The 57,671-nt window shown below is 35.7% G+C and carries 45 protein-coding genes (1 of these 45 running past the window's edge); 28 read left to right on the top strand and 17 right to left on the bottom strand.

Features of this window, described 5'->3' with window-relative positions:
* The 7 genes from LB449_RS13330 to LB449_RS13300 form a co-directional block, all read left to right on the top strand.
* Positions 1 to 334, top strand: the end of a protein-coding gene (locus LB449_RS13330) for an efflux RND transporter permease subunit (RefSeq protein WP_224455620.1). It extends 2,063 nt beyond the left edge of the window; 334 of the gene's 2,397 nt are visible here — the last part of the coding sequence; the start codon falls outside the window, past its left edge; its stop codon occupies positions 332 to 334.
* A complete protein-coding gene (locus tag LB449_RS13325) occupies positions 324 to 1,049 on the top strand; it encodes a tRNA1(Val) (adenine(37)-N6)-methyltransferase (RefSeq protein ID WP_224455619.1) in 726 nt (241 codons plus the stop codon). Before LB449_RS13330 ends, LB449_RS13325 begins: the two co-directional genes overlap by 11 nt.
* A gap of 86 nt (positions 1,050 to 1,135) precedes the next feature.
* Positions 1,136 to 2,314 (top strand): acyl-CoA dehydrogenase family protein, encoded by a 1,179-nt coding sequence (locus LB449_RS13320; RefSeq protein WP_224455618.1) that lies wholly within the window; start codon positions 1,136 to 1,138, stop codon positions 2,312 to 2,314.
* Positions 2,315 to 2,405: 91 nt separating this feature from the next.
* Positions 2,406 to 3,188, top strand: coding sequence for a DUF3050 domain-containing protein (locus tag LB449_RS13315; protein WP_224455617.1), 783 nt, complete (start codon positions 2,406 to 2,408; stop codon positions 3,186 to 3,188).
* A 588-nt stretch (positions 3,189 to 3,776) separates the two neighbouring features.
* Entirely contained in the window at positions 3,777 to 4,013 is a 237-nt protein-coding gene (locus LB449_RS13310; RefSeq protein WP_224455616.1) for a hypothetical protein, read from the top strand.
* Positions 4,014 to 4,071: 58 nt separating this feature from the next.
* The gene (locus LB449_RS13305; RefSeq protein ID WP_224455615.1) at positions 4,072 to 4,875 is read left to right on the top strand and encodes a GLPGLI family protein; all 804 of its coding nucleotides are present in this window, start codon (positions 4,072 to 4,074) and stop codon (positions 4,873 to 4,875) included.
* A complete protein-coding gene (locus LB449_RS13300) occupies positions 4,848 to 7,526 on the top strand; it encodes a carboxypeptidase-like regulatory domain-containing protein (RefSeq protein ID WP_224455614.1) in 2,679 nt (892 codons plus the stop codon). Before LB449_RS13305 ends, LB449_RS13300 begins: the two co-directional genes overlap by 28 nt.
* A 211-nt stretch (positions 7,527 to 7,737) precedes the next feature.
* Here LB449_RS13300 and LB449_RS13295 read toward each other — a convergent pair whose 3' ends face one another.
* The 6 genes from LB449_RS13295 to LB449_RS13270 form a co-directional block, all read right to left on the bottom strand.
* Positions 7,738 to 8,067 (bottom strand): 2Fe-2S iron-sulfur cluster-binding protein, encoded by a 330-nt coding sequence (locus tag LB449_RS13295; RefSeq protein ID WP_224455669.1) that lies wholly within the window; start codon positions 8,065 to 8,067, stop codon positions 7,738 to 7,740.
* Positions 8,068 to 8,223: 156 nt separating this feature from the next.
* On the bottom strand, positions 8,224 to 9,285 hold the full coding sequence (locus LB449_RS13290) for an NAD(P)/FAD-dependent oxidoreductase (protein WP_224455613.1): 1,062 nt from the start codon (positions 9,283 to 9,285) through the stop codon (positions 8,224 to 8,226).
* A gap of 33 nt (positions 9,286 to 9,318) precedes the next feature.
* Positions 9,319 to 9,573, bottom strand: a complete 255-nt coding sequence (locus tag LB449_RS13285) for a NifU family protein (protein WP_224455668.1) — start codon at positions 9,571 to 9,573, stop codon at positions 9,319 to 9,321.
* A gap of 5 nt (positions 9,574 to 9,578) precedes the next feature.
* On the bottom strand, positions 9,579 to 10,718 hold the full coding sequence (locus LB449_RS13280) for an Mrp/NBP35 family ATP-binding protein (protein WP_224455612.1): 1,140 nt from the start codon (positions 10,716 to 10,718) through the stop codon (positions 9,579 to 9,581).
* Between the two features lie 142 nt (positions 10,719 to 10,860).
* Positions 10,861 to 11,838, bottom strand: a complete 978-nt coding sequence (locus tag LB449_RS13275) for an acyl transferase (protein ID WP_224455611.1) — start codon at positions 11,836 to 11,838, stop codon at positions 10,861 to 10,863.
* Positions 11,839 to 11,913: 75 nt separating this feature from the next.
* On the bottom strand, positions 11,914 to 13,959 hold the full coding sequence (locus LB449_RS13270; protein WP_224455610.1) for a T9SS type A sorting domain-containing protein: 2,046 nt from the start codon (positions 13,957 to 13,959) through the stop codon (positions 11,914 to 11,916).
* A 272-nt stretch (positions 13,960 to 14,231) separates the two neighbouring features.
* On the opposite strand from LB449_RS13270, the gene LB449_RS13265 reads away from it, so the two are divergent.
* The 4 genes from LB449_RS13265 (at position 14,232) to LB449_RS13250 (ending at position 21,480) form a co-directional block, all read left to right on the top strand.
* Positions 14,232 to 16,682 carry a hypothetical protein gene (locus tag LB449_RS13265; RefSeq protein ID WP_224455609.1) on the top strand — a complete coding sequence of 817 codons (2,451 nt, stop codon included), beginning with the start codon at positions 14,232 to 14,234 and terminating at the stop codon, positions 16,680 to 16,682.
* Positions 16,683 to 16,761: 79 nt separating this feature from the next.
* Entirely contained in the window at positions 16,762 to 19,599 is a 2,838-nt protein-coding gene (locus LB449_RS13260) for a TonB-dependent receptor (protein ID WP_224455608.1), read from the top strand.
* A 118-nt stretch (positions 19,600 to 19,717) separates the two neighbouring features.
* Positions 19,718 to 20,404: a response regulator transcription factor gene (locus LB449_RS13255; protein WP_224455607.1), complete on the top strand. Its 687-nt coding sequence runs from the start codon at positions 19,718 to 19,720 to the stop codon at positions 20,402 to 20,404.
* The gene (locus tag LB449_RS13250; RefSeq protein ID WP_224455606.1) at positions 20,401 to 21,480 is read left to right on the top strand and encodes a sensor histidine kinase; all 1,080 of its coding nucleotides are present in this window, start codon (positions 20,401 to 20,403) and stop codon (positions 21,478 to 21,480) included. The genes LB449_RS13255 and LB449_RS13250 overlap by 4 nt, the downstream gene beginning before the upstream one ends.
* Here LB449_RS13250 and LB449_RS13245 read toward each other — a convergent pair.
* Positions 21,419 to 22,480 carry a glycosyltransferase gene (locus tag LB449_RS13245; RefSeq protein WP_224455605.1) on the bottom strand — a complete coding sequence of 354 codons (1,062 nt, stop codon included), beginning with the start codon at positions 22,478 to 22,480 and terminating at the stop codon, positions 21,419 to 21,421. The two genes, LB449_RS13250 and LB449_RS13245, sit on opposite strands and share 62 nt — an antisense overlap.
* A 59-nt stretch (positions 22,481 to 22,539) precedes the next feature.
* On the opposite strand from LB449_RS13245, the gene trmB reads away from it, so the two are divergent.
* From trmB to LB449_RS13225, 4 genes are all read left to right on the top strand, one after another.
* Positions 22,540 to 23,217, top strand: a complete 678-nt coding sequence (trmB, locus tag LB449_RS13240; protein WP_224455604.1) for a tRNA (guanosine(46)-N7)-methyltransferase TrmB — start codon at positions 22,540 to 22,542, stop codon at positions 23,215 to 23,217.
* Positions 23,218 to 23,220: 3 nt separating this feature from the next.
* On the top strand, positions 23,221 to 23,844 hold the full coding sequence (locus LB449_RS13235; RefSeq protein WP_224455603.1) for a LysE family translocator: 624 nt from the start codon (positions 23,221 to 23,223) through the stop codon (positions 23,842 to 23,844).
* 3 nt (positions 23,845 to 23,847) lie between these two features.
* Positions 23,848 to 24,189, top strand: coding sequence for an MGMT family protein (locus LB449_RS13230; protein WP_224455602.1), 342 nt, complete (start codon positions 23,848 to 23,850; stop codon positions 24,187 to 24,189).
* Positions 24,190 to 24,406: 217 nt separating this feature from the next.
* The gene (locus LB449_RS13225; RefSeq protein ID WP_224455601.1) at positions 24,407 to 27,811 is read left to right on the top strand and encodes a hypothetical protein; all 3,405 of its coding nucleotides are present in this window, start codon (positions 24,407 to 24,409) and stop codon (positions 27,809 to 27,811) included.
* Here LB449_RS13225 and LB449_RS13220 read toward each other — a convergent pair.
* Positions 27,808 to 29,334 (bottom strand): lytic transglycosylase domain-containing protein, encoded by a 1,527-nt coding sequence (locus LB449_RS13220; RefSeq protein WP_224455600.1) that lies wholly within the window; start codon positions 29,332 to 29,334, stop codon positions 27,808 to 27,810. The two genes, LB449_RS13225 and LB449_RS13220, sit on opposite strands and share 4 nt — an antisense overlap.
* 139 nt (positions 29,335 to 29,473) lie before the next feature.
* On the opposite strand from LB449_RS13220, the gene LB449_RS13215 reads away from it, so the two are divergent.
* Positions 29,474 to 30,517 (top strand): ferredoxin--NADP reductase, encoded by a 1,044-nt coding sequence (locus tag LB449_RS13215; protein WP_224455599.1) that lies wholly within the window; start codon positions 29,474 to 29,476, stop codon positions 30,515 to 30,517.
* Here LB449_RS13215 and LB449_RS13210 read toward each other — a convergent pair.
* The 5 genes from LB449_RS13210 to LB449_RS13190 all read right to left on the bottom strand — a co-directional run bounded on the left by LB449_RS13210 (position 30,514) and on the right by LB449_RS13190 (position 36,960).
* Positions 30,514 to 30,906, bottom strand: a complete 393-nt coding sequence (locus LB449_RS13210) for a DUF2721 domain-containing protein (protein ID WP_224455598.1) — start codon at positions 30,904 to 30,906, stop codon at positions 30,514 to 30,516. The genes LB449_RS13215 and LB449_RS13210 overlap by 4 nt on opposite strands.
* Before the next feature lie 491 nt (positions 30,907 to 31,397).
* Positions 31,398 to 31,547: a ribbon-helix-helix domain-containing protein gene (locus LB449_RS13205; protein ID WP_317196226.1), complete on the bottom strand. Its 150-nt coding sequence runs from the start codon at positions 31,545 to 31,547 to the stop codon at positions 31,398 to 31,400.
* Between the two features lie 97 nt (positions 31,548 to 31,644).
* Complete coding sequence (locus LB449_RS13200) at positions 31,645 to 33,912, bottom strand: TonB-dependent receptor (RefSeq protein ID WP_224455597.1); 2,268 nt, start codon at positions 33,910 to 33,912, stop codon at positions 31,645 to 31,647.
* 399 nt (positions 33,913 to 34,311) lie between these two features.
* Positions 34,312 to 36,417, bottom strand: a complete 2,106-nt coding sequence (gene ovoA / locus LB449_RS13195) for a 5-histidylcysteine sulfoxide synthase (protein ID WP_224455596.1) — start codon at positions 36,415 to 36,417, stop codon at positions 34,312 to 34,314.
* 9 nt (positions 36,418 to 36,426) lie between these two features.
* The gene (locus tag LB449_RS13190; RefSeq protein WP_224455595.1) at positions 36,427 to 36,960 is read right to left on the bottom strand and encodes a GNAT family N-acetyltransferase; all 534 of its coding nucleotides are present in this window, start codon (positions 36,958 to 36,960) and stop codon (positions 36,427 to 36,429) included.
* Between the two features lie 232 nt (positions 36,961 to 37,192).
* On the opposite strand from LB449_RS13190, the gene LB449_RS13185 reads away from it, so the two are divergent.
* From LB449_RS13185 to LB449_RS13175, 3 genes are read left to right on the top strand one after another with little or no spacing between them, the layout of a single operon-like run.
* Complete coding sequence (locus tag LB449_RS13185; RefSeq protein ID WP_224455594.1) at positions 37,193 to 37,846, top strand: metal-dependent transcriptional regulator; 654 nt, start codon at positions 37,193 to 37,195, stop codon at positions 37,844 to 37,846.
* 2 nt (positions 37,847 to 37,848) lie between these two features.
* The gene (locus tag LB449_RS13180) at positions 37,849 to 38,670 is read left to right on the top strand and encodes a ZIP family metal transporter (RefSeq protein ID WP_224455593.1); all 822 of its coding nucleotides are present in this window, start codon (positions 37,849 to 37,851) and stop codon (positions 38,668 to 38,670) included.
* Positions 38,671 to 38,715: 45 nt separating this feature from the next.
* The gene (locus tag LB449_RS13175) at positions 38,716 to 39,150 is read left to right on the top strand and encodes a cupredoxin domain-containing protein (RefSeq protein ID WP_224455592.1); all 435 of its coding nucleotides are present in this window, start codon (positions 38,716 to 38,718) and stop codon (positions 39,148 to 39,150) included.
* 2 nt (positions 39,151 to 39,152) lie between these two features.
* On the opposite strand, the gene LB449_RS13170 is transcribed toward LB449_RS13175, so the two are convergent.
* Positions 39,153 to 39,749 carry a lipoprotein signal peptidase gene (locus tag LB449_RS13170; protein ID WP_224455591.1) on the bottom strand — a complete coding sequence of 199 codons (597 nt, stop codon included), beginning with the start codon at positions 39,747 to 39,749 and terminating at the stop codon, positions 39,153 to 39,155.
* A 249-nt stretch (positions 39,750 to 39,998) separates the two neighbouring features.
* Between LB449_RS13170 and LB449_RS13165 the strand changes: the two genes are divergently transcribed.
* From LB449_RS13165 to LB449_RS13150, 4 genes are read left to right on the top strand one after another with little or no spacing between them, the layout of a single operon-like run.
* The gene (locus LB449_RS13165) at positions 39,999 to 40,736 is read left to right on the top strand and encodes a hypothetical protein (RefSeq protein ID WP_224455590.1); all 738 of its coding nucleotides are present in this window, start codon (positions 39,999 to 40,001) and stop codon (positions 40,734 to 40,736) included.
* Positions 40,733 to 43,486 (top strand): TonB-dependent receptor domain-containing protein, encoded by a 2,754-nt coding sequence (locus LB449_RS13160; RefSeq protein WP_224455589.1) that lies wholly within the window; start codon positions 40,733 to 40,735, stop codon positions 43,484 to 43,486. The genes LB449_RS13165 and LB449_RS13160 overlap by 4 nt, the downstream gene beginning before the upstream one ends.
* 16 nt (positions 43,487 to 43,502) lie before the next feature.
* Complete coding sequence (locus tag LB449_RS13155; protein ID WP_224455588.1) at positions 43,503 to 44,660, top strand: DUF4249 domain-containing protein; 1,158 nt, start codon at positions 43,503 to 43,505, stop codon at positions 44,658 to 44,660.
* 15 nt (positions 44,661 to 44,675) lie between these two features.
* Positions 44,676 to 46,385, top strand: a complete 1,710-nt coding sequence (locus LB449_RS13150; protein ID WP_224455587.1) for a hypothetical protein — start codon at positions 44,676 to 44,678, stop codon at positions 46,383 to 46,385.
* Between the two features lie 463 nt (positions 46,386 to 46,848).
* On the opposite strand, the gene LB449_RS13145 is transcribed toward LB449_RS13150, so the two are convergent.
* Entirely contained in the window at positions 46,849 to 47,193 is a 345-nt protein-coding gene (locus tag LB449_RS13145; protein ID WP_224455586.1) for a hypothetical protein, read from the bottom strand.
* 94 nt (positions 47,194 to 47,287) lie between these two features.
* Between LB449_RS13145 and LB449_RS13140 the strand changes: the two genes are divergently transcribed.
* The 5 genes from LB449_RS13140 (at position 47,288) to LB449_RS13120 (ending at position 53,299) form a co-directional block, all read left to right on the top strand.
* Positions 47,288 to 48,115, top strand: a complete 828-nt coding sequence (locus LB449_RS13140; RefSeq protein ID WP_224455585.1) for a GLPGLI family protein — start codon at positions 47,288 to 47,290, stop codon at positions 48,113 to 48,115.
* Between the two features lie 299 nt (positions 48,116 to 48,414).
* Positions 48,415 to 48,633 (top strand): hypothetical protein, encoded by a 219-nt coding sequence (locus LB449_RS13135; protein WP_224455584.1) that lies wholly within the window; start codon positions 48,415 to 48,417, stop codon positions 48,631 to 48,633.
* A 61-nt stretch (positions 48,634 to 48,694) separates the two neighbouring features.
* On the top strand, positions 48,695 to 49,498 hold the full coding sequence (locus LB449_RS13130; RefSeq protein ID WP_224455583.1) for a GLPGLI family protein: 804 nt from the start codon (positions 48,695 to 48,697) through the stop codon (positions 49,496 to 49,498).
* Between the two features lies 1 nt (position 49,499).
* Positions 49,500 to 52,139, top strand: a complete 2,640-nt coding sequence (locus LB449_RS13125) for a carboxypeptidase-like regulatory domain-containing protein (RefSeq protein WP_224455582.1) — start codon at positions 49,500 to 49,502, stop codon at positions 52,137 to 52,139.
* Between the two features lie 191 nt (positions 52,140 to 52,330).
* Entirely contained in the window at positions 52,331 to 53,299 is a 969-nt protein-coding gene (locus LB449_RS13120) for a bile acid:sodium symporter family protein (protein ID WP_224455581.1), read from the top strand.
* A 130-nt stretch (positions 53,300 to 53,429) separates the two neighbouring features.
* Here LB449_RS13120 and LB449_RS13115 read toward each other — a convergent pair whose 3' ends face one another.
* Both LB449_RS13115 and LB449_RS13110 read right to left on the bottom strand, forming a co-directional pair.
* Positions 53,430 to 53,963, bottom strand: a complete 534-nt coding sequence (locus tag LB449_RS13115) for a hypothetical protein (RefSeq protein ID WP_224455580.1) — start codon at positions 53,961 to 53,963, stop codon at positions 53,430 to 53,432.
* A gap of 121 nt (positions 53,964 to 54,084) precedes the next feature.
* Positions 54,085 to 57,024 carry a reprolysin-like metallopeptidase gene (locus tag LB449_RS13110; RefSeq protein ID WP_224455579.1) on the bottom strand — a complete coding sequence of 980 codons (2,940 nt, stop codon included), beginning with the start codon at positions 57,022 to 57,024 and terminating at the stop codon, positions 54,085 to 54,087.
* Positions 57,025 to 57,671: the final 647 nt, after the last annotated feature.

Here is a 57,671-nt window from a genome sequence, read left to right as displayed (position 1 = left end):
CTTTCTTGCCAAATACAGGCAGGAGTTGAAGGCAAATCATTGGAAAATTAAACGCTCGGTTTACCCGGCTTTACGGGAAACTACAGTGAGTATGTTCTATACTTCTATTGTTTTGTTTTTTGGGTTTTCGGTGTTTATGATTTCGAGTTTTGGAGGAACGGTCGCTTTAGGAGGTTTGGTTTCTGCCACTTTATTATTCGCGATGTTGGCTAACTTATTACTTCTCCCTTCTTTGTTACTTTCTTTAGAACGAAGCATAGCTAACCAACGAACGATGAAGGAGCCGCAGATGAAGATCATCGATGAGGATGAAGATGAAGAAAATGAAAGATAAAGTTTTTCAGTTTAAGGAATTTGACGTGAGTCATTCTAAATCGGCAATGAAAATTGGAACGGACGCTGTTCTGCTTGGCGCCTGGACTTTCATTGAAGAAGGCGTTGATTCTATTTTGGATGTAGGCGCAGGAACAGGAATTTTAGCCCTCCAGATGGCTCAGCGTTCCTTTGCTGAAACCATTGATGCGTTGGAAATAGATGCTGATGCTTTCGAAGAATGTGTTGAGAATTTTGAAAATAGCCCTTGGGGAGATCGGTTGTTTTGCTACCATGCCAGTTTTCAGGAATTTTCTACTGAAATTGAAGATACGTATGACTTAATACTTTCGAATCCTCCTTATTTTTCTGAGAAACCTAAGTTCGATGAGAAGAATACACCTAGAGAAAAGGCTAGATTCCAGGAGCATTTAAGCTTCGAAGATCTGCTGTTGGGAGTATCAAAATTGTTGTCCGCTAGTGGATCCTTCAGTGTTGTTCTTCCCTTTTCAGAAGTGGAAAAATTCATTTCAGTGGCTAACGAATACCAGCTGTATCCGTCAAACATACTTAATGTAAGAGGTCAGCACGCTTCCCCGATAAAGCGAGCGCTTATCAAATTCAAGAGAAATAAAACTGAGCATATTAAAACTGAAGAATTGATTATTGAGCATTCCAGACATGAATATACCCAGGAATATATCGATTTAGTAAAAGATTTCTATTTAAAGATGTGATTTTTTAGGATTTAAGCAAAATAATAACAAAGCTTCATAAAAATTCAAAGATGTAATCGTTAAATTTGCAATTAAGACTATTAATTATGAAACAAGATACTTTTCAAGCCCCAGATTATTACAACATAGATGATTTATTGACTGAAGAACACCGCATGATTCGCCAGGCGGCGAGAGATTGGGTGAAGCGCGATGTTAGCCCTATTATAGAGGAAGCAGCTCAAAAAGCTGAATTTCCGAAGTCAATCATCAAAGGTTTGTCAGAAATAGGTGCTTTTGGACCATACATTCCAGAGGAATATGGTGGTGCTGGGCTGGATCAAATCTCTTATGGACTCATAATGCAGGAAATTGAGAGAGGAGACAGCGGAGTAAGATCTACGGCTTCGGTGCAATCGTCTTTGGTAATGTTTCCTATTTATGCTTATGGAACTGAGGAGCAACGCAAAAAGTTTTTGCCGAAATTGGCATCCGGTGAATTTATGGGTTCTTTTGGATTAACGGAGCCCGATCATGGATCCAATCCTAGCGGAATGACGACTAGTTTTGTCGATAAAGGTGATCATTATTTGTTGAATGGAGCTAAAATGTGGATTTCCAATTCACCATTTTGTGATGTGGCCGTGGTTTGGGCTAAAAATGAAGAAGGCAGAATTCATGGGTTGATTGTGGAACGTGGCATGGAAGGTTTTTCTACGCCAGAAACGCATAACAAATGGTCTTTGAGAGCTTCAGCCACTGGAGAATTGATTTTTCAGGATGTCAAAGTGCCTAAAGAAAACCTGTTGCCAGGTAAAAGTGGACTTGGAGCGCCATTGTCTTGTTTGGATTCGGCTCGTTATGGTATTGCCTGGGGAGCTATTGGTGCAGCGATGGATTGTTACGACACCGCTTTGCGTTATGCAAAAGAACGTATTCAATTTGGAAAACCTATTGCGGGCTATCAATTGCAGCAGAAAAAACTGGCTGAAATGATTACTGAAATCACTAAAGCACAGTTGCTGGCCTTAAGATTGGGGCAATTGAAAAATGAAGACAAAGCGACAACCGCTCAGATATCAATGGCTAAACGTAACAATGTAGACATGGCCATCAACATTGCAAGAGAAGCCAGACAGATTCTCGGTGGAATGGGAATTACAGGAGAATACAGCATTATGCGACACATGATGAACCTTGAAAGTGTAATTACTTACGAAGGTACCCACGATATTCATTTGCTGATTACCGGATTGGATATTACCGGGATTTCAGCGTTTAAATAATCAGATAGCATATTTCCAATAAAACTTTAAAATAAATAGCCAATGGAGGTGTAATCTCTATTGGCTTTTTAATTTTGCAAAAAATTAGAACATGCAGATACAGGAAATCAAAGCCAACTTAAAAGACCTAAGGTCACAACTAATCGGTCATCCTCTCTATAAAAGTGTAGAATCTCCGCAGGATTTACAGATTTTTATGAAACATCATGTCTTTGCAGTTTGGGATTTTATGTCGCTGTTGAAAACCCTACAGATTCAACTGACGTGCACCAAATCACCGTGGACACCCGTTGGGAATCCACAACACCGGTATCTGATTAATGAAATAGTTTTGGCCGAGGAAACCGATCTTAATGCCGAAGGTGAACGGCAAAGCCATTATGAAATGTATCTGGATGCTATGGAAAAAGCTGGCGCTTCGACAGAGAAAATTCAGGATTTTGTGGGTCAAATTCAGCACGGCACCGATGTTTTTTTGGTGATTGCCACGAGTGATTTACCCGAGAGCGTTAAGGAGTTTCTGCTCTTTACCTTTAACACCATCAAGGGAGGTAAGGCACACGAAATAGCAGCCTGTTTTACATTTGGACGGGAGGAGTTGATCCCTGACATGTTTACGTCTATCATTGGCGAGATCCAACAAAATTTCCCAGAAGAGGACCTGAGTTTGTTTAAATACTATTTTGATCGCCATATCGAACTCGATGAAGATGAACACGGCCCCATGGCTTTGGCGTTGATTGCTGCTTTATGCGGCGATGATGCTCAGAAATGGAGAGAAGTTGAAGTCTGCTCCCGTGAAGCTTTGGAAAAGCGATTGGGCTTATGGGACGGTATTGCTAAAGAAATTAATTATTATAAGGCGATAGCTTAAGAGAGGGAATGCAAAAATTCTCCCTTTTAAGTAGCTGTCTCAAAACCTAATTTTTTGTCGTTCTGAATTTATTTCAGAATCTTAAATCATTGATAATCAGTTTGTAATTAGACCTTGAAACAAGTTCAAGGTGACAAATCAAGTGTTTTGAAACAGCTACTACTTTTACTCACTTAGCTTTCCTAAGTTTGTTGAATTGATTAAGTTATTGATAATGCAAAGTATAAGTTTAGACCTCACAGTCCCGAAACGTTGGGGCTGTAGGATCTTGTGCGTTTTTGAAATAAGTTTTTTTAAACTTTACGGTTTCCCCGTAACATAAGTACGGTCGAACCGTAATTGTGAAAGAAAAATTAATAGTATGTTTATATAAGTTAAAATATCTGCCAATGAGATAGTTATAAAGATTTAAAAAAGAGAAAGCTCCTACAAGGTAGAAGCTTCTCCCGTAAAGGCATGAATACATACACTTCACTGTGCGTTGCAAATGTATTGGTTTTCATGAGATGAGCAACTTCTAAATTAAGAAGTATAAAAAATCCGGTAAGAATAAAAATTACCACCAATAATTATTTAAAATGTATTAAAATGAAAAATTTATTTTTTGCACTAGCTTTTATGCTAGTAGGAACTTTTGCTTTTGCAAACACATTTGATAATGTTCCTTCTAATAATATTGATGAAGATTTTGGTATTTGTACAGTTACTATTGTTGAACAAAATAGCGATGGAACTACTAGTACTTATACATATCAATATGAAACATCAACAGCTCAAGATTGTTACAATTCTGCTCAGATGGTAATTGCTGCACACAACCGATAACAATAACTTAACCTTAGGTGTTTATTTAATTACCACCTAGGGTTTTTTTTAAAAACTCATGCTAAAAATATTTTTAAATGTATTGTTGCTATTTATTACGGCGTCTTTATTCGGTCAAAAAACACCTTATTTTGAAGCTAAATATGATATTTATTACAATACCGATTTTCCACAAATAAGAAAAGGCCAATTACAAATTGACGTAGAAAAGAATCTTACTATATTTCATATAAGTAAAAATAATAATAGTAGTACTGAATCTAATTCTGCAATGACATCAACCCATTACGGATTGACTTATAACATTAAATATGATGATATAGAGAGCTTTATCGAAATCAATTTTAACAAGGAATACATTTTTTCTAAAGAAACTCATAGGAATAATATTTATTATGTAAGAGATACAATCTATGATTTTAATTGGAATTTGAATTATTCAGAGGAAAAGAAAATAGGCACTCTATTATGCAAAAAAGCAACTACATATTTTAGGGGCAGAAATTATACTGCTTGGTACGCCATAGAAATCCCTATAGGATATGGACCCTATAAATTTCACGGTTTGCCAGGTCTTATTGCGAAAATTAGTGATGATACTGGTACATTTATTTGGACATTAGCTTCTTATAAGGTGAATGCAGAGAAACCTCAATTTGAAAAAAATGACGAATTAAAACCCTTAATGAGTGCGAAAGAGTATTACGAAGAAGTAAGGTATCAATCAGTAACAGAAAAACAAACTATGCTCCAATCAAAATTGCCCAAAGGAATTAAATTAATATCAGTATCTTCTGATGCTAATGTAAGAAAGGGTATTGAAATCAAATTTGAATGGGAAGAAGAAATAAAAGAAGATTAGACTTTAGTCTAACAATAGTTATTATCTTTTTATTTCAGATTTTATGTTTTTCGCAAATTGTTATTTCTGGTTCGGTTAAAGATGAAAAAGATAATGTGTTTTCCGTAAGCGTTATCTTAAAAGACAGTTTGTCAAAATTTATCATAGAATATACCTATTCCGATAATGACGGTAATTACCAGCTAAAAATAAATAAATCTGGCAAGTTTAATATGCTATTCGCCTCACTTGGGTATCAATCCAAAACAGTCCCTATAGTCATTAGTCCAAATCAAGACAATCTTGAAATCGATGTAATTTTAATAGAAAAGTCTATGGATTTAGACGAAGTTATCATTCTAGCTGAGCGACCCATAAGAGTTCAAAACGATACTATTACTTTCAAATCCAAATATTTCACGGATGGAACAGAGCAAACCGTAGAAGATTTATTGCGTAGAATCCCAGGATTACAAATAGACAGTGAAGGCACGATAAAAGTGGGTAATCAAGAAATCGAAAAGTTGATGGTTGATGGAGATGATCTTTTTGAACGAGGCTATAAACTGCTTTCTAAAAATATGCCTGCGTATCCTATAGAAGAAGTAGAAGTATTAAAAAACTATTCCAACAACCGCTTATTAAAAGGGGTGGAAGACAGCGAAAAAGTAGCGCTTAACCTCAAACTCGATGAGAAATCCAAACGCATTTGGTTTGGAAATATAGAAGCAGGACATGGTAATGATGGGTTTTATGAGCTAAAAACCAATCTGATGAATTTTGGGAAAAAGAATAAATATTACTTCCTGACCAATTTCAACAGCACAGGTTACGATGCCACCGGAGATATTAATCAGTTGATTCGACCAATACGTTATAATGAACCTGCCAGCATAGGAGGCAATCAGCAGGTGCGAGACCTGGTTAGCTTAGCTCCGCCACAACTTAACTTTAAACGTCGAAGAACAAATTTCAATAATGCTGAGTTGGTTTCTCTTAATGCTATTTTTAATCCTACTGAAAAACTTAAGATCAAAACCTTAGGTTTCTTTAATGCCGATGAAACCGATTTCTTTCAAACCAATGTTCAAAATGTGACGCTAAATGATGTCAATTTTACGAATACAGAAAATTTTCAGCTGAAAAATAGAAAACTGGTAGGCTTTGGAAAATTAGATTTTGTCTACGATTTTTCAAAAACTGAAATGTTGGAAAGCACTACCAAATACAACAGTGGAAATTTTGATGATGATTCCAATTTACTTTTCAATGGGATTTCTACTCGAGAAGATTTGTCGCATACTAATACGTTGTTTGATCAAAAATTGAGTTATAGCAATAAGTTTAAGGAAAAAAAAGTATTTCTGCTCACTGGTCGTTTTATTGACGAAACGACACCACAAACTTACCGATTGAATCAATTCTTTTACGAGGATTTATTCCCGAATCAATCTGCGGACAACGTTAGACAAATCAGTAATAATAAAATGCAATACATTGGTGTAAATGCACATTTGTTGGATAGAAAGGCTAATGATGATTTATTCGAAGTGCAAGTGTGGAATGAATTGAGGATAGATCACTTGCAGACTAGTTTGGAGCTATTAGAGGATGATGTGGTTTCAAATCGACCCGATGGCTACCAAAACCAAACCTCTTACACGGTAAACGACTTGTATCTAAAATCTAAGTACAGATACAGTATAAATGATTTTGCGATCATAGGTCAGGTTAATTTCCATCAATTGTTCAATAGACTTGAAATAGCCAATACTTCAGAAAGTGAATCTCCCTTTTTTATTAACCCAATCTTGAGTTTAGACTGGAAAATCAATGATAAAAACAAACTGCGTTCTGCTTACTCCTACAATAGGACCAATGCAAAAATATTAGATGTATATTCAAATTTTGTATTAACAGGTTTCAGGCCTTTTAATAGAGGAACAGGCGAATTCAATCAATTAGATGCTACCTCGTTGACTTTTAATTATGAACTTGGGAACTGGAGTAGTCGATTTTTCGCAAACACATTTGTGTTATACAGTCAGAATCATGATTTTTTTAGTACCAATACATTTATTGATCAAAACTTTACTCAATCCAGCAAAATTTTGATCCAGGATAGAGAGTTTATCAGTATTAATACAAAGGTGGATTATTACTTGAAGTTCATTTCTTCCAACATCAAACTGGACCTGAGTTACAGTCAATCTGAATTTAAAAATATTGTGAATGATTCCGATCTTAGACAAGTAGAATCGACTACCATTGGTTATGGTCTGGAATTGCGTTCTGGTTTTACAGGATGGTTTAACTACCATTTGGGGACTAAGTGGACTAATAACGAGATACGAACAACTATTCAAAATTCGTTTACAGATAATGTAAGTTTTTTGGACTTAACTTTTATTTTAAACAAGAGGTTCAACATTCAGATGGAGTCCGAGCGATACGAATTCGGAAATATTAATCAGGACAATGTGTATTATTTTGCCGATTTAGAAGCTCAGTATAAATTAAAAAAAGACAAGTGGACGCTTGGACTGAGTGGAAAAAATCTTTTCAATACTAGGCAGTTTAGAAATTTCAATATTAGTGATATTGGTTCTACAACTACTACTTATAGGCTACTGCCAAGGTATGTCTTATTGAAGGCTTTGTATAGATTCTAAATATCGGTTTCTCAAAGCCTCTCAAAAATAAGACGAAACTGTAATTCTAAACATTAGGTAAAATATGGATTATAATTTTCCGGACAACTATCTTTAATTCATCCAAATAAATTATTTTGACTACTGACTACTGACTACTGACTACTGACTACTGACTACTGACTACTGACTACTGACTACTGACTACTGACTACTGACTACTGACTACTGACTAATCCTCACTAGGAGCAAGTTCAACAACCAAGCCTTCCAAATCTTTAGTGATGGGAATCTGGCAGCTCAAGCGGCTGTTGTCTTCCACATAAAAAGCTTCAGCAAGCATGGCTTCTTCATCGTCTTCTTTTTCTCTGAGTTCGGTTTCAGATTGAACGTAACACTGGCAGGACGCACACATCGCCATGCCGCCACAAATGCCAATCGTACCTTCCGGCGCGAGTTCATAAGAACGAATCACTTCCATTAAGTTCATGGCCATGTCTGTAGGTGCATCTACTTCGTGTGAAGTGCCTTCCCGATCTATAATTGTAATTTTTACATCCATTGTTGTAACGATATTCAGAGTGGTAAAACTATTTAATCTGAAGGGATTCTCAGGTGACCACAATCAGTTTTAAATGAAGTTTAAAATTAAGACCTCAAAGGTTTTTGAAACCTGTGAGGTCTTGAAAATTTAATCGTAATAAAATAACTATAATGGTTAATCAATACTTCTAATCACAGATTTTGGTGCTTCTTTTTTTGTGCCATCAAATCCAGTAACGCCGCCAACTGTAGTGTATTTCATGACATTACGCTTATTGGGATGGATTTTTGCAAACGCACTTTGACACATCAAAGTAGCTTCATGAAAACCACACAAAATAAGTTTTAATTTTCCAGGATAAGTATTTACATCACCAATGGCATAAATGCCTGGAATGTTGGTTTGATAATCTAAGGTATTATCTACTTTGATGGCATTTTTCTCTATCTCTAATCCCCAATCTGCTATTGGTCCTAGTTTTGGTGATAATCCAAAAAGAGGAATAAAGTAATCTGTTTCTAAACTAAAATCTTCTTCAGGATTGTTGTTTTTTCTGATGGAAACTGACTCTAAATGATCTTCACCGTTCACATCGACAATCTCAGCTGGAGTAATCAATTTTATTTTTCCAATATCTTTCAATTCTTTTACTCGATCTACAGATTCTAGCGCCCCTCTAAATTCATTTCGTCTATGCACTAAAGTCACTTCAGAAGCCACATCAGCAAGATAGATACTCCAATCCAGCGCAGAATCTCCACCTCCAGCGATGACTACCGATTTATCTCTAAATTTTTCTGGATCTTTTACCATGTAGTGAATCCCCTTATTTTCAAATTTTGAAATATTATTAATGGGTGGTTTTCTGGGTTCAAAGCTTCCAAGCCCACCTGCGATGGCTACTATTGGAGCATGATGTTTAGTACCTTCATCTGTAGTTACTATAAAGCTACCATCTTCCTGCTTTTCTATATCTTGAGCTCTTTCTCCAAGTGTGAATCCTGGTTGGAAGGACTTGATTTGTTCCATTAAATTATCCACAAGTTGCCCGGCTTTAACTTCTGGAAAACCTGGAATATCGTAGATAGGTTTCTTAGGGTATAATTCAGAAAGTTGACCCCCTGGTTGAGGTAAGGCATCTATAATGTGACATTTTAGTTTTAATAATCCTGCTTCAAATACGGTAAAAAGCCCCGTAGGTCCCGCTCCAATAATTAAAATATCTGTTTTGATCATATCAAAATCTACTAAACGTTTTTAACTTAAATTCTATGCTATTTGATTAGCTTTTATGTTGATGACCTCTTTGATTTGAGGTGCATGTTTTTTTATTGTCATTTCCACACCAGACTTCAATGTCATCTGGTTGACAGTACAATCCACACAAGTTCCCATCAATTGAACTTTTACAAGTGAATCATCCTCAATAGAAATAAGCTCAATGTCTCCACCATCACTTTTAAGGAAAGGACGAATTTCATCTAAAGCTACTTCTATTGTTCTTCTTAATTCTTGACCTGTCATCATAATTACTTATTTTTTACAGCACTACATCCTGCCATAGTTGTGATCTTTATAGCTTCGGTAGGCGGTAAGTTTTTATTTCTTTTTACCACTTCTTGAACAGTGTTTCTCGTCAATTCTGCAAAGGATTCACTTAGCAAAGTTCCGTCTTGCAAGGCAGCCGGGCGACCTATATCACCAGATTCTCTTAAACTCTGCACTAATGGAATTTCTCCTAAAAATGGAACGCCCAAATCTTCTGAAAGATATTTAGCTCCTTTCTCTCCAAAAATGTAATATTTATTATCTGGCAACTCATCAGGAGTAAAGTAAGCCATGTTTTCACAGATACCGAGAACTGGAACGTTTATGCTTTCCTGTTGAAACATAGATACTGCTTTTTTGGCGTCTGCTAGTGCAACATTTTGGGGGGTACTAACTATTAATGCGCCGGTGATTGGCATAGATTGCATGATCGATAAGTGAATATCTCCTGTGCCTGGAGGTAAGTCAACCAATAAAAAATCAAGTTCACCCCAATCTGCATCAAAAATCATTTGGTTAAGAGCTTTAGCCGCCATAGGTCCTCTCCAAATTACAGCCTGGTCTGGTTTTGTAAAAAAACCAATGGAAAGTAACTTCACTCCGTAATTTTCAATGGGTTTCATTTTGGATTTACCATCTTTAGTTACCGATAGCGGTTTTTCGTTGGCTACGTCAAACATGATTGGACCAGAGGGTCCATAAATATCAGCATCCAGTAATCCAACTTTAAAACCTAATTTGGATAAGGTAACAGCTAGATTGGCAGTGACTGTAGATTTTCCTACACCACCTTTACCAGAAGCAACTGCTATAATATTTTGAATACCGGGAATTGGTTTCCCTTTAATTTCGTTGACGTTTTTCTTCTCCGGAGCTTCAACTGTAATCTTTACTTCAACTTTCGCTTTTTCATAAACGTGCTCGTGGATAGCTTTCATTATATCTACTTCAGCACGCTTTTTTATGTGTAAGGCAGGAGTTGAAAGTTTAAGATCTACAACCACTTCATCGCCAAAAGTGACTATGTTTTGTAATGCACCACTTTCCACCATATTTTGACCTTCACCAGCAACAGTGATTGTCATCAGAGCCTTTTTAATATCGTCTTTATTCAATTTCATAAAACAATTTACTTCTATTAAGATTTAATCTAAATGCAAATATACAAGTTATTGAAATATTAGATTGTGATTTTGAGTAGATAAGAAGTTTTCTTAGGTTTAAATTAACGTGTTGAAAAGTTTAGAGCTAAATCTTATCTCATTAGAGAACCAGCAAATTGCAACCTCGAATATCACTTTGATCAAAACGTCCTAAAATTTCAAATTCTGTTGCATTGATTTGCTTGCCAAGATCTTGAGTGGCGATAAAGGGACAGGAGTCGAAATTGGCCAGATCAATAACATTAATTCCACCTGTGCTTCCAAGGCCGAGATAGCAAAAGGGATCTTCGGTATCTCTTATCATGATTTTCATATGAGCAGGACACTGGAACTTGCTTTGTCCTTTAGAATATGCTTGAGACAGGAGTTCTGTCATTCCATATTCGCTGTGAATATTTTTCATTCCAAAACCTTTAGAAAGGATAGCATGAAGTTCTTTACGAATCATTTCCTTACGCCTGCCTTTCATTCCCCCTGTTTCCATCACAATGCTATGCTTCAATCGAAATTTTTTCTTTTCAACCAAATCTAATAGGGCAAACGAAACTCCTATAAGTAATATGTTATGTCCAGTATCGTCTAGTTTTTGAAGTGTTTCCGAAAGCTGTTCTATTTCATCTAAATAAAAGCCACTCTCTTTAAATTTGCTTTTTTTTATAAAATGATCTACCATATAGATCAACGAAGACCCTTCTCTTTCTAGGTAGGAAGGTAGTAGGCCTAAAATGACATAGTCTTCTATAGGACCATAAGCTCTTTCAAAAGTATGGATAAAGCTATCCTCATAAACCTTGAGTTCCTTAACGTAATGTCGACTTTGTTGTTGCCCTGTGGTTCCACTGCTCAAAAAAGTCATTTCTGGAGTGAACTCTTTCGTTTTGACCTGGTGAGTCTTAAAGAATTCAATGGGTAAAAAAGGGATTTCCTTTAAGGTTTGAACCTTTTGTTCATTGATGTTTAAGTAACTACAAAACTCCTTATAAACAGAATTATATTGAATTTGTTCCTTAAAAAGCTTTAGAGCTATAGTTTCAAAATCTTTTTCTGATTGTATTGAAAAAGGAAAGGCAGGAGTCATACACATCAATTGACTTCAAAAGTAATAAAAAAACACCCTGTAGAAAGGGTGCTTTAGTTTTAAAAGTATTTCAGTTTAGTTTATAACAATCTTTTTCGTAACAAAAGAGGCTCCCTGAATTACTCTTACTAGGTAAACTCCAGAATTGAGGTTAGATACATTTATAGATTCCAAGGCCTTTGAAGTTAACACGCGTTGTCCAAGCATATTGAAGATCTGAACTTCCAAGTCACCAGATGTTGATGATTCTACAGTTAACACACCATTAGATAATGGGTTGGGATAAATTTTAATGCTGGTTGAGTCAAAATTATTTAGACCTAAAGTTGTAATAAAAGTTCCGATTGGCCATGGATTTGTGGCAGTACCTTGTGAAGTGTCATCTTCATTTTCACCAGTACCGCTAAACTCCCAATTGTTGAGTACAAATGTTGCCCCATCTGGCCCTGAATTGTCTCGCCTATAGGCCCAGCCATCCGTATATTCCCATGCTTCATCAGTTCCATCAGTATTTATATCTCCAAAAGTATCTATTACTTCTCCATTTTGAAAAAGTTCTACAGCATCGTCGCCATTGATGTTGGCAACATTGGAGGTGTAATCTGGATCAAAACCGAAAAACGTATTAAAATTAGGTTGTTCTGAAGCGATGTAGATATAGTCTCCAACAGAAGTAGCAACATTTGGAAAAGTAAATTCTTGCCCATCTGAACCACCACCATTGGTTGCGCTTCCAAGATCAAAAACGCTCAAATCTGTAATATCTCTAATCACATATAGCTCAATAACCTTAGGCGCTCCCCCAGTTAGAGGCCCATCAAAAACTCCAGAAATCACCATATCGCTGGTTAGCTCTCCCAATACATTACCACTAAGCGCTATAGTTTCTGAAGTTGCATTCGCACTACTTACCTCCAAACTTCCAGAATAAGGGCTCTCTGTAAGTCCGCTTGCTAATCTTACATATACAGTAGCACTAGCATTACCACCAGTCTGAAGAATATCTACAGAAGTTGTAAATCCTGTACCTGAAAATAGAGAGACTTCAAAATCTCCATAGACAGATATATTAATATCATCAATTAAAAATTCTCCTTCTACTACAAAGCTTTCTTCTTGTGATGGACCCTCGCCTAGGTCGTAATTTAAACCCGAAATATCACCAGTTTGGACATCGAGTTGAGGTGAGGCAGCAAGCACCTCACCGCTCACGTTGACATTTTCTGTCACTCCATCAGCTACTGCAGTTATATCTCCTTCATAAAACCCCGCAGATAAACCTGTCTGTAATCTTACAAAAATTTCAGTAGCGGGAACTTCCCCACTAGTTTGTGTTAAGGTTAGGGAGTTTGAGAATGTGCCTTGAGACGTTAGCGATAGCTCAAAATTTGCAGGGGAGGAGACGGTGATGTCCTCTGTGAGATTTACGCCTTGAACAGTAAATGATCCTTCAGCATTGATGGAATCAAAATTTCCTTCAAAATAAAATAAGCCAGCAACATCTGCACTGGTTACTATAGTAGCATTTCCGCTTCCAGTAGGACTAAACGTACCAAAGGGCACCACAGTATCAAATCCATCTCCTCCGTTACAAAGGCCTTCTCCATCAAGAAGGTCAACACCGCCAAAAAGCCAGTTTGCAGGATTAAAATTACCTGCATTTGGAGTTGTACCATTTATTCTGTAGGCGTAGCTATCTAAGTGATCCCAGGCAGTATTAGTCCCGTCAATTCCATCTTCTCCAAATCTATCGATGACCACATTATCTGGATTACTAATTTGGAAACCATCATTGCCATTACTGTTTATAGAACCATTGACAAGAACATTAGCTGTGATACCAAATTCTTGTAGGAGAATAGTCTCGTCATTTGTAATGTAAACGAAATCATCACTTACAGTTCCTAAAGCTGAAATATCAATATTGGTGGTAAATCCACCTCCATTAGACTGTCTTACGATGTTCCAACCTGTAAAATCGACACTGCCCTCTACATATAATTCCAGAGTTCTTCCATCGGCACTAGGGCAGGTAGAATCTATGTATCCTGTTATAACAGGATTCTGCGCAAAAGCAAAAGAGGAGAGTATTAAAACCAATAGAAAAATAATTTTTTTCATAATACTTTCTTTAAAGTTTACTTAAAAATAATACATTTTTTATAAAAATAAACAGCTTCCTATAACAATATCAATGAATTAACGCTTTGGTAAACTTGAAATCCAGTAAGAGAGGGCGCTTTTAAAATTCAAAATAGACAAGGTTAAGCCAGTATTAATAAACCGAGAATCTATTAATCTAAATGAAAGCTTTTGTTAACATCGAGATAACACGGTTACTTCAGTTTGCTTCTAAGTTTGCATTAATAATTAAACAAAATAAATTTATCAAAATGAAAAAATTACTTTTAACAGCAGCAGTAATCGCTTCAATTTCTATAGCATCCTGTTCTGATGATGACGATGCTACTGTTCCAGTTCAGCCTCCTGCAGGAGAGGAGGTAATTTCTGGAACCATAGAAGAAGATCAAACCTGGACTAAGGATAACATCTATATCTTAGAAGGTAAAGTAGTAGTCGATGGAGGAGCTACACTCACCATTGAAGCTGGTACTGTAATAAAAGGTGGTCCTGGTCAAAATACACAAGCCTCGGCTTTGGTTGTTGATAGAGATGCTACCCTTAATGCAAACGGTACCGCAGAAGAGCCGATTATTTTCACATCAGCTGAAGATGAGATCATGCCAGGTCAAACTGAAAGTCCTAACTTAACCGTTAATGACAGAGGTCTTTGGGGAGGTGTTATTGTTTTAGGTAATGCTCCTTCTTCTTTAGAAGGTGATGCTACTGAAGAATTGATTGAGGGAATTCCAGCTAACTCTGGTTTCGGTTTATACGGTGGTAGTAATCCTGCAGACAGCTCAGGTAGCTTAACTTATGTTTCTATTCGTCACGGTGGTGCTAATATTGGTGAAGGAAATGAAATCAATGGCTTAACTCTTGGTGGAGTTGGTAATGGAACTACAATAGATCATATAGAGGTGATCGCTAACCTTGATGATGGTGTGGAATTTTTTGGAGGAACTGTAAACGCGTCCAATATTGTAGTTTGGGGAGTTGGTGATGATTCTGTAGATATCGATCAGGCTTACTCAGGTACAGTTTCTAACGTTGCTATAGTGATGACAAACGTTTCTGATCACGGTTTAGAGATTGATGGGCCAGAAGGTTCAGCTAATGGTATGTATACGTTGAGAGATGTAACAATCTATTCAGACGACTCAGAAACGAATGCAGATTCTGGAGAAAGACAGTTTGCTCAGTTCCGTGCTAACGCTATGGGTGTTAACGAAAATATATTATTAGTTGGTGGATTAGAAACGTCTAACTTTACCCTTCAGGATGATCAAAACGTTGCAGATAATTACAATGCAGAAAACTTAACGTTTTCAAATATCGAAATCGTACCACCTCAAGGTGTTACAGATATCTCTACTTTATTCACAGATTCTTCTGGACAAACAACATTTCAGGACGACGCAACAGGTCAAGGAGGTTTTGTAGATGCAATTGTAAACACTTTAGAAGCTACTGTTGGAGCAAATACGGGTGTTTTTGGTTGGACTTGGGTAAGCTTGACAGGTGCTTTCGATTCAGGATCCGATCAAGAAGTTAATGAGGTGACTGTATCTGGAACTATTACTAATAACATTACCTGGACTAGCAATAACATTTACATATTGGAAGGTAAAGTAGTTGTAGATGAAGGTGCTGTATTAAATATCGAAGCAGGTACAGTTATTAAAGGAGCTGAAGGACAAAATACTCAAGCATCAGCTTTAGTTGTAGATAGAGACGCAACTTTAAATGCTAATGGTACCGCAGAAGAGCCTATTATATTTACATCTGTAATTGATGATATCATGCCAGGTGAGCTTGTAAGTCCTAACTTGACTGTAAATGACAGAGGACTTTGGGGAGGTGTTATAGTTTTAGGTAACGCTCCATCATCTTTAGAAGGAGATGCAACAGAGGAATTAATAGAGGGAATTCCTGCAGGATCAGGATTTGGACTTTACGGTGGTAATGATCCAGCAGACAGTTCAGGAACTATAACCTACATATCTATCCGTCACGGTGGTGCGAACATTGGGGAAGGAAATGAAATCAATGGATTAACATTAGGCGGTGTTGGTTCAGGTACTATAATAGATCATGTAGAAGTAATAGCTAACCTTGATGACGGTGTTGAATTTTTTGGTGGAACTGTGAATGCTTCAAACATTGTAGTTTGGGGTGTTGGTGATGACTCTGTAGATATTGATCAAGCCTACTCTGGAACAGTTTCTAACGTTGCTATAGTGATGACAAACGTTTCTGATCACGGTTTAGAAATCGATGGTCCAGAGGGTTCAGCTAATGGTATGTATACTTTAGAAAACGTTACTATTTTTTCTGATGATTCAGATACGAATGCAGAGTCTGGAAACAGAGAATATGCTCAATTCCGCTCCAATGCGATGGGTACTAATGAAAATATATTATTAGTAGGAGGTCTAGAAACTTCAGATTTTTCACTATCAGACGATCAGGGCGTAGCAGACAATTACAATGCAAATAATCTAACTTTTTCTAATATTGAAATTGTTTTACCAGCAGGTGTAACAGATGTTTCAACTTTATTTACGGATTCTTCAGGATTAACAACGTTTCAAGACGATGCCACAGGAACAAACGGTTTCGTAACTGTTGTTGCAGATACAGATTCTGCTAACACTGGTGCAAATCTTTCTGTTTTTGGATGGACATGGGTTTCAGAAGCAGCGTCTGCTTTAGGCTTTTAATGAAACATTAATACCACATATCAAAACTTATATTGCTCGGTTTTTTCAAGCCGGGCAATATTATTATAAATTATACACTATGCTTAGAATTTTAAAAATAACATCAATCCTGTTTATAGGATTTAGTTTATTTTCAATCAATGCTCAAAATGGTAAAATTGAAGGAAAAGTCCTTGATGGAGAACTAAATGATGTTTTGCCTTTTTCGAATGTAACAATTGTTGGCACAAACAAAGGGAGTACCTCAGACTTCGATGGGCTTTACTCGATAGAAGTAGAACCAGGAACTTACACAGTCTCTTTCTCTTTTGTCGGCTATCAAACCAAAGAGATTTCTGAAGTTGTCGTAAAAGCAAATGAAATAACTAGAATTGATGTTACATTGAATTCAGCTGCAGATAATCTTCAGGAAGTTATCGTGACGACGACAGCACGAAGAAATACAGAAGCATCTGTCCTTAACCTACAAAGAAAATCAGTCAACGTATCAGATGGGCTTTCATTTGAAGGAATTAAAAGAACTGGAGCCAGCGACGTGGCAGCCGCGGTTAAAAGTATACCTGGCGTTTCTGTCCAAGGAGGAAAGTATGTATTTGTGAGAGGTCTTGGAGATAGGTATACAAAATCTATATTAAACGGTATGGATATACCTGGTCTAGATCCAGATAGAAACACACTGCAAATGGATGTAATTCCTTCTAATATCATTGAAAATATCATTGTCTCTAAAACAGCTACAGCAGATATGCCTGCAGATTTTACAGGTGGTGTTGTGGATATAGTGACTAAAGATTTCCCTTCTCGCGAAACCTATAGTGTAAGTGCAGGTGGTGCATATAATTTTGATATGCATTTTAACTCAAATTACTTGAAAGGAGATAGTTCTCCAACAGACTTCTTGGGATTTGATAATGGCAATAGAGATATTCCAATTTCTGAAACTTTGGATATACCTTCTCCCGTAGGTGATGGATTAAATGATGATGGAGTGAGCGTTACAGACATTACTAATCAGTTTGATAAGAGACTTGCAGCAAATAGAACAACAAGTCCGGCAAACTTTAATTTTAGCTTTTCTGCAGGTAACAGTTATGATGTAGGAGAAGGAACGGATAAATTTGGTTACCAAGCTAATATTTCGTACCGAAATACTACAGAATATTTTAAGGATTTGGAACAAAACTTCTTTTTCAAGCCTATTGACTTAAATGAAACTGCCTTAACCCCTAACAGGACACAAACTGGTGATGTTGGAATAAATACAGTATTGTTAAGTGGACTTGCTGGCTTATCTTACAAAACCGATCAATCCAAATACAGTTTTAATGTTCTTCATCTTCAAAATGGTATTTCTAGAGCTGGGAAATTCAGAACCTTTACTTTTATTCAGGATGATATAGAAGTCGTGAGAGATAATATTGAATATACTGAAAAATCGATCACTAATTTTAACCTCTCAGGTTCTCATGTCAATGAAGATGCTTCTTGGGAAGTTGACTGGGCCTTGTCGCCTAGTTTTTCAAGGATAAATGATAAAGATGTGAGAGTAACACCATTCGAAGTGGTGGGAGAAAATCAATTTTCTATTCGTCCAAGTACAGCAGGTGCGCCTCAACGTTTATGGAGAGATCTGGAGGAAATCAATTTAGCTGGGAAATTAGACTTTACCAGAAAGCATGAACTTTTTGGAAAATCTGCCAATTTTAAATTTGGTTCAGCTTATACTTATAAGCAGAGAGATTTTAGAATTAATAACTATAATGTCTTAGTAAAAGGGAATACTGTAATACCAGTTAATGGAAACCCTGATAACCTTTTACTTCCAGAAAACATTTGGCTGTCAGAAACCAATAGTGGTACTTATGTACAAGGTAGTTTTGAACCAGCAAACAATTTTGAATCTAATTCTAACGTTGCATCAGCTTATGCTTCAGAAGAGTTTAAGATTACAGATAAGCTTAAAAGTATTATTGGCTTGAGGTTTGAAAATTATCAGTTAAACTATACAGGTGTTAATAACCAAGGTACACTTGATTTAAATGATGAACAAATTCTAGATGAGGCTGATTTTTTCCCTTCTGCCAATTTCATCTATGCTTTAAATGAAGAGACTAATTTAAGAGCTTCTTATTATGAGACCACGGCAAGACCGTCGTTTAAGGAAGCTTCTATTGCTCAAATATTCGATCCTTTAAGCGATATCACCTTTATTGGTAATATAGATATTCAGCCGTCTTACATAAGTAATTTCGACTTTAGGTATGAGCGGTATGGTGAAAACGGGCAACTATTTGCAGTTAGTGCGTTTTATAAAAAATTCACAGATCCAATCGAACTAGTAGCTTTTCCAGAAGCACCAAATAATCAGCAACCTCAAAATGTAAACTCTGCCGATGTGTATGGTGCTGAATTGGAAATCAGAAAGAATTTTGGATTTATTTCAGAAGGCTTAAGTAAGTTTAGCGTCAATGCCAATTTTTCCGTGATAGAGTCGGTTGTTAAAATGTCTCAGCAGGAGTTTGAATCCCGACAGTTAGCGGCAAGAGATGGTGAAACTATTGACGACGAAAGAGATTTGCAGGGTCAGTCTCCATATCTTATAAATGTTGGCTTGCGTTATGACGATAATGAAAAAGGCTGGCAAGGTGGCTTGTTCTATAATGTGCAAGGAGAGACCCTACAAGTTGTAGGAATACGAAATGTTCCAGACGCCTATACACAGCCATTTCATAATATGAGTTTTAGACTTTCAAAAGCTTTTGGTGAAGAAAAACAATCCTCCATCAATTTTGGTTTTAGCAATATTTTAAATGATGTAATTGAAACCAATTACAATTCATTTCAAGCTGAGTCTAGAATTTACTCGCGCAGAGATCCTGGACAACAGGTTTCTTTAGGATACTCTTATAAGTTTTAAATGTTTTTGATAATTAGCCCAAAAGCTGCTCAGAAAAGAGCAGCTTTTTTTATTTCCTATTCTTAACTTTTAGCTAATATTCAAATCCTTAAATTTGTCACTACTAAATCATAAGATTATGAAAAAATCCGACATCACTATTCTTGTTGTAGACGATGATCCAGATATATTGGAAATTTTAAGCTATAACTTAAATGCCGAAGGTTACAAAGTTGTAAAGGCAGAAAATGGAGTGGAAGCAGTGAAAAAAGCCAAGAAAAAAAAGCCTCAACTTGTTATCTTGGATGTGATGATGCCAGAAATGGACGGAATAGAAGCTTGTGAAAAAATACGGGAGACCAAAGGGCTTGAGAATACTTTAATTACTTTTTTAACCGCTAGAGGGGAAGACTATTCTCAAGTAGCAGGTTTTGATGCGGGTGCCGATGATTATATCACTAAGCCCGTAAGACCAAAAGTTTTGATGAGTAAAGTAAAGGCGCTTTTGAGACGATTCAAATCGGATACTTTAGAATCAAATATCTATGAAATAGGTGAAATTATCATCAATCGTGATGAGTATAAAATTACCAGCAAAGGAACAGAGATGACTTTGCCAAGAAAAGAATTTGAATTGCTATCTTTACTCACTTCAGAGCCCAATAAAGTTTTTAAAAGAGACGATATTTTGAACACCGTTTGGGGGAATGAAGTGGTTGTGGGTGGAAGAACCATCGATGTCCACATCAGAAAATTAAGAGAAAAATTGGGCGACGATAAATTCAAAACAGTGAAAGGCGTTGGCTATAAGTTTGTTCATGAATGAGTAAAAAATTCAAAAGATCCTATAAATTTGCACTCAAGACGTCAACCTATATCACTGTCTTTTTAACGGGTCTTATTGCTTTATATGAATACATTCAACTAGAAGTCAATTTGGCTTCTATTTTTGTTTTTGCTCTGGTTTGCTTTGTTTTTTCCTTCTTCATCATTCAACTTAGAATTGAATTTTTCATTTACAAACGTGTAAAATCCATTTACGATAGCGTTTCAATTCTCGATCAATCTTCACTTTCAAATCCGAGAACAACTTCAGATATGAAAACGCTTACAGAAGAAGTAGAGCGATTTGCCAAAGGGAAGAAACTTGAAATTGAGACTTTGAAAGTTCGAGAAAACTACAGAAAAGAATTTATAGGAAATGTCTCTCACGAGCTTAAAACTCCGCTATTTACAGTTCAGGGCTATATTCTTACCTTATTGGATGGAGCCATAAAAGATAAAAAAGTTAGAAAAAAATATTTGACGCGAGCTAGTAAAGGTGTAGATCGATTGATTTATATCGTGAAAGATCTGGACATGATTACCAAGCTGGAAACTGGTGACCTCGATCTCTATATTGAAACTTTTAACCTTGTAGAGCTTGTCGAGAGTGTTTTTGAACTCCTGGAAATGAAGTCGGCCAAAAAAGAAATCAGTCTCAATTTTGATAAGGAGTATGCTCCCATTTATGTCGATGGCGATAAAGAACGCATCCAGCAGGTCGTAACAAATCTCATCGTCAATTCCATCAAATACGGTAAAAAAGGAGGAACTACAGAAATCAGTTTTGAAGAGTTTGAAAACTCAAAAATCATACTTCGAGTCAATGATAACGGTGAAGGTATTGAGAAGGAACACATTCCAAGACTTTTTGAACGGTTCTTTCGAGTCGATAAAACAGGCTCCAGACGTGAAGGCGGTTCGGGATTAGGCCTTTCTATTGTAAAGCATATCATCGAAGCACACAAAGAGCAAATTTTTGTAGATAGTGTTTACGGTATTGGGAGTGAATTTTCCTTTACCCTTCCAAAGTCGGAAGAAATCCTGGAAGAGGAAACTGATGCATCTCTTCTGAATTAAATCCAGAATAAAACTTTAAGTTCTCGAGATCTCTAGTTTTGAAATTCTCCTGAGATGAGAACGGTGCAATTTTCATGTGTTCCAGCCTTTCTGATAAATACTCTTGTTCTCCTTGGTGTGGCGTAGGAACAAAAAATACTTTTTTTCCAAGACAAGCCATATCCATAACAGAGGAATAACCCGATCTGCAAATCACTACTTTGGTTCTGCAAACCAGTGAATTGAGTTCTTCAGAATTTAAGTGATTGTAAAAGCTAATATTGGGCAAGTCGTTTAAAGACTCTGTGTTATAGACTCCACGTACTATAACTGTTTTTTTACTAGAGAGAACTTGGAAAGCTGCAATCAAACATTTCTCCAAAGAGGTTCGCAAAGGCTCTGGTCCAGAGATCACGGCTAGGTAATCAATATCTACTGGCAGTTCTATTTTAGAAAACCGACTTAAAACCCCAATTCTTCGGGTTGGGACCTTCACTTGTTTCGAATGGCTTAAGACACCACTCAAGTCGAAAGGGACTTCAGCATCTGGAATCCAGACTTCATCATAACGATTGTGGAATTTTGCATTTAAAGAAGAAGAGGCTCTGGAGAATAGTCCAGCTTTAAATTTCAATTGATGAGAAATAATCACCGATTTTATCGTTTTAGATATTGCTCCAAATCTGTGATCTGAAATAATCAAATCAACATGATTTTTTTCAGCATAACTTTCAATCAGTATCTCATCTTTTTTGGCTCGTTCTTTTAAACCATGACCTTGTAGAATCAATTTCAGATAAAAGAAAAAACCAGAGCTGGAATAAACGACTTCACTCGAATTTAATTCTAAAACATCCAGCTCTGGAAATTCGTCTTTTAGTAATTGTAACGCATCCCCATCGGATGCAATGCTGACCTTAGAGCCTTGTTTCAGAAAATGGCGGATTACGGGCACACATCTACTGGCGTGGCCAAGACCCCAGTTGAGAGGTGAAACTAGAACATGGTTTGGAAAGTGCAAAATAGAAGGTTTTGTGTATTGGTAAATTTAGTTAATTTTACACGAAAATTTCAGCGAAAGTGGGGAGTAAAAACAAGCTTAAACGATTTAAAGAGAACGAGGTTTTTGAAAATGTAGTGCAACCTACACGATCTGAAATAGTTGATGAACTATACGAGTATAAAGGAAAATGGAAACGTGATTTTTTCAAAAATGATAAACCTTTAATCTTAGAATTAGGCTGTGGTAAAGGAGAGTATACTCTGGGACTTGCTGAAAGAAACAAGGACTGTAATTATCTAGGAATAGATATAAAAGGCGCTAGATTTTGGAGAGGAGCCAAAACAGCTTTGGAAGGCGATATGCCCAACGTAGGGTTTTTGAGAACTCAAATAGAACTGGTAGACCAGGTCTTTGCAGATGGTGAAGTGGACGAAATCTGGATCACTTTCCCAGATCCACAAATCAAGTGGAAACGCACCAAGCACAGAATGACCAATCCCGATTTTCTGAATAAATACAAAAGGATATTAACCAAAGAAGGCCTTATCCATTTAAAAACTGATAGCGAATTTATGCATGGTTATACTCTGGGTATTTTAGAAGGTTTGGGTCACGATATCATTTATGCGCATCACGATGTTTATGTTAACCATGAAGCTCCGGAAGAAGTTGTTGGTATCCAAACTTTTTATGAGCAACAGTATTTGGATAAAAAGAAATCTATCACCTATTTAAAATTTAGACTTAAGGAATAAGATTTGGGGGACTTACAGATTTATATCTATACCTTTTTAGCGGCTTTTGTTGGGGTGGTGCCCCCAGGACTTGTTAATATGAGTGTAGCAAAAACCTGCCTTGAAAAAGGAAAGCGCAATGGCACTTTTATGGCTTTTGGCGCTTCTTTAGTTGTTTTCTTTCAGGCGCTTCTTGCTGTCTTAATTTCAAAATATATCTTTTCACATCCTCACGTTAAGAGTATGTTTCTCAAAGCCGGAGTTGCCATCTTGATTTTGATGTTCCTCTACTTTTTATTGTCTGCCAATCGCAAAAAGACTCAACGTACGATTAAGAAACGAACGGGAACTAAAAGTTTTTTTACAGGGATTTTAGTTTCAGGACTCAATATCTTTCCAATACCTTACTTCGTCCTTATTGGAACTCTGTTAACCAACAATTTCAAAATCACATTTACGACTTATAATGATGTTTTTTTTGCCTTGAGTGCGGCTTTGGGCACTTTTACTACACTATACCTTTACATCATTTTCATTATGAAAATCGACGGAAAGACAGAGCTTTTTAAAAAATACTCCAATTATTTTATGGCGGCTTTGATGCTGGTTCTAATTATCATTACTATTGCTAGATTATATAATATGTAAATCATGGCTAACTCAGATTTTTTTGAAAGGGTCTACAGCATTGTTGCTAAAATTCCAGAAGGAAAAGTGACCAGCTACGGAGCAATCGCAAAAGCTATTGGTGCTGCAAAAAGTGCCAGGACTGTTGGGTATGCCATGAATGCCTGTGTGAAGCTGGATCGAGATCTACCTGCGCATCGCGTGGTGAATAGAATTGGGATGTTAACTGGTAAGCATCATTTTCCTGGTCAGGATACGATGCAACGGCTATTGGAAGAAGAAGGTGTGGTGGTTAAAGATGATAAAATAAAAAACTTTGAAAAAATTTTCTGGCAACCGCCTGTTAACGAGTATTTTGAAGATTGAATTTAATTTTAGTAAATCTTTAGCTTTTTAATTGTTTTGAAAAGTGAACAAATCTTTTATATTTGTATCAGGATGAAGTTTTTCATAATAGATTGGTTAATTAGCAGAGCCTCGGATTCATAACCGAGGCTTTGTGTTTTTATAAACTTTCCTGATTTCCTCAATTACTTTTTTATAAGTCATTAAAATATTTTAGTAAAGCTTTAGTTTTACACATATGAGGCATTATCTCTTACTTGTCTTTTTGTGTTGCTGCATAAGCTCAATTTTCGCTCAGTCTGGCTTAGTCACCAAAACTGTAGGTTTCCAAGATACAATACAACTCGAGGAGGTAAGTATTGCTCCATTCCAATTTAAATTACAAACCACAGATAGTTTAGAAATTGAATCCACTCTATACAAAATTGATTTTCCCAAGGCTCAACTGTTTCCTTTTTCAGAATTAAAATCAAACAATGATAGTTTAATAGTTACCTATTTAAAGTATCCGGAATCCTTAACCAAAACTTATAAAGGCTTGGACGATAACCTGATTATCGATACAGGAAACCCAGTTGATAATTTATACGAATTACAACAACAGCGACAGCCCAGCAATTTTGTTCCTTTTGCGGGACTTAATACCAGCGGAAGTATTTCAAGAGCCATAAGTGTGGGGAATAATCAAAATGCAGTGGTAAGATCTGAACTCGATTTGCAGATCTCTGGGAAAATTTCTGAAAATGTGACCTTAAAGGCTTCTATTCAAGATGACAATGCACCAACTCAATCTGGCGGATATACTCAACAGCTGGATGAATTTGACCAGATTTTTATCGAATTGGGATCTGAAAAGTGGAGAATACGCGCCGGTGATATTGATTTGATAGAAAATGAATCTTTTTTTGCTTCCTACACCAAGCGGGTCCAAGGACTTTTGCTCTCTGCAGATGTAGGTAATGAAAAGCGCCAAACCGAAGTTTACTCTGCTGGCGCATTGGTGAGAGGGGTTTTTACACGAAGTGAGCTGACTGCTCAGGAAGGAAATCAAGGACCCTATAAACTAGTAGGGCAAAACGGTGAACTTTTTGTTTTGATCATCTCTGGAAGCGAAGATGTCTACGTCAACGGTAGGATTTTAACCCGGGGAGAAAACGAAGACTATCTCATAGACTATAACGCTGGTGAAATTATTTTCAATTCTACTTTTCCTATTACTTCTGAAATGCGAATTGTTGTTGAATATCAGGTTTCCGACAGGAACTTTTCAAGAATTGTTGCAACTACAGGATCCCGATTCAGTTCTGAAGCCCTTCAACTGAATGGATTTCTTTACAATGAAAATGATCTAAAAAATCAGCCTTTACAACAAAGCCTTACAGATGAGCAAGTAAATGCTCTGGAGGAAGCTGGTGATAATCAGGACCAAATGTTTGCACCAAGTGCAGTTCCGGCTGATTATTCTGAAAACAGAATTTTATACGAAAAGGAACTTCGAGACGGGAGAGAAGTGTTCGTATTTTCGACTGACCCCGAAGCTGAATTGTTCAATGTTCGTTATACCAATCTTGGAGCCAATCAGGGGAATTATATTTTATCAAGTCGAGATGCTATTGCCAATATTTATGAATATGTTTCTCCAATTGATGGTGTTCCTCAAGGAAATTTTGAACCTGTCGTAAGACTTTTTGCTCCGACCAAACTTCAAATCGCTATGCTCAATGGCGTGTATTCCCCTTCTGAAAAAACGACCGTTCAGTTTGAAGTCGCAGCAAGCAATAATGATGAAAATTCATTTTCTGATAGCGACCAGGGCGATAATCGTGGCCTGGCGACTCAATTATCTATCAATCAGACTTTATATCAACAGGGCGCAGATAAAAAGTTGGATGTTTTTGGAAATTTGAATTTCATAGAAGAAACTTACACCAGTATAGAACGTTTGTACAACGTGGAATTTACCAGAGATTGGAATCTTTTTAATCCAACAGGAGATCAAACATTTGTCGATACGGGTTTTGATTTCAGAAATAATTTGGAAAGCAACACGCAATACCGCTTTCAGCGCTTGGAATATTCAAATGATTTTTTAGGCGAAAAACATTCTATGAGCGCGAGACAAGTTCAAAGCAAATTCAGAATAGATGCCAACGCCAGCTACATGGACAGTGAATCTTCATTCCTAAATTCAAAATTCGCTAGGGCAAGTGTCTCCGGGATTTATGATTTCGGAAAATTTTGGTCAGGTTTACGGTACAATATGGAGGATAATCAGGAATCGAGAGTAGACACCGAAGATTTTACAGCCAACACTCAGCGCTTTGCTAGTTATGAAGTGTTCTCCGGGGTGGGGGATTCTACAAATGTATATGCGGAATTGGGTTATAGATATCGTGAAAATGATAGTTTAAGAAATAATAGTTTACAACGCGTCAACTCGTCAGATAATTATTTTGTGAGGTCTCAATTAGTCAATACGCAAGCGACGAAACTCAGGGTATTTGCCAACCTCAGGAATCTAAAGTTCAATGAGCAAGACCGGGCAGATGAGCAAAGTTTGAACTCCAGAGTTACGTATTCGCAAAATTTGTGGGATAGGCTAGTCAATCTAAACACGACTTACGAAACCAATAGCGGAAGCATTGCACAGCAAGAATTTACTTATCTCGAAGTCGAGCCGGGTCAAGGACAATACACCTGGATAGATTACAATGCTAATGGAGTCCAGGAGTTGAATGAATTTGAAATTGCTCAATTCCTGGACGAAGGGAGATTTGTACGAATATTACTACCCAATCAAATTTTCGTCAGAACCAATCAAACCCGATTTAGTCAACAGCTAACGTTAAATTTTCAAACCTGGCAGAATAAAGAAGGCTGGAAAAAAATAGCTTCCAGATTCTATAATCAAACTTCACTTTTGCTGGATAAAAAGCTACGTAAAGATGGAAATTCATTAAGTCTGAACCCCTTTGGAGGAAGTGGTGAAGATATTCTCGGAGAAAATACGACGTTCAGAAATATTTTATTTTTTAACCGAAGTCTTCAAAAATTCACAACGTCTTATAATTTCACACAGAATACAACCAAAAACCTCAGTCTTTTAGGACTTCAGGAAAGTTCAAACCTTTTGCATGAGCTCAAGTTTATTCATAAGTTTCAGGAGAGTTGGTTGTTGACATTAACTCAGGACGTCAATTCTTCTGAGAGTTTTTCGGATCGATTTCAGAATAGGAATTTTGAAATTGAAGGCTTTTCTTTAAATCCTAAACTGTCCTACTTACTTGGTGATAAACGCTTTGATGTATTCTATGAATTGGCTTCCAAAGAAAACCAGGTTGGAGAGCAGGAATCTTTGAACCAGCAAACTTTTGGTTTATCCTTTACTTTGAATAACGCTCAAAAATATAGCATTAACGGAGAGGTAAATTACATTCAAAATGAATTTGACGGGAGTACATTTTCTCCAGTGGCTTACCAGTTGCTTGAAGGCTTATTACCCAATGACAATTTTACCTGGTCGTTGTTTCTCCAGAAGAAAATCACAGATTTTCTGGATCTTAATTTGACCTATTTTGGTAGGAAAAGCGAAAATGTGAATGCAATCCATACGGGAAGTGTTCAGTTAAGAGCGTTCTTCTAGCTTTTGGACACTTTGAGTTTCATTCCTGGCTTTAACTGAGTATTGTTCAGTTTATTGATAGACTTTAAGTCTTCAACACTGATGCCTGGATATTTTCTTGATATAGTCCAAAGTGAATCCCCTCTTTTAACTTTATAGAATTCAGGCTTACTTTCAGCTGAAGATTTGGCTGATTTAGTTTTGGATTGAGCTTCCACTACGGCATTTACATTTTTTGGATAGATGATAAGCTTTTGACCTATATTCAGGTTGTTCCCTCTCAAATTATTCCAGGCTCTGATCTGGCTCACGCCAACTCCAAATTTCTCTGCAATCCTTCCCAGGTAATCGCCAGACTTGACGTAATAATTAATTTTATCGTCTGCTTTGTAATTTTTGGGAAGAGATTCTTCATTTTCAACAAGATGCTCTTTTGCAAAGCCATAAATTTCATCCTCATTGGCTACAAACAGTCCTGATTTTTCATAAGGAAGACGTAAATAATAGGATTTATTTTCTTCAAAAGGTACAATTCCTAATTTGTAGCTGGGGTTGAGAAATTCCAGCAATTCTTTATTGGTCTGGGTGATTTTGGCGACTTGGTCTAAAGTGATAAGCTTTTTAACCTTGATAGTATCTGTTCCATAGTAGGTGGACATTGGAAGCTGAGGTTGAAACCCGTGTTCGTCTGCATACTCATATAGATAAAGCATGGCTTGAAAGGAAGGTACATAGCCAGCCGTCTCTCTTGGCAAATAATTTCTAAGTTTCCAGTAATTGGTTTCTCCTCCACTGCGCCGTATGGCTTTAGATACGTTTCCTGGTCCGGAATTGTAAGCGGCCAAGGCTAAATCCCAATCGTCGAACATATAATATAATCTCTTCAAATACTTTGCTGCAGCTTCAGTTGAAGCCACTGGATCCATACGCTCGTCTACATAACTACTCACATCGAGATCGTACATTTTTCCTGTGCTGTACATAAATTGCCATAAACCTGTGGCGCCAACTCTGGATTTTGCCTGAGGATTTAAGGCAGACTCTACTAAGGCCAAATATTTCATTTCTAGCGGAACGTCATATTTATCCAGTGTGGCTTCAAACATGGGGAAATAAAATTTACTCAGTCCCATGAGTCGTTCAGTTCCTTGTTTTTCTCTTCTTAAGAAATAACCGATGACACTTTCCAAACTTTCATTGTATTCAATATTAAATGGAGTTTTTGCGTTTATAGTAGCTAAGCGTTCTTTTAAAAGTTCTGTGGGTATTTCTGTGATAACGGCATTATTTTCCAAACTGTCTTTGATGATATTTTCTAAACGTCTGGAATAGCTTTGATCTGTCAATTGGATTCTCCATAACGAATCCAATTTCATAGATTGTCTGTAATCTTCCAAAATCAACTCCAATGAATCTACCTCAATCTTATGCAGTTCTACTTTTTGCGGAGATTGATTTTTTAAGTCTGGTTTTAAACCTTGTGCAAAACAAATCGTTCCTAAGCTTAGAAAAAGTAAAGTAAAACGTAGATTATTTAGAGTCATAAGTTAAAAAAAATTAATTGTACAAATATAATTTGAAAATGTGTACTTCTGGATAAAAACTTAAAAGCACATTAAAATATTGTTCATTAACTAGGCTAATTTCTGAAAGGTTGTATTTTTAGCCCATAAATAAAAATTAATGGGACAATTTCATACGCTTTCTATCAAAGAAATCAATAGACAAACCGATAAAGCAGTCAACATCATCTTTGATGTTCCTTCTGAATACGCTTCAGTATATAAATTTAAAGCCGGTCAATACTTAACTTTAGAAACCAAGATTGACGGAGAGGACGTGAGACGTTCGTATTCTATTTCTTCTGAAGAAGGAAAAGATCTTGGAATTGTTGTGAAAGCAATTCCTGATGGAAAATTTTCAAATTATGCTAACTCTGTTTTAACAGAAGGGGATGCGATTGAAGTCCATCCTGCAGAAGGTAAGTTTTTATTGCCAGAACAATTGGATGGTAAAACATTTTGTGCCTTTGCAGCGGGCAGTGGTATTACGCCAATTATGGCCATGATAAGAACTTTGTTATCTCAATCTGAAACCGCAAAATTTGTTTTGGTTTACGGTAATAAATCTCCGGAGCAAACTATTTACTTTCAAGAGTTATTGGACTTGCAAAAAGAGTTGCCTGAGCGTCTTTTCATTGAATTCATTTACAGTGAAACTCAGGAGGATGATGCCAAATTTGGAAGGATCGACAAGGGCACAGTGAATTACGTCATCAAAAATAAATACGATGGATTCGACTTTTCTCAATATTACCTCTGTGGACCAGAGCCAATGATAGAGATGGTACAGACTACTTTAAAAGAGGCAGAAGTCGATGATGATCAAATCAAGTTTGAGCTATTCTTTTCCAAAGAAGAAGGCGAAGTTGAAGCTGCTACTGATGGAGAAACAAAGCTCACCGTTATAGTCGACGATGAAGAATTTGAACTATCCATGGACCAAAGCGGTGTCATTTTAGATGCTGTTTTAGCACAAGATATTGATGCACCTTATTCTTGCCAAGGTGGTATTTGTAGCTCGTGTGTTGCCAAAATTAAAGAAGGAACTGTGGAAATGCGTAAAAATCAAATTTTAACCGATGATGAATTGGAAGAAGGTCTGGTCCTAACTTGTCAGGCACAGCCCACCTCCGCTAAAGTAGTAGTGGATTACGACGATATTTAATCGTTTTCTATATTCTTCAGTTGAATATTCAAGGCTTTCACACTGATTTGGATTTCAATAATGGATAAAATAAGCGAAATCATCAGCAAGACTAGTGAAATTCCAAAAATGATACTGCCAATCGTTTGCCAGGTTTCATAAATGGCAAACATGCTGACTACACAAAGAAAAAGAGAAACAATTCCAAACAATTGCATGTTTTTGATAAGAGTCACTCTCTTTTTCAAATTTGAAATTTGGGCTTTTATGTTGGTATCTGGATCGTCCTGATATTTCTTATGTAAATTCCTAATCAGTCCAGCTATGGTTAGAAACCTATTGGTATAAGCCAAAAGCAATAATGAAATCGCTGGAAATAATAGGGCAGGCGTTGTTAATGAAACTTCCATAAATGTGAGGATTATCTTGAAGTTTAAAGATAAGCGGTCGCGATTTAATCAGTGTTGAAATTATAGAAAAGTATGTCTTGTCAGTAAATTAGATTTAGGATTTGATTTGTCAATTAATGATTATTCCAATTGAGTTTCAATGTCCATCCGTTGATGTAAAATCCTTATGATTTAAACTTCTTCTGTCTTTAGATTGATTTTATAGAATATGAAGTGAGATTTTTTTTGACTGCAGTAATATCCTTTTTTTATTTTAGAATAATCTTTTCCATATTTTGGATTTATGGGCTATATATTCAATTTCGTCTATGATCAAATTGAAATACCTATCTGCTCGTTTAATAGACCAATTATCGAATGCAAACTGTCAAATTGCCTCAAGGTCTCGATTTGCCTCTCGACTGATTCTATATTTCATTTTTCAGTCAGATGTTTTTGATGGAGTTGGTCTAATACTTTTTTTTGATCAAAATCTTCAAAAACCCTGAGTCTTATCCCTTACTTAATTTATTAATAAGCTCTGCTTTTTTTGCTTCTTCATGTTCAAACATTCTCAATGCAACTCTTATGACTTCAATAGCAAAAGAATATTGACCTGTTTTAACCTGCCGGTTAATAAAATTGTCGAAATAGTCTCCCAATAAAATTCACGTGTTTTTGGCCATAACTTTTAATTTTTATAAAATATACCAGCTCTTGGTATGGATAACAAATACGAAATAACTAGTTTAAAATCTTTTAAAAATTATACCTAAGGTTAATAGATAGATTCCTTCCTGGGCTTGGAATGTTAAAAGCTCTCAAGATTGATAAATGGTCTACGTAAGTTTTGTCGAGCAAATTTTGTAGAGCAATCGATGCCTCAATCTGATTGGTTTTTCCGAGATCAAATGTTCTGCTTAATCCAATATCTACTAAAGTAAAGCCTGGGGTTTCTTGTTCATTAAATCCAGGACGATCCTGTCTGGCCACTGTTCTTATTTTTGAATATAAGGATGTATTTTGTAGCCTGCCAAACCCATAATTCACTTCAAAATTTAAATTATCTGGCGGAATAAAAGTGAGCGGTTCATCAAAATCCTTATTCTCACCTCTTACCAAAGCTGCTCCAAGATTGAATCTCAAGTTTCGATCTTCCAAAGCGACATACTGCAAATTGATTTCACTTCCATAAAGTTGAGCTTCGACCTGCTGATATTCCCAAATTTGAAGTCCTGAATCTGGCTGAAGTTCTCCTGTATCTGCAAAAAAGATAAAGTTATCGACCTGACTTCCAAAAATAGACCAGTCCAGCCTAAATCTATCCATAGTCAAACTATAATTTAGATCAAGCTGTATGCTTTGTTCACGTTCAAAATTGGCATTACCAATTTCAAATCTATTGGTACCTGGGTGTTGGCCAAAAGAATATAATTCAGCTAAATCTGGAGAGCGGAAGCCTGAGGAAATATTTGCTTTAAGCTTTTGAGTTTTGCTCAAGGTTTTAGTAATCCCAAGCGATCCGGTAAACCCATTGAAGTTGGACTCCAGTGTTCTGCTTTCTGGTTCGCCAGGCAACACAAAGTCTGCATCTATAAATTGTGAATCACTCGCATCTGCATTGACTGTTCTGTAATCGTATCGTAGAGCTGCTTGAATGAAGTAAGTCTTCCAGTCAAGATTAACCATATAATAGGCGCCATTTTCAGAATAACTGGCATTGGGTATTAAAATTTCCTGAACCTTATTTTGATTTTCGTTCCTTAAGAAATTTCCTTGAAGTCCGAAATTGTGACTGAATCGACCAGTGTCAAAATTTAGTCTGGCGTTGTAAAAAGTATTGTTTTGGTTAAGGCCAAGATCTACAAGATTCAGGTCATTCTCAATTTCTTTCCTATCGTTAAAATGATGAGAGATTTGAAAAACAGATTCAAATTTTCCATGGTCGATACGTTGATTGTAAGATACTAAAACATCGGTCACTTCCTGAAACGGTAACTGCATATCTCTATCATTTCTTGTGGTGGCATTGGAATTTTCCAGCTCGTTATCTTCAATAATTCCAAGGTTTTGTCTTGAATAGGAAACCGATAATTTATTGTCGAAATTTTCTTTATCAATCCCTGCATGAACTCTCGCGCTACTCATATTGAATCTGCTGTTGCCAATGATATCACCATCACCAGATTTGTAATCAGCGTGATTTTCGTAAGCAAGTTCAGCCCCAACGAAAAGATCATTTTCCAATTTTTGGCCTACAGAACCGTAAGTTCTAAATCCATTAGAAACTGAATTGAAAGTAGTTCCAAAATTACCTGAGAGCTCTTTTGAAGTTTTATAAAACTCATCATCCTGAATCAAAATGACTCCGCCTAAAGCTCCGGAACCGTAAAGTACAGAAGCAGGACCTTTGATGACGTCGATACTCTCTACTCCCAGATCATTTACCCCCAAGCCATGATCGGCGCCCCATTGTTGATTTTCTAATTTATTGCCCTGGAAAATAGTAGCCACACGACTAAAACCAAGCCCGCGAATAAATGGTTTGACAATCCCTTGCCCGAATTCAGCGCCATAAACGCCGGGAACTTCTCTTAGAATACCCATGACTCCTGACGGGCTGCTTTTATTTTCAATTCTATCCATACTCACAGGCGTATAATTGTAAGGCGTTTTTGAATTCAAGCCTGTCTGCTGATCAATAATCACAACCTCCTTTAAGGTATTGTTTTTGGGTTGAAGTTGAAATTGAACCCTAGTGATTTCTTCTGATTTTACTTCTACTGACTTGGTTAAGTCGATATAGCCTAGTGAAGTAACCTTCAAATTATAAGTGCCTTCAGCTAAATTTTGAAATGAAAATATGTTGTTTTGATCTGTAACTGTATAGTTGTTTTCACCAATAATTTCAATTGTTGCTGATAAGCCAGCTTCATCTTCAAAACTTACTTTCCCTTTTATGCTCCCATTTTGAGAAAAAGATCCGAAACTTACAAGCGATAAGGCTAACAAAATTATATATTTCATTAATAATCAATTTAATTTTAGACAAAGCTAAAAATAAAAAGTCAGACATCTAAATAATAAAAGTGATTAACAAAAAATTTATGAATGGGTTGAATTATTATCTTAGGAGATATTTATCAAGTATGGCTGATAAAATGATCAGGGAAGTAATTAATTTGTATTGCAAAACAAAAAACTCCGCTTAGCGGAGTTTTTTGTTTACTTTTCAAACTATATGATTACTATTTAAAATTCACAAATAGTAGGAATAATAAACTTACTTAATTAAACGCAATTTATTTGAATCAAAATATCTAAATCTAAATTGAACAGATGCTAGCTTTAGTAACCACTTCAAAGAATTAGTTTGTTTCAAATAAGTCATAATGAAACTGCTGACTTTGATCTAAAGCCAAAGATTTACTTTTTTCTCCAAATACTTATTTCAGAACTATTTACTTCAAAATTTCGACTTGATTTTCTAGTTGCGTATTGTAAATCAAATGGCTGTGATACTATAGTAAAATGAGATGATAAAATATCACTTATACCTTCGATAGATTTCACAGGTTCACCATTCTTTTTGACACCACCTACCCAATTGTCTTTATGGCTAACGCTTTCTTGCCATTGGTAAGTTGAGCCAAGAATCAGTGTGCCGCCGTCATTTAATCGTTCATGGATTGTGCTGAGAAAAGCAGTTGGATTTTGAAGTTCTTCAAGTAAATTGAAAGCTAAAATTACATCATAATCACTGAATTTCTTTTTTAGTTTCATCGCATCGTCCTGCAAGAAATGCAAAGGACTCGTATTATTATTAAGCTTTATATCTTCTAATAATACATCTTTATACAATTGCAAATCGCCTTCATCTTTGATGACATAGCGAAGTAAACCATTGTTTTGTAACTCAATGGCAGGTCGAATAAAGCGTGCGGAAGTATCGATGGCCGTCACTTCTTTAAACATTTTTGAAGCTTCAAAAGCCAAACGGCCTGTACTACAATTCAAATCCAGAAACTTTTTATCCGCGGGATTTTCAATTTGGTCTTTTAATAGTTCAGCAAGTTGAAGTGGATATTTCTGAAAGCCTAAGTAATCCTCTCCATAATTTTCTTCACATGAAATCACTACTTCTTCGTCAATTTCATAACTGTCAATTCGAATTTTTGGTTCAAATTCAGATTCAATGTATCTAAAACCAGCATGCTGGTAAAAGTGTCTTCTGAAAGCATACCTCGCATGAAGTGTAGCTTCATTTCCAGTAGAAATCCATGACCCTCCTTTGATAATGTTGTGTTTTCCGTCAAAAGTTGGCGTTGAGAAATCATCGTACAAAGGATGTACTTTAAATCCTGGATAGCCTGTAATCGGACTTTCTGTCCACTGCCAGACATTGCCCACAACATCATAAAAATCTCCAAATGAAAACTTATCTACCGGACAGGGAGATGTATAATGTTCTAAATTAATATTCCCTGGTGCAGAATCCCACTCGGTAGCATCTTTGACATCGCTATATTCAACTAAACGGTACCATTCTGCCTCGGTTGGTAAACGCAATTTTTTTCCTGTTTTAGCAGATTTCCAGTTGCAAAATGCCTTAGCTTCTAGATAATTGATTTCAGCAGGAAAACTCCATTTCATGGGCACAAGCATGGTCATTAAGCGGAGTTTATATGAATGCCCGTTTTTATGCCAAAATAAAGGATATTCTGACTTTTTATAGGTTTTCCAGGACCAACCTTCTTCAGTCCACCACTGTTCATTTTGGTAGCCACCATCTTCGACAAACTCTAGAAATTCAGCGTTGGAAACCAGGTATTTGGAAGCTTTAAACTCTTTGACATTTTCATTATAGGTACCGTATTCCAAATCCCATCCATAAGAATGATGACCATGTGGTTTTCCCAACTGCATTTCGGCACCTTCAACAGTGATCAGTTCATTTTGAACAGGTTGTTCATCTGTGTTATATACCGCATCAAAACTTGCATTTTGTAGCATCTCAACAGGCAATTGCCTTATTAAAACTGATGAAGTTTCAATATGAATATTTTGATGCTCGATTCCCATAATGATGGGCCAAAACGCACTTTCCCAATTGATAGGAAGCGTTAAAGGCAATTCGTTAATCAGTTTTATTATTGTCGATTTTACAGTATTGCGGTAATTAGTAACCTCATCAACGCTAGGCCAGTTATAATTTTTGTCATTCAAATCATCCCATGACATCTCATCAACACCAATGGCAAACATGGACTCAATAGCAGGATTGATAGGAGCGGGTATAAGTCCAGCTAACACCAGCTTATTGACATAAAAACACGACGTATGTCCGTAATAAAAAATGAGTGGATGGCGAAGCTGGTCAGCTCGCATGTAGAAAGCTTTTTCATCCTTAAGCGTTTTATACAACTCGTCATCCAGACTAAAGGTTCTATTAAAATAATCAAGAATTTCTTGACGTTTCAGTTGTTGCTTCCCCTCAACAAGGTTAGGGGTTTTAAGATTAAATTGTTTCATATTAATGGACTAATAAGTCTTTACCATATAATTTTTATGCATTACAAACTTCTCATTTGTAAGAGGCCTGATTTTTTCTTGAACGATGTGACCGCAAACCTCGAACCCAGTTTTTTGGTATAAGGTAACAGCAGCCTCATTTTGATCCCAAACTCTCAATAAGACGTGCTCTGAATTTTTATCTAAATGATCTTCAAACGTCTGCATCAATTTTTTACCCAACCCCATTCCACGGAAATTTTTATCGACAAGTACTTCTGCAATATATTCAGTAGTTGTACTGTCGTATAATGTTCTGATGTTTTCTGGGCGTTCGTTATCGGAGGTTAAAGGGATTGAAATTAAAGCCGCAATTAATTGATCGTCTGAAAATCCAAAAATCCCGTAACCGTCAGTAAATAATTTATCCAGGTAGGTTTCTGCATCATCGGTAGTTATCTTCTGAGCGGAAATTCCTTCTGTAAACGCACTCAAATAAAGACGTACAAGCTCCTGCTTGACGTCCGAATATGAATTTCTGCCTGCTTTGTTTAATGAAATCATGTAAATACAAAACTATTGCTAATAGTTTTTATAATAGAATGCATTTTTATTAAATTTTCATTAATAAAAATGCTTTGGTGTTCCAATGACATGTACTTCAAAAAATTTGAATCACAATCACATCAATTCCAAAAATTGATAACTAAGTAAAAGATATTTTAAAATTAGAGGTATCTAAATATTTTATGGGAATAAATTTAATTATTACTTTCGTGTAATCTAAAACTAAATTATGTTTTCCCTATCTGAAGAGAATTATCTCAAAGCGATTTTTCATCTGCAAACGCATCCCAAAGCTGGTGTAAGTACAAATGCCTTGGCGGAAGAAATGCAAACTAAAGCCTCTTCTGTTACCGATATGGTTAAAAAGTTGTCTGATAAACATCTTGTAATCTATAAAAAATACCAAGGAGTTTATCTTTCTGATTCAGGTCGAGAAACCGCCTTACAAATCATAAGAAAACATAGATTATGGGAAGTATTTCTTGTGGAAAAACTAGATTTTAGCTGGGACGAAGTCCATGAAGTCGCTGAAGAATTGGAACACATCAAATCTGAAAAATTGATTTCAGAACTGGATAAGTTTTTGGATTATCCAAAACGAGATCCACACGGCGACCCTATTCCAGATGCTCATGGCGATTTCCAGGTCGCCAATAAAACCTTGTTAGCGGACCTGACTAAGGAAGAAAAAGGAACGCTGGTAGGTGTTAAAGATACTTCTCCAGAATTTTTGAAATACCTGGACAAGAATAACATTGCCTTAGGCAAAACCATTGAAGTCCTTGACAAAGAAGAATTTGACGGATCAATGTTGATTCAGATTGAAGACCAAAGTTTAAGAGTATCCACGATGGTAACTGCAAACATTTTTATAAAAATCTAATTATGGAGAATTTAATCTCTTTTTTCGAAGCTCAGGATCCTGTGATGGCAGCACTTATTGCCACTATTTTCACCTGGTTGGTGACAGGACTTGGGGCATCTTTAGTGTTCTTATTTAAAAGTATGAACCGAAAGTTTTTTGATGCTATGCTCGGTTTTACTGGTGGGGTAATGGTAGCAGCGAGTTTTTGGAGTTTGTTGGCTCCAGGCATTGAAATGAGCGAAGGCGAGGGATTTATAAAAGTTATTCCTGCAGCGGTGGGATTTGTACTTGGAGCTTTATTCATTTTTGGGCTCGATAAAGTATTACCTCACTTACACGTCAATTTCAAAGAGAATAGAAAAGAAGGTGTCAAAACCAAATGGCATAAATCAGTTTTATTAACTCTTGCGATTACTTTACATAACATCCCTGAAGGATTAGCCGTGGGAGTTTTGTTTGGTGGAGCAGCCGCAGGGATGGAGGGCGCAAGCATTGGAGGCGCGGTGGCGTTAGCCATTGGGATAGGTTTACAAAACTTTCCAGAAGGCTTTGCTGTCGCTATGCCGCTTCGCGGACTTGGACTTTCCCGTTGGAAGAGTTTTAATTATGGTCATTTGTCTGCCATCGTAGAACCTTTTGCGGCAGTGCTTGGCGCATGGGCAGTCTTGACTTTTGAGCCTATTTTGCCATATGCTTTATGTTTTGCAGCTGGAGCCATGATATTTGTAGTGATTGAAGAAGTAGTTCCTGAGTCACAACAGGACCGTAACATCGATTTGGCCACCCTCGGTTTTATTGGTGGTTTTGTAGTGATGATGACTTTAGATGTAGGGTTGGGTTAAAACTATTTCTATTATATTTAATTTTCAAATAAACCTAGACGGCACATGAAATTTACCTTTTTAATTCTAAGCTTGATATCGCTATCCTTAAGTCTAACGGCTCAAGATTCAGAAGAAAATAAAAACCTACCTCAAGAAAAAGTGCAGGTGCCTGAAATTGTGACCAAACTTAAAGTCTTGGAACAAGTAGATATTGATGGGTATCGGCTAACTTTCAAAAGTGTTGTAAATGACGGTAGGTGTCCTGAAAAAGTAACTTGCGTTTGGCCTGGCGAAGCAAACGTGATGCTAGAGATTTTTGATGGAACGGACACGACCTCCAAAACAATCGCGATTCCCGCACTTGGATTTCATAGAGAACTCTTTTCCACATCCGAGCATGTTGTATTCTTGAAAAATCTGGCACCTTACCCTATTACTGCCAGAGATAACATTCAGGCTTACCAGCTCTTGCTAAAAATTCAGCCTAATAAATCTTAGGTTTACTTCTTTGGAAAAGCTTTTTTGTTGAACACGACCAATAAACCAAAGCCTGTGCTGATTGCTGTATCGGCCACATTGAAAACAGGTTCAAAAAACACAAAGCGCTCACCTCCCCAAATAGGAATCCAGTTGGGTAAGGTGTCATTATAAAGAGGGAAATAGAGCATGTCCACGACTTTTCCCTTGAGCAATTCGCCGTAAGGTTCCTCTGTAAAAAGTGTAGCAACATTACCTAAACTGCTGTCGAAAATGATGCCGTAAAATACAGAATCAATAATGTTTCCAATGGCTCCAGCCAAGATTAAAGACACTGAAACTATTAAGATTTTTGGGGATTTTTTCTTCACGATGTCCCACAACCAATAGCTGATGAGTCCTATGGCGACAATCCTAAAAGACGTCAAAAGAATTTTCCCATAGGATCCTGGAATTTTTGCTCCCCAGGCCATACCATCATTTTCTACAAAAAGTATGCGAAACCATCCTAAAACATTGATTTCTTCGCCCAACATAAAGTTGGTTTTGATGTAGATTTTGGAGACTTGGTCTACAATTAATATAAGTAGAATAAGGAGAGAAGCTTTCTTTAAAGACATAAACACTAATTTGAATCCACAAAAATAGTTTTTTTATTGAATTGCGATTTTATTTTCTGGCTTTTGCAGAGTCGTAGGATATAGTTAAGGAAAGTCATTTTATTTTATTGGTTTACTATTGTTTATAAAAATTAGAATTGATGATTTATTTATTTGATATTATTTTAAAATTAGTAATTAATTTATTTAAGTTTACACACCAAACTAATCCTTTTATAAAATTTAGAATTCTCTTCTTATGATTTTTGAATGTATTTAAATTATTCTTCAGTTTTATTAATTTTATTTGTCAGCCTGTCCAGTTTTGGCCAAAGCTTTCCTAATACGGAAATTTATTCTTGGTACGACACTCAAACCGGAATTCAAAACTCTAAATTGCTTCGTGGTGTTGAATATATAGAAGAGCATAGAATGATCAATGAAAATCATAAGTTCTTCGAGTCCAATGATTTTCAAAAAGGAGTATTAGTTTATGATGGACAACTATACAACGACGTGACACTAAAATTTAATATTTATGACGATCTATTACTCATTTACCTTCAATATGAGCAGAGGAATTTATTCTTTGAATTGTTCAGTGATAAGGTCAATAATTTTGAAATTAGTGATCACAAATTCAGCTATATCAGGGCTGAAAATGATTCCAGCATCTTAGGTTTTTATGAAATCATAAGTGAAGAAGGTGATTTTAAAATATTTAAAAAACACATCAAAAATAGAACTGAGAGAAGAGATAAAAGCTTAGCCTATTTTGAATTTTACACTGCCAATCCTGCTTATGTTTTTGAGTATAATGATGAGTTTCATGATTTAAACAAACGCAGAGATCTCTTTTCAAGATTTCCTGACCACAAAAAAGAAATTAAAGATTTTTATAGGGATTTTAAAAAGCAATCGAGAAATAATCCAGATGAATTCTTGGAGAGACTTGCTGAGAAAATGAACTTCATTCTTTCAAATACACAAAATGTTATCGACGAATGAGAAAATATTTGTTTCTTTTATTTTTAATTTATTTTCCTTGTGTTATTGCTCAAACCTTAGATTCCAAAATATCTTTAAGCTTTGAAAATAAAAATCTACTCGAAGTCATAATAGAGATTGAGGAGAAAACTGGCTATCGATTTTTCTTTGATGAAAAGTGGTTTGATTCTAAGAAGTTATCTGGAGAATACTCACAAGTCAGTATTTTTAACATATTGAGTGATATTCTAGAAGAAACAAACATAAATTATTTTATTAAAGATCAACGTATCATCCTAACTCAAGGAAGCATAATTTATGATAGGCTCTCTGATGATTTTTATGAAACTAAAGACAAAATACAGCCTGCAGAAGAAGATACTCAGACACCTAATCCTATTTTTTATGTGAATAGTACTGAAAAATCAAACACTGTTGAGACTATCCTTATTGGGAAAGAAAATAGACAGTCTAAACAAAATAGCTATCAGATTGCGGGTAGAGTAATTTCAAAACAAGGAGAGCCAATTTCTGGTTTGAATATTTTGTTACCAAATCAAAATACCGGAACTGTTACCGACATAGACGGAAATTACAGTATAAAATTACCAAAAGGAGTAAACTTAATTGAGATGCAGGCTCTTGGTGTAGATAATATGAAAAAGCGTCTGGTGGTCTACAGCGATGGTGTTTTAAACTTTCAATTAGAAAAAAACTTTGAAGAATTAGGTGAAGTTTTAATAGAAGCAAATGCAAGGGATAATGTAAAATCTGCATTAACTGGGGTTGAAAAAATAAATGTTTCAGAAATCAAAACGATTCCTTTAGTTTTAGGTGAACGTGATATTTTGAAAGTTGCTACCACTTTACCTGGGATTACCACTGCAGGAGAAGCAGCAAGTGGTTACAACGTGAGAGGTGGTAAAACAGATCAAAATTTAATTTTACTCGATGAGGGAGTAATTTACAATCCAACGCATTTTTTCGGAATATTTTCAGGCTTAAATCCATTTACTACGGGTAATGTTAGTATTTATAAAGGTAGTATTCCTGCTGCTTACGGAGGAAGATTATCTTCTGTTTTCGATTTGAACACTAAAAAGGCAAACAAAGAAAAATTCGCTGGAGAAGTTTCCTTCGGGCCTGTGACTGGAAATGTGAGCCTCGAAATACCGATTGTTGAAGGAAAATCTAGCTTAATCGTTGGCGGACGTGCCACTTACTCCGACTGGATTTTAAACCTTTTAGACGATGAGTCTTTAAAAGATAGCCAAGCTTCATTCTATGATTTTGTCGGAAAATACAATCATGAATTTGACAATAAGGATGAATTAAATGTAAGTGGATATTATAGTAGTGACGTCTTCAGTGTAACCTCAGATTCATTATTTAGTTATACTAATAGAATGTTTGCAGTATCTTACAGTAAAGTGTTAAATGAAAAAAATCGTGGAGAATTGGTAGCAACCAATTCCAATTATGATTTTAATTTAGATTATGAAAGTGACTTTGATAACAATTTTGACTCTGGATATACAATCAACGAGTCTGAAGTGAAATTGAAAATGAAATATTTTCATAATAAGGCACATACATTAAATTACGGAATAAATGCAAAATATTATGATGTTTCACCTGGAGAAGTACGCCCAGGAAATTCAGAATCATTAATCGAAGAACTTAATATTCCTCAAGAACGCGCGATAGAGACTGCTGTTTACATTGAAGACAGTTTTGAGGTAAATGATAAGCTTTTAATAAATGCCGGGTTGAGGTATTCGTTTTTCACAGCTTTTGGACCAGCTGAAATAAACACTTATCAAGAGGGTTTACCTAGAAATGAAATCACCAACACTGGAACAGAAAGCTTTGATAGTGGTGAGGTCATAAAAACTTATAGTGGTCCAGAAGTTAGAGTTTCTGGGAGATATTTCCTTACGCCCAATTTTTCAACAAAACTGAGTTACAATAATACCTATCAATACATTCATACTCTTTCCAATAACACCACAGCTGCACCGACAGACACCTACAAGTTATCGGATTCTTTTATAAAACCACAAAGAGCAAATCAATATGCTCTTGGCTTTTTCAAAAATTTTGATAACAACATTTATGAGCTAAGTCTGGAAGGTTACTACAAAACAGCGGACAATCTGTTGGATTACAAAGTTGGCGCTGATTTATTTTTAAACGACAACATTGAAACTGAAGTTTTGCAAGGGGATGGAAAAGCTTATGGAGTAGAATTACTTCTTAGAAAAAAGAAGGGAGCGCTTAACGGATATTTAGGCTACACCTATTCTAGATCATTTGTAAAATTAGATGGTGATTTTCAAGAAGAAAGAGTAAATAATGGTGATTTTTTCCCGACCAATTTTGATAAACCTCACGATTTTAGCGCTGTGATGAATTATAAATTGACACAACGCTTCAGTTTCTCGGCTAATCTTGTTTATCAAACGGGAAGACCGATTACTTATCCAATAGGAAAGTATAGTTTCAATAATTCCGAATATGTGGTTTATAGCGATAGAAACCAATTTAGAATCCCCGATTATTACCGATTGGACCTAAGCTTTAACGTTGAAGGAAACCATAAAATCGAGAAATTTGCACATAGCTTTTGGAATATTTCAGTGTACAACGTTCTGGGGAGAAATAACCCCTACTCTGTATTTTTCGTAACTGATAATGGTGAGGTTAAGGCTTTTCAAAGCTCTATTTTTGCTATTCCAATTCCTACAATAACCTATAATTTTAGATTTTAAACAACCAAAGGAGGTGATGAACTTAAATATAAAACACATACGATCATTTTTGTTAATTGCTTTAATAGCAATTTCAGTTTCTTGTGTTGAAGAAATCCCATTGGAAACTGAAGGGTTTGAGGAAGCTGTTGTTATAGAAGGAACTATTACAAATGAGCTAAAACAACATCAGATCAAGTTATCAGAAACTTACGCCGTTGCTACAACTGGCCCAAACCCTTTATCTGGAGCTCAGGTTAGGGTAGTAGGGAATAACGAATACGTTTTTGAAGAAACAGATCCGGGCATCTACATCTCAAGAGATGCTTTTGCAGCCGAACCAGGGGTTGGCTATCAACTTAGGATTTCAGTAAATGGCCAGGAGTATGAGTCCGAATCTATGCAATTGCCAAATACTAGTAATATAGATCAACTCAAGGCTTCTCGCATTGATTTAAACGGAGAAAACGGGATTACTATCACATTGAACAATGAAATCGTCGCAGGAACTTCCAATTACTATAGATATGAGTATACTGAAACATTTAAATTTAATTCTAATTCAGCTAAAGTTAATGACCTTATTATAGAAGATGGTGAAATTGTTGAGGTTCCGAAACAAAGGGAAGAATATACCTGCTACCGGACTGATGAATCTCAAAATATAATAATTGCCAATACCAATACACTTTCAGAAAACAGTGTAAAAGATTTGTTTATCACATTTGTTAACTCAAATGATCCTAAAGTTTCCAACAGGTATAGCATATTGGTAAGGCAATTTGTTATTAGTCAGGGAGCTTATGCGTATCTTGAAATACTCAAAGAGCTTTCAGGCTCTGATAACCTTTTTTCACAAACTCAACCTGGTTTTTTTGCAGGCAATATTTCAAATATTAATAACCAAGATGAAAAAATCATTGGATATTTTGATGTTTCGACCGTATCTAGTAAGCGGCTTTACTTTGATTATTTAGATTTTTATCCTCAAGGAAGTACAAGACCAAAATTTGTTGCTGATGCTAACTGTGTTGAAGTTGCTCTTAGTATTCCTGCTTTGAGAATACAAATACAGCAAAATCAAATAAGATGGTCATCAACTTCTCCAGGAGGTATATTTTCAGTAGTTCCAAGGCGATGTGTAGATTGTACAGTTTTTGGGACGAACGAACGACCTGAATTTTGGGAAGATTAATCACAAACTAGACGAATGATAAAAAGTATAATTTTAATTTTTATTACCTGGATTGGATTTGTGAATTATTCATATTCTCAAACTACAGATAAAGAATTTTTACAAAACGAAATTCCTAAAGAGCAGGTTTACCTTCATATCAATAGTAGTTTACTGCTGAGTGGAGAAAAATTGCTTTACAAATTTTATTGTGTGAATGCTGACTCTCAAAAGCTGAGCATGCTTAGTAAAATTGGATGGGTAGTTTTAGTAAACTCAGATCAAGAGGAAGTCTTCAAACACAAATTAAATTTAGAAAACGGTCAGGCTTATTCAGACTTCTTTATTCCTTCCAGCTTGCCTTCAGGAGCTTATAAAATCCTTGGATATACATCTTGGATGCTCAATGCCGAAAAATATTATTTTGAACAGGATATTCATATTTTAAATCCATATCAACAATCAAATAAAGGCCTTGTTAGTAAAGACACAATTGAAACTGTAAAAGAAGAGATCAAACCTCAAACTTCAAATGAATTCAGTTTAAGCCTGAATAAAAATTCATTTTCAAAACGAGAAGAAGTCGTCTTGTCTGTTGATAATTTAAAAGAAGTAAGTGGTGATTTTTCAATTTCTGTTAGAAAAACAGATGGTTTTGATAAGCCAAATCGAGTAAAAAGCATTGATTATTTTGAGATTTATAGTAATAAAGCCTGGAATTTCTCCGATAATTTCATATTACCAGAAGTAAGAGGCTCGTTCTTTAAGGGTAAAATAAGTGGAGTAAACAATCAAACTTTTCAAAGTAGCAATTTGATAACATCCATTCCCGGTGAACAAAGTCAAGTAAACATTGTTTCTGTAGATGAAAATGGTGAGTTCAACTTTACCGTAAATGAAAGTACAGCAGTAGATGAAATCTTGTTTCAACTTTCAGACTATGACAAGGACGATTTTTCTGTTGAGCTTTACAAAGGTATAAGTCCAGATTATTCAAAATTGGATTTCGTTAAGCCACCTAAAGTCCTAATCAACCTAAAAGATTCTATTTTAGATAAAAGTATAAATAATCAAATCGAAAATGCGTTTTCAGCAACTAAGGCCGATCAAACTTTATTTACTGCAGATGAATCTTATTTCTTCAGCAATGAATTAACGATATACAATTTGGACGATTACAAAAGATTCAAAGGAGTTAGTGAAACTTTTGTAGAAATAATAAAATCCGGACGAGTAGAAAAAAATAAAGACGATACCTACAGTATATTCGTTAGGAATAAAAATTTCAATGGCCAATTTACATTACCAGCATTACTGATTGTTGATGGAGTAGTGGTACAGGAACATAGTAAATTGATATCTTTTCCAGCAGAAAGAATTCAAAGTATAGGACTTCTCACAAAAAAGACTTTTTTTGGTCCACAAACATTTCAGGGTGTGGTTGCTGTTGAAACTAAAGAAGCGGATTTCCCCGAAGAATTTAGAGATACGTATATGAAGTCTGCTAATATCATTACGGCACAATCCCCAAAGCAGTATTATAGCCCTGACTATAAAAATGAAGATTTAGACCGCATTCCTGACTATAGATATCAACTCTGGTGGAACCCTTATGTGGATATAGAAAGTAATAAATCACTCAATTTTTTCACTTCTGATTTAAGCGGTGAATTTGAAGTTGAACTGGAAGGATTCACTAAAGATGGAAAGCCAGTTTCAATTCGTAAAGTTTTTAGTGTAGACTAATTTTTGTGGTTTACATATTAGGTCAAGTCTTCCGCTGTAAGATTATACTTTAATTTTTTGAACAAGAGCGCACATAATTCAATCAAGATATAAGTCAATATAATTCAATAATATTGGGTTTATCTAATGAGATTTAGTGAGGGTTTAAACTAGTTCATTAATAATATTCTTATGGAATAAAATTCGAAATAGACATGTCTATTAAAAAAATAGTAAGTTGATGTTTTGTTGCTATCGGGTTTGTTATCCTAATATTTTTTCTTCTAAAACTGGACAATGCATTTTCAGAAACAAAATCTCCAGATCAAGTTTGACTAGCTTTGAGAAGCTACCACATAAGTATATGGATAGGTTGGGCCATAGTTACCTCATCTGCTACTTATTACCAGTGGACCCAAAAGAATTACATTATTTTCATATTGGATTACTTGTTTGCTATTTTAGCTGTTATATTTTTTAGACATTACCTCAGCCTTGGCGAAGAAGAGGAGTTTTGGTCGTTAGGAAGTTCATTTAAGACAGGAGCTAATTTTACGTCAATATGCAATGCTTTAGTATTGATTTTCATGACCGTGTTTGTACAGGCTGCTATTAAGTTTTTCTCTAGCAAATGGCATCTAAAATGAGTTTTCTTATTCAATTGTGATTTTAGTAACTTTTGCGTATCAAATAATTTTTTAAATTTTTTAAGACTTTTTTCTGAATTGAGCAGAGCAGGCTTAATGCATTTCGACATCAAGCTTTGAGTTTTAGATGTATTGATGTAGCGCCTAAAGATGAGATAATCTCTGAAGCCTTTGATGAACATAAATTACTTAAAAACTAAACCCTTAATATTAACTAGAAAAACAGTTTGAAATCATGCTTTTTGTTTAGCTTGCTTAAAAATCAAAGCCAATAACATGAAATTTACGTCTTCAATAACCATGCTTATTTTATCATTTGCATTTTGTAGTGCACAAGAATTAACTGATAAATTTAAACATAAAGCCACTTACGAGATGACTTGGCAGATCGATTCTACAGATACAGAATCAGTCCAAAGTGAAACCATGATATTTTTTTCTGGAGGCGGACAGTCCACATTTTCCAGCGAAGGGCAGCATATTGGAGATTCAATACAAAAAGCTTATAAAAAGCTTGAACGCACGCCACAAAGTTTTAGCGAAATGAGATCTAAAATACCAAAGACAGAATTTAATTACTACATCACAAAGGATTTAGCATCTAGAGAAGTTAGTTATAGGGAAGAAATAGTAAGGGATTATTACGAGTATACCGAAGACTTCTCGAACATAGATTGGAGAATCTTACCCGAAACAAAACAAATAGCAGGTTTTGCAGTCCAAAAAGCAAAAACAAGCTATGCCGGGCGGCATTATACAGCCTGGTTTACAACAGAAATACCTATTTCTGACGGCCCTTATAAGTTCAATGGTTTGCCAGGGCTTATTGTAAGAATAGCCGATGAAAAAAAATTTTATGTATTTGAATTAACAGGTTTTAAAGTTTTAAAGGATCCAGTTTTTGATACTCAAGCCAACGAGGAATATTTAGAAACTGACAAATCCAGCTTTCTAGAAATTAAAGAAGACTACAATGCCAACCCTATTGGTGCCATGGAGCAAACTGGAATAAGTTTTCAATTTGAGCCTGGACAAAAGGAAAAGTTAGAAAAGGAGAGAAGGGCTAGATTAAAAAAAGAAAACAACCCCATTGAACTGGAATAATTTGATGTTTTACTTAAGATAACTGGCGAGAGATTTGAAGCAATAATTATGAAAATAAAACAACACAAACAAAAGTTAAAACTTAAATATTTAACACTTTATACCTAAAAGTTACCTTATTTCTTTTAAATTACATTTCGTAAATTTATCATTTTCCAATTTTGATGAGTAAATGACAAGGTGTTGCAACACCAACTGTACAGTTTTGATGGTTTATAAAGTAAATTGGATTTATAAATCATCTTCTTAAAACAAATGTTTAATCGAACTCAAAATTCTGAGTTCATAAACTTTAAATTATGAAATTATTAAAAAATTCCTTCTTAGGAACAGTATTTTTATTGGCAATAAGCTCAACTTCATTTGCATTAACAAGCAACGAGAACCAAGTCGAAGCTGTAAAGCGTACTTACGTTCCTACAACACTTTCCTGTGGTATTAATGGTTATTCATGTGGTGACACAACTCAGGAAATCATTGAAAATGCAATTGCAATTGATGAGATGGTTTGTCCATAAATTAATTAAAATTAACCTGCCTGAAGAGGCAGGTTTTTAACTTCATAGAATTTTAAAAATTATGATTCAAAAATTTATTTTAGTATTTGTACTAATAATTTCAATTAATATTGAAGCTCAGACAAAGTATGAATTAAACCATAAGTTTACCTATTTACTTACATATCAATCAGATTCTACAATTACATATAATAAGCAAAGCGAAGAAATGTATTTGTTAACAAATGAGAATGTCTCTATTTTTCAGAGTAAAAATGGATATTTAAAAGATTCATTGTTACTCGCAATTGAAAATGATCCGACTGACGAATTAAGTATGGCGGATATCTCAAGATTTCCCAAAACACAATTTCATTCTAAAATATTAAAGAAAAACTCCAAAGACAGCATTATAGTATACGATAAAATTATAACAGATAATTTTAAATACCTTGAAGATAAAGGGAATATTAAATGGAAAATAACTTCCGATACTCAGACTATAAATGGTTTAAAATGCCAAAAAGCAACTACCTCTTATGGAGGTAGAGATTATGAAGCTTGGTTCTCCAATGAAATACCTATTTCTGACGGCCCCTATAAATTTAGCGGCCTTCCTGGTCTTATAATTAAAATTTCAGATTCAAAAAATCATTATGTTTTTGAACTCATAGCTAAATCAAAAATTGATCTAACCTACTCAAAACTTGAGCCTAAAAAAAATCTATTTTTTACAACTAAAGCAGTTTTTTTTGATAAGCGTGAAGATTTTAAAAATAATGTCATAGAAAGAATCGCTCAATCAGGTTTTATCATTGATGATAAATATAAAGCTAAAGTAAGACAGAAATTTAGAAAAAGGAATAACCCTATAGAACTAGAATAATTTGAGTAAAGTCTGTCTTTATGCGTTAGCTTTAGTTGCCTTTTCAGGCTATGCCCAATCCCATCTTACAGGAAAAGTGCTTGATGAAAATGATCAAGTTCTAAGTGGGGCAACGGTGATGGTCAGTAAAGATTCTACAGGAACTATTTTGGCTTATAGCATTAGTAGTGGTAGTGGTGAGTTTAAAGTCCAACTGGATTCAGAGTTAGATTCCCTTTTTCTGAAGGTGTCGTATATAAGTTATACAACCTGGCAGCAACACATTCAGAATAAAGACCAACAGCTCGATATCCAGCTGTCGCCATCTTCAGAAGAACTCAAGGAAGTCCTGGTAAAGTCTAAAGAAATAGAACAAAGAGGCGACACCCTCAATTATTCGGTCTCAGCATTTTCAGACCAGAAAGACAGAGTTATTGCCGATGTGCTCAAGAAAATGCCAGGCATAGAAGTCATGCCAGGCGGCCAGATTAAGTATCAAGGTGAGCCGATTGAAAAATACTATATAGAAGGTTTGGATTTATTGGAAGGCCGCTACAATTTGGCCAATAATAATATTGCTGCCAAAGATGTGTCGCAAGTCCAAATTCTGGAAAATCACCAACCCATCAAAATGTTGGACAGTCTGGAATTTTCTGAGCGCGCTTCGCTCAATATCAAACTTAAAAAGGAAGTGACTGTAAGCGGCAATGCCGAACTCGGTTCTGGATTTTCGCCTTTGCTGTGGAAAGCTAAAATCACACCTATGCTGTTTACCAAAAAGAACCAGGCCATTGTGACTTACCAAGCTAATAACACTGGGAGCGATGTGTCCAGAGAAATCAGGGATTTTTCTATCGCTGATTTTGGTCGAGAAGAGTTCAACACCTCCAAAACCGATTGGCTCTCCATCAGGCAACTTGCAGAACCGCCTTTTTCACAAGAACGCTGGTTGGATAATAATGTGCATTTGGGTTCGGCTAATTATTTGATTCGGCTTAAAAAAGATGTGGATCTAAAAACCAACATTTCTTACCTTAATGACGCCCAACAACAAATCGGAAATACCCAAACCCGTTTTTTCACTCCTACCGATACTATCGATTTGACGGAAAACACCAACAACGATTTATTTAGGAGTACACTGCAATCCAAGTTTATTTTGGAGCGAAACACAAGTGACAATTATTTAAAAAACGAATTAGAGATAAATGGGTTTTGGGATTCTCAACGCGGAGCGATCAACACAGGGAACACTCAGGTGCAGCAACAGCTCTCCAATCCGTTTTCTGTGATTCGTAACAAATTGAGGTTTTTGCAGCCTGTAGGAAAGCAGGTGGTCACCTTTAGGTCCAACACGGGGTATACCGAAGCCAACCAAAGCCTGAATGTGAGCCCTGGCCAGTTTGAAGCCTCATTAAATGACGGCGAAGCATACCAGGAACTGCAACAAACCGTAGAAACCAATACTTTTTTTAGTGATAATACGGCGGGATTTACAAAGCGAATCCAAGGCGTAACGGTATCTCCTGAGTTGGGAGTTTCGGTTAAGAATCAGTCGCTAGGGAGTCAAATAACGATTATTGATACAGATAGAACAGAAACTTTAGGAGGTGATTTTCAAAATAATCTTGATTTTTTAAGCACTCACTTTTATGCCACCAGCAAATTTGTTTACAAAAAAGGAGATTGGAATGTGAGGTTGACCACGCCCATTAATCTAAGAAGTTTTGATATTCAGGATACTTCATTACAAGAAAATCAAAACCTCAGTCGCGTCACGTTTGAACCCAATTTGTACGTGAGAAACAAAATTTCAGCCTTTTGGGAAACCAGTATTTCTGCCAATCTCAGCAATGATTTTGGCGACATGCAACAATTGTATTTTGGATTTATTTTTAACAATTATCGAAATCTTCAGCGGTACAATTCGCCTTTACCAGAAAACTTCAGTCAGAATTACTTCTGGCGACTTCGGTTTAGGAATCCATTAAAATCCATTTTTGCGAATCTTTCCTATTCTTTTAATCAGACAAAGCGCAATTTGCTGTACAGCAATCAAATCGGACTCAATGCCGCCACGATTTTCGAAGCGATAGAGCAGGACAATTTTTCAAACTCTCATAGAATCAAAGTCAAAACCAGTAAATATTTCAGAGAATTAAAGACGACTTTAAGTCTAGGAAGTAATTTTACGATTTCTAATCGGGAGCAAATCCTAAATGGAAATCTAGCCGATGTAGAAAATCAAAATCTTGGGTTTGATCTTGGTCTGGAATCTGATGTGACCGACTGGTTGAGCATCAGTTATTCTGGAAATTATAGTGTTTTGCAAACGCGTTTTGAAGCGCGGAATTTTGATAAAATACAAACCCAGCAACATCAATTAGACCTGTTCTTCTATGTGGCAGATAATCAATACTTCAGTGTCAATTCAGAATACTATTACAATAACATTTCAGAAGACAACCAGAACAATTACTTTTTAAATTTTAATTACCAATACACCTTTGAAGAGGTAGGCATAGACCTGAATGCAAGTTGGAATAATGCACTGAATACAGATGAATTTGTACGCGTCTCAAACACCGACTTTTCCTACGTGCAAAGTACTTACCGATTGCGTCCTTCACAATTTCTGTTGAGTCTTAAGTTTTTGTTTTAAAATCCGTTGAAGGTTAAATGTTTTCCTTCAAGATTTAAGGATCATACTTTAAGGTTTGATACCTTCCATAGTTACAAGAACCATATTACTCATAAACTTTCCTTTAGCATAACTAGACAGAAAAGAGTATTATTGAAAAAACGAACATAGATTGACGGAGTCAACCAAATCCGGAAGCCGAACTTAGCAAGATGAAAATAAAATTAGATCCTTTCGTCCTCTCCATCATCCTCGTTATAGGGCTGGCTTATTTTTTTCCAGACTTAGGTCGGGAAGGGAATGCTATCCCGCTAGATACTATAGTCAGTTTAGGTATTTCCTTGATTTTCTTTTCTTATGGTCTTAAATTGAGCAAACATCAGATTACTTCGGGTTTAAAAAACTGGCGCTTACATGCTTTAGTCCAATCCTCAACATTCCTTTTATTTCCAGCTATTGTCATCAGTTTCTATCCCTTTATCGAGCAAGGCGCTCAAGAAACGATTTGGCTGGCTTTTCTGTTTCTTGCCGCTTTGCCATCCACCGTCTCTTCCTCGGTGGTGATGGTGTCCATGGCCAAAGGCAACATTCCCGCAGCTATATTCAATGCTAGCATATCAGGCTTGATAGGAATTGTACTAACTCCGTTGTGGATCGGTCTATTCCTTCAGGAATCGGGGGTAGACTACAACCTGGGAGGCATATATTTAAAGTTACTTCTTGAAATTTTGCTCCCCGTCGTTTTGGGACTTATACTTCAGCAATATTTGGGTAAATTTGTTCAGAAGTACGCTAGGCAGCTTTCTCTTTTTGACAAGTCCATCATCCTGTTGATTATCTACAAAAGCTTTGTAGAGTCGTTTGATGAAGGGGTATTCACTAGTGTAAAAATCAGGGATTTAATTTTTATCGGTATCGCCACTATCCTCTTATTTTATGTGGTGTACTTTATCACCGGTTACCTTTCCCGGGTTTTAAAATTCAATAAGGAAGACCAAATTACCGCCCAGTTTTGCGGCACTAAGAAATCACTGGTTCACGGTACTGTTTTTTCAAAAGTTCTTTTTCCAGAATCCATGTCAGTAGGCTTAGTTCTTCTCCCACTTATGATTTTTCACGCCTTCCAAATTCTGTTTATAAGCTTTGTTGCTTCACGACTATCCAATAGATTTAGGGAGTAATTTTTTCTGATTTTGATACTACAAACTTTAATGTTTTACGACATAAAGTTTGTAGTTATATTCAAAATAATGCAGCGTCTGGAGTGAGATGATTTCTGAAGAATTCAGATTCAATTTTTTAACAAAAAAATTAAATTTTCTCTGTAGTATAAAACTCCTTAATAATTTGTGGCACTCTATCCATTTCAAATTTTAGACTATAGGTTACCGTTGAATCGCTTTGTCTTTGAATCATTAGTTTACCTTGTTTTACTGGGTAGTAGCCGCTTTCACCTTTACAAAAACACAAGCGGCCAAAGTAAACTTTAGCCAAATTTAGTTTTTCATTCTTTAGTTGAAGATTATCTTGCTTGGTATTGATTTTTGCATAAATCACTTCTTTGTAGCCATCATCGGCAAGCTTGGGGTCTTGAATTTTTTTGTATTCAAATTTTAAAACCGTCTTATCACCATTCTTTACAACGGGATATAAAGCACCAATACCATCACTCTTCATTTCAAGGGATTTATGAGTAAGGACTTCAAAAGTACAAGTACCATCCTCTGGACAATAGTCGGCCAACTTATAAGATGGTGGAGAGGATTCGGCTACTTGTTTTTTGGTTTGACAAGACGAAATTAGAAGAGAACATACAAAAACAATAAGTAAATGTTTTGATATCATGATGTTAGATTTACAATACATAATTTAAATCTTGGATAAAAAACGGAATGCTGAAATTGGCATTTATATATTCCGTTTAAAACAATTAAACAATATCAATATATGATGTTGTTATAATGAATCATCTTTTTATCCATTTACTTACAAATTGTTTTTTATTATGGTTGAGTTTCACAAAATACACCCCTGAAGCTAAGTTTGAAGCATCAACTTGAATAATTCCATTAGAATTGACTCTTGGCCTTTGATTTAAAACCTGCTTCCCTATTATATCATAAATTTGAAGACTCACTTTTTGGTTTTTTAAGTGGTCAACTTCAATATTTAATTGTCCATAGCTAGATGGATTAGGGTAGATATAGAATGAGTTGGATTCAAAATCACTAACATTAAGGAAATCGTCAAAATTCGCTACTAAATTTCGATTATTTTCTACAGTAAATGTATAAATAGCATCGGTTGAGACTTCTGTTCCACCTTCGGTCCAATTGACAAAACTGTAACCTGTATTAGCAGTTGCAATTACCATTGCCGACTCTCCAAAATCTATGTTTCCTCCGCCTGCAGGACTTCCACCTACCGTAGGATTTGCTGATGTAGAGACGTTGAAGGTAGAGGTGATTTGAACAGAATAATCTTCAACCTCACCGTATGTAGAATTACCACAAGGTGTTGTATTTGAAGTCCCAAAATTTGCATTATTCATACGTATTCGCATAGTTGTTTTACCAAGTTTGGCATCATTAGGAATATTAATATTTCCTCCAAATGGATAAATACTAAAATCTTCACTAAAAATAGCTGTCTCAATTACTTTTTCTCCAGAATCTGTAAAGACACCATTTTTATTAAAATCAATCCATACAATAACTTGATCGCCTTCATAAACTGAATTATTTTTTTCTCTTACTTGTATTGGATAAGTATCTCCAGTATATAGGTTGGTGGAAATATTGGTAAAATCTGCATATCCAGTATTATCGGTTGGGGAGGTATTATCAATCGAATTCAATACTACGCGTTCAATATTGGAGAATCCAAAATCAGAAGCACCCGCCTCACAATAAACAGGAGTGAATTCAACGCTAATACTAAAGGCCTGTGAATTTATATCAAAAAACACATTGTTAGAAGCTCTTACCATCAGCCTTGAATTCTCCGAGACAACATCTGGTACTATTATATCTTCACTTCCATCATTTGGGGTATTAGTCAACAATACAGTGTTAAAAGATAAACCACCATCTGTAGAGAGTAATATGTCAACATTCTGTGTATTTACGCCCGCAGCATTGTCAGTATTGGCGACATCCCAAGTTACTGTTTTGGTAGAATTGGCAACCCAAATATTTTCAAGTGTGTTTTGAGAGGTCACTCTAAAAGGCCCAGCAGAATCATCAACAGTTAAGGTTGTGCTTTCTTGAGCTACTTGTCCACCAAGTGCATTGTTATCTCTTACGATAACACCAAAATTTAAAGTTCGAGCCACAGTTGGTAAAACCTCCCACGTATTCGAGTATTGGTTATCGAGAAGGGTTGGCATATTAGGAAAATAGCGAGTTGGACTCAAGGTAGGCAAAAACGTTCTAAAACTTGGCCCTGATGTAGAGGTCGATTCTGGTGGCATTGGGACATTGGGCACAACATCATTATCTATTTGATCCCAACTATAACTTAGAACATCAGCATTTGCATCGGTTGCAACGGCTTCTAATTTAAAAGGGGTATTTTTTGGAATGTTATAATTTGGGACGGCTTGAATGACAGGTGCTTCGTTAGCAATGCTAACAGTTTCTGCACAACTACCAGTGGTTGTGATAAATCTATTACTAACTTCAGAAATACTAATGTAGTGAAACATAGCATCACTTGGGAATTGAACATTTGGAGGTGCTACACCTGCATAACTCATAATCGTGCTCCCTGAACCAGGTTCCACGGCTGTTTCAAAATTTTCATTTACATCACTACTTTGGGTGTGGTTAGCGCCAAATTGATGTCCGAGTTCATGAGATAGTAAGCCAATATTAAAATACTCTCCAACAGGAGTGTTTAAGCCAGTAACACCTCTAGCTTTACCTGAAAGACAAACAGCAGGTGTTTGTGCCAAACCTCCGCCTTCGGTACACAAAACATGTCCAACATCATAATTTTCAAAACCAATTTTAGTATCAATTTGGATTTTATTTTCATTTATTAATTCAGATAAATCATTGTTAGTGTAACCATCATTATTTGTATCACCTAGAGAAATCAATTGATCATTATTGTCAATTAACTGTAGTGTGACCCCAAAATCTCTTTCAAAAATCTGATTCACCCGATTAATACTCACTACAATGGCCGCTTGAACAGTAGCTTTGGCTGTTGTGCTTGAGCTTCCTGAAGTAATGCCCGCTTGATTGAGATGATAATCAGAATATTCCACAGTTGAGGCAACTGCAAGTCGGTAGCGTCTTAAAACCCCGTCTTCTATAAATTTAGGTTGAATAGAAAATTCTTCTGCGTCATTGTCGTTTGTAAGTTCATCAACATAACACTCAAAGGAATTTCCCTCTTTTAGGCTTGCATCTTTTTTACTAAAAACAATATAGGTATCAGCATTCTTATCATAAGGATTAATAAGCGTCTGCCCATATTCAGAGCCTAAAGTCATACCGTAAAAACCCTGAGGTGTTATAGTAATACTTAAGGTATGGGCTTTGTTTTTAATATTATAACCAACAAGACTTTTGATATTAAGGTATTTATCAGCCAAGCCTTCTGCCATGATTGGTGTGGAATAAATTTGAAAGGTGTCCATTTCTCCACCCGGATTAGGTATGTCTATACGCAGAGATGATTTTGAAACTTTAAATCGGTCGGGTGCTTTGTCTAGATAAGTTGTAAGCATTTTTTTATCTAGATTAAAATAAACAGGATTTTCAGCTTTAGAAGCATAATCAATAACATTCTTTTTAGATATGGAATTTATAGTCGTTTTCCCCCAAAAATTCTTTCCTTGTCCGAATAATAGAATCGGGGATATTATTACAACTAAGAGAAGAAAATTTTTATTCATAATTGATAGTTTATGTAAATAGTAGCTTTTAAATTAAAATCTGAAGTTGAAATGTCTAGATACCTAACATTGTACTCTTTAAAATTATTAATAAACTTCTTTATATTAGTTTTATTTCAAAATTATCATTCTTCACCATTATTGCTAATTATTAAATCTTTATTGAAATTCTATAATTATTGCTAAAAAGTACGGTTCAACCGTAATTGTGTTACGGGAAAACCGTAAATCTTGGCGATATTTTAAAATTTAACAGTCTAATTTTATACGATATTGTTTTTTTTTTAAGTTCGAAGCAAATAATATAAACTATGAAAGTGTTCTTCTAACTAGAAAAAAAGGAAGCGCTTTTCGGGATGAAAAGCGCTCCACAGATTTAAGACATGAAAATGCATATCTCGCATGCGAAGCAATGATACGGATTTTTCATGAAGATGTGTACAACCTTTGAGCTGAGAGTCGATTTTTGACAATCGAATTTTTACAACATTTATTAAAAATTAATATCATGAAAAAGTTTTTTTCAATTATCGCTTTAGGAGCGATGACCTTAAGTTTAAGTAGTTTTAATACATCTGACAACTCTGAAATAAGAGATTGTGCAGCTCAAGCATGGGAAGCTGGATCAGAAGCTGAAAATATGGGTG

The sequence above is a fragment of the Psychroflexus lacisalsi genome (genome assembly GCF_020164495.1).
GTDB lineage: Bacteria > Bacteroidota > Bacteroidia > Flavobacteriales > Flavobacteriaceae > Psychroflexus > Psychroflexus lacisalsi.
The sequence above is the reverse complement of the archived record's forward strand: the minus strand, read 5'-3'. Positions and strand labels throughout refer to the sequence as shown.

Bases quoted from the DNA above. Each gene is read 5' to 3' on its own strand.
- LB449_RS13325 (WP_224455619.1), top strand. From the start codon at position 324: ATGAAAGATAAAGTTTTTCAGTTTAAGGAATTTGACGTGAGTCATTCT.
- LB449_RS13320 (WP_224455618.1), top strand. From the start codon at position 1,136: ATGAAACAAGATACTTTTCAAGCCCCAGATTATTACAACATAGATGAT.
- LB449_RS13315 (WP_224455617.1), top strand. From the start codon at position 2,406: ATGCAGATACAGGAAATCAAAGCCAACTTAAAAGACCTAAGGTCACAA.
- LB449_RS13310 (WP_224455616.1), top strand. From the start codon at position 3,777: ATGAAAAATTTATTTTTTGCACTAGCTTTTATGCTAGTAGGAACTTTT.
- LB449_RS13305 (WP_224455615.1), top strand. From the start codon at position 4,072: ATGCTAAAAATATTTTTAAATGTATTGTTGCTATTTATTACGGCGTCT.
- LB449_RS13300 (WP_224455614.1), top strand. From the start codon at position 4,848: ATGGGAAGAAGAAATAAAAGAAGATTAGACTTTAGTCTAACAATAGTT.
- LB449_RS13295 (WP_224455669.1), bottom strand. From the start codon at position 8,067: ATGGATGTAAAAATTACAATTATAGATCGGGAAGGCACTTCACACGAA.
- LB449_RS13290 (WP_224455613.1), bottom strand. From the start codon at position 9,285: ATGATCAAAACAGATATTTTAATTATTGGAGCGGGACCTACGGGGCTT.
- LB449_RS13285 (WP_224455668.1), bottom strand. From the start codon at position 9,573: ATGACAGGTCAAGAATTAAGAAGAACAATAGAAGTAGCTTTAGATGAA.
- LB449_RS13280 (WP_224455612.1), bottom strand. From the start codon at position 10,718: ATGAAATTGAATAAAGACGATATTAAAAAGGCTCTGATGACAATCACT.
- LB449_RS13275 (WP_224455611.1), bottom strand. From the start codon at position 11,838: ATGACTCCTGCCTTTCCTTTTTCAATACAATCAGAAAAAGATTTTGAA.
- LB449_RS13270 (WP_224455610.1), bottom strand. From the start codon at position 13,959: ATGAAAAAAATTATTTTTCTATTGGTTTTAATACTCTCCTCTTTTGCT.
- LB449_RS13265 (WP_224455609.1), top strand. From the start codon at position 14,232: ATGAAAAAATTACTTTTAACAGCAGCAGTAATCGCTTCAATTTCTATA.
- LB449_RS13260 (WP_224455608.1), top strand. From the start codon at position 16,762: ATGCTTAGAATTTTAAAAATAACATCAATCCTGTTTATAGGATTTAGT.
- LB449_RS13255 (WP_224455607.1), top strand. From the start codon at position 19,718: ATGAAAAAATCCGACATCACTATTCTTGTTGTAGACGATGATCCAGAT.
- LB449_RS13250 (WP_224455606.1), top strand. From the start codon at position 20,401: ATGAGTAAAAAATTCAAAAGATCCTATAAATTTGCACTCAAGACGTCA.
- LB449_RS13230 (WP_224455602.1), top strand. From the start codon at position 23,848: ATGGCTAACTCAGATTTTTTTGAAAGGGTCTACAGCATTGTTGCTAAA.
- LB449_RS13225 (WP_224455601.1), top strand. From the start codon at position 24,407: ATGAGGCATTATCTCTTACTTGTCTTTTTGTGTTGCTGCATAAGCTCA.
- LB449_RS13220 (WP_224455600.1), bottom strand. From the start codon at position 29,334: ATGACTCTAAATAATCTACGTTTTACTTTACTTTTTCTAAGCTTAGGA.
- LB449_RS13215 (WP_224455599.1), top strand. From the start codon at position 29,474: ATGGGACAATTTCATACGCTTTCTATCAAAGAAATCAATAGACAAACC.
- LB449_RS13210 (WP_224455598.1), bottom strand. From the start codon at position 30,906: ATGGAAGTTTCATTAACAACGCCTGCCCTATTATTTCCAGCGATTTCA.
- LB449_RS13200 (WP_224455597.1), bottom strand. From the start codon at position 33,912: ATGAAATATATAATTTTGTTAGCCTTATCGCTTGTAAGTTTCGGATCT.
- ovoA (WP_224455596.1), bottom strand. From the start codon at position 36,417: ATGAAACAATTTAATCTTAAAACCCCTAACCTTGTTGAGGGGAAGCAA.
- LB449_RS13190 (WP_224455595.1), bottom strand. From the start codon at position 36,960: ATGATTTCATTAAACAAAGCAGGCAGAAATTCATATTCGGACGTCAAG.
- LB449_RS13185 (WP_224455594.1), top strand. From the start codon at position 37,193: ATGTTTTCCCTATCTGAAGAGAATTATCTCAAAGCGATTTTTCATCTG.
- LB449_RS13180 (WP_224455593.1), top strand. From the start codon at position 37,849: ATGGAGAATTTAATCTCTTTTTTCGAAGCTCAGGATCCTGTGATGGCA.
- LB449_RS13175 (WP_224455592.1), top strand. From the start codon at position 38,716: ATGAAATTTACCTTTTTAATTCTAAGCTTGATATCGCTATCCTTAAGT.
- LB449_RS13170 (WP_224455591.1), bottom strand. From the start codon at position 39,749: ATGTCTTTAAAGAAAGCTTCTCTCCTTATTCTACTTATATTAATTGTA.
- LB449_RS13165 (WP_224455590.1), top strand. From the start codon at position 39,999: ATGTATTTAAATTATTCTTCAGTTTTATTAATTTTATTTGTCAGCCTG.
- LB449_RS13160 (WP_224455589.1), top strand. From the start codon at position 40,733: ATGAGAAAATATTTGTTTCTTTTATTTTTAATTTATTTTCCTTGTGTT.
- LB449_RS13155 (WP_224455588.1), top strand. From the start codon at position 43,503: ATGAACTTAAATATAAAACACATACGATCATTTTTGTTAATTGCTTTA.
- LB449_RS13150 (WP_224455587.1), top strand. From the start codon at position 44,676: ATGATAAAAAGTATAATTTTAATTTTTATTACCTGGATTGGATTTGTG.
- LB449_RS13145 (WP_224455586.1), bottom strand. From the start codon at position 47,193: ATGTTCATCAAAGGCTTCAGAGATTATCTCATCTTTAGGCGCTACATC.
- LB449_RS13140 (WP_224455585.1), top strand. From the start codon at position 47,288: ATGAAATTTACGTCTTCAATAACCATGCTTATTTTATCATTTGCATTT.
- LB449_RS13135 (WP_224455584.1), top strand. From the start codon at position 48,415: ATGAAATTATTAAAAAATTCCTTCTTAGGAACAGTATTTTTATTGGCA.
- LB449_RS13130 (WP_224455583.1), top strand. From the start codon at position 48,695: ATGATTCAAAAATTTATTTTAGTATTTGTACTAATAATTTCAATTAAT.
- LB449_RS13120 (WP_224455581.1), top strand. From the start codon at position 52,331: ATGAAAATAAAATTAGATCCTTTCGTCCTCTCCATCATCCTCGTTATA.
- LB449_RS13115 (WP_224455580.1), bottom strand. From the start codon at position 53,963: ATGATATCAAAACATTTACTTATTGTTTTTGTATGTTCTCTTCTAATT.
- LB449_RS13110 (WP_224455579.1), bottom strand. From the start codon at position 57,024: ATGAATAAAAATTTTCTTCTCTTAGTTGTAATAATATCCCCGATTCTA.